This is a genomic window from Paenibacillus sp. GM1FR, from assembly GCF_002803315.1.
Classification (GTDB): Bacteria; Bacillota; Bacilli; order Paenibacillales; family Paenibacillaceae; genus Paenibacillus; species Paenibacillus amylolyticus.
In genome coordinates this window covers 1-57,671 of sequence record NZ_MKZL01000017.1, presented here as the reverse complement: position 1 = coordinate 57,671, position 57,671 = coordinate 1, and the positions used below count along the sequence as shown (strand labels likewise).

General features: G+C 35.9%; 37 protein-coding genes, 2 pseudogenes and 1 CRISPR repeat array (1 of these 40 running past the window's edge). Of the genes and pseudogenes, 25 read left to right on the top strand and 14 right to left on the bottom strand.

The features are described 5' to 3' along the window. The 5 genes and pseudogenes from PAEAM_RS14260 to PAEAM_RS14250 form a co-directional block, all read left to right on the top strand. Positions 1–3,114, top strand: the 3' portion of a protein-coding gene (locus PAEAM_RS14260) for an NACHT domain-containing protein (protein WP_100528011.1). 891 nt of this gene lie to the left of the window's left edge; 3,114 of the gene's 4,005 nt are visible here — the last part of the coding sequence; the start codon falls outside the window, past its left edge; the stop codon is at positions 3,112–3,114. Between the two features lie 161 nt (positions 3,115–3,275). Continuing rightward, positions 3,276–3,467, top strand: a complete 192-nt coding sequence (locus PAEAM_RS31805) for a hypothetical protein (RefSeq protein ID WP_165789922.1) — start codon at positions 3,276–3,278, stop codon at positions 3,465–3,467. A 268-nt stretch (positions 3,468–3,735) separates the two neighbouring features. Beyond that, a pseudogene (locus tag PAEAM_RS32715) lies at positions 3,736–3,848 on the top strand (IS3 family transposase); the annotation flags it as partial. Positions 3,849–4,649: 801 nt separating this feature from the next. Continuing rightward, the gene (locus PAEAM_RS14255; RefSeq protein WP_243391362.1) at positions 4,650–7,268 is read left to right on the top strand and encodes a TrlF family AAA-like ATPase; all 2,619 of its coding nucleotides are present in this window, start codon (positions 4,650–4,652) and stop codon (positions 7,266–7,268) included. A 78-nt stretch (positions 7,269–7,346) separates the two neighbouring features. Then, positions 7,347–8,657 (top strand): MBL fold metallo-hydrolase, encoded by a 1,311-nt coding sequence (locus PAEAM_RS14250; RefSeq protein ID WP_100528009.1) that lies wholly within the window; start codon positions 7,347–7,349, stop codon positions 8,655–8,657. A gap of 1,239 nt (positions 8,658–9,896) precedes the next feature. Here PAEAM_RS14250 and PAEAM_RS14245 read toward each other — a convergent pair. Both PAEAM_RS14245 and PAEAM_RS14240 read right to left on the bottom strand, forming a co-directional pair. Further along, positions 9,897–10,949, bottom strand: coding sequence for a hypothetical protein (locus PAEAM_RS14245; RefSeq protein WP_100528008.1), 1,053 nt, complete (start codon positions 10,947–10,949; stop codon positions 9,897–9,899). Further along, the gene (locus tag PAEAM_RS14240) at positions 10,939–11,883 is read right to left on the bottom strand and encodes a hypothetical protein (protein ID WP_100528007.1); all 945 of its coding nucleotides are present in this window, start codon (positions 11,881–11,883) and stop codon (positions 10,939–10,941) included. The genes PAEAM_RS14245 and PAEAM_RS14240 overlap by 11 nt, the downstream gene beginning before the upstream one ends. A gap of 499 nt (positions 11,884–12,382) precedes the next feature. Here PAEAM_RS14240 and PAEAM_RS31800 point away from each other — a divergent pair, with 499 nt between their 5' ends. From PAEAM_RS31800 to PAEAM_RS14125, 20 genes are all read left to right on the top strand, one after another. Continuing rightward, entirely contained in the window at positions 12,383–12,673 is a 291-nt protein-coding gene (locus PAEAM_RS31800; RefSeq protein WP_100528006.1) for a hypothetical protein, read from the top strand. Between the two features lie 333 nt (positions 12,674–13,006). After that, entirely contained in the window at positions 13,007–13,825 is an 819-nt protein-coding gene (locus tag PAEAM_RS14225; RefSeq protein ID WP_133120442.1) for a hypothetical protein, read from the top strand. A gap of 1,120 nt (positions 13,826–14,945) precedes the next feature. Next, positions 14,946–15,782, top strand: coding sequence for a hypothetical protein (locus tag PAEAM_RS14215; protein WP_165789927.1), 837 nt, complete (start codon positions 14,946–14,948; stop codon positions 15,780–15,782). Continuing rightward, positions 15,751–16,038 carry a hypothetical protein gene (locus PAEAM_RS14210; protein ID WP_100528001.1) on the top strand — a complete coding sequence of 96 codons (288 nt, stop codon included), beginning with the start codon at positions 15,751–15,753 and terminating at the stop codon, positions 16,036–16,038. The genes PAEAM_RS14215 and PAEAM_RS14210 overlap by 32 nt, the downstream gene beginning before the upstream one ends. A gap of 675 nt (positions 16,039–16,713) precedes the next feature. After that, on the top strand, positions 16,714–17,880 hold the full coding sequence (locus tag PAEAM_RS14205) for a hypothetical protein (protein WP_100528000.1): 1,167 nt from the start codon (positions 16,714–16,716) through the stop codon (positions 17,878–17,880). A gap of 471 nt (positions 17,881–18,351) precedes the next feature. After that, positions 18,352–18,660 carry a hypothetical protein gene (locus PAEAM_RS14200; protein WP_100527999.1) on the top strand — a complete coding sequence of 103 codons (309 nt, stop codon included), beginning with the start codon at positions 18,352–18,354 and terminating at the stop codon, positions 18,658–18,660. Between the two features lie 405 nt (positions 18,661–19,065). Further along, positions 19,066–19,644, top strand: coding sequence for a hypothetical protein (locus PAEAM_RS14190; protein ID WP_133120439.1), 579 nt, complete (start codon positions 19,066–19,068; stop codon positions 19,642–19,644). Between the two features lie 306 nt (positions 19,645–19,950). Continuing rightward, entirely contained in the window at positions 19,951–24,510 is a 4,560-nt protein-coding gene (locus PAEAM_RS14185) for an NACHT domain-containing protein (RefSeq protein ID WP_100527996.1), read from the top strand. 586 nt (positions 24,511–25,096) lie between these two features. Then, positions 25,097–25,375 (top strand): hypothetical protein, encoded by a 279-nt coding sequence (locus PAEAM_RS14180; RefSeq protein WP_100527995.1) that lies wholly within the window; start codon positions 25,097–25,099, stop codon positions 25,373–25,375. 169 nt (positions 25,376–25,544) lie between these two features. After that, positions 25,545–25,937: a hypothetical protein gene (locus tag PAEAM_RS14175; RefSeq protein WP_100527994.1), complete on the top strand. Its 393-nt coding sequence runs from the start codon at positions 25,545–25,547 to the stop codon at positions 25,935–25,937. Between the two features lie 927 nt (positions 25,938–26,864). Then, a complete protein-coding gene (locus PAEAM_RS14165) occupies positions 26,865–27,113 on the top strand; it encodes a hypothetical protein (protein WP_100527993.1) in 249 nt (82 codons plus the stop codon). A gap of 329 nt (positions 27,114–27,442) precedes the next feature. Further along, positions 27,443–28,162 (top strand): hypothetical protein, encoded by a 720-nt coding sequence (locus PAEAM_RS14160; protein ID WP_100527992.1) that lies wholly within the window; start codon positions 27,443–27,445, stop codon positions 28,160–28,162. A 450-nt stretch (positions 28,163–28,612) separates the two neighbouring features. Then, positions 28,613–29,740, top strand: a complete 1,128-nt coding sequence (locus PAEAM_RS14155; protein ID WP_100527991.1) for a restriction endonuclease — start codon at positions 28,613–28,615, stop codon at positions 29,738–29,740. An 88-nt stretch (positions 29,741–29,828) separates the two neighbouring features. Next, positions 29,829–29,966 carry a hypothetical protein gene (locus PAEAM_RS31795; RefSeq protein WP_165789926.1) on the top strand — a complete coding sequence of 46 codons (138 nt, stop codon included), beginning with the start codon at positions 29,829–29,831 and terminating at the stop codon, positions 29,964–29,966. Between the two features lie 260 nt (positions 29,967–30,226). After that, on the top strand, positions 30,227–31,486 hold the full coding sequence (locus PAEAM_RS14150; RefSeq protein WP_243391361.1) for a hypothetical protein: 1,260 nt from the start codon (positions 30,227–30,229) through the stop codon (positions 31,484–31,486). 639 nt (positions 31,487–32,125) lie between these two features. Continuing rightward, the gene (locus PAEAM_RS14145; protein WP_100527990.1) at positions 32,126–34,138 is read left to right on the top strand and encodes an ATP-dependent nuclease; all 2,013 of its coding nucleotides are present in this window, start codon (positions 32,126–32,128) and stop codon (positions 34,136–34,138) included. A 2-nt stretch (positions 34,139–34,140) separates the two neighbouring features. Then, the gene (locus tag PAEAM_RS14140; RefSeq protein ID WP_100527989.1) at positions 34,141–35,943 is read left to right on the top strand and encodes an ATP-dependent helicase; all 1,803 of its coding nucleotides are present in this window, start codon (positions 34,141–34,143) and stop codon (positions 35,941–35,943) included. A gap of 1,893 nt (positions 35,944–37,836) precedes the next feature. After that, the gene (locus PAEAM_RS14135; RefSeq protein ID WP_100527988.1) at positions 37,837–38,838 is read left to right on the top strand and encodes a restriction endonuclease; all 1,002 of its coding nucleotides are present in this window, start codon (positions 37,837–37,839) and stop codon (positions 38,836–38,838) included. 177 nt (positions 38,839–39,015) lie between these two features. Next, on the top strand, positions 39,016–39,951 hold the full coding sequence (locus tag PAEAM_RS14130; protein ID WP_100527987.1) for a hypothetical protein: 936 nt from the start codon (positions 39,016–39,018) through the stop codon (positions 39,949–39,951). 1,591 nt (positions 39,952–41,542) lie between these two features. Then, a complete protein-coding gene (locus PAEAM_RS14125; RefSeq protein ID WP_100527986.1) occupies positions 41,543–44,569 on the top strand; it encodes a DEAD/DEAH box helicase in 3,027 nt (1,008 codons plus the stop codon). A gap of 328 nt (positions 44,570–44,897) precedes the next feature. Here PAEAM_RS14125 and PAEAM_RS14120 read toward each other — a convergent pair whose 3' ends face one another. From PAEAM_RS14120 to PAEAM_RS14065, 12 genes and pseudogenes are all read right to left on the bottom strand, one after another. After that, positions 44,898–45,743 carry an Rpn family recombination-promoting nuclease/putative transposase gene (locus tag PAEAM_RS14120; protein WP_100527985.1) on the bottom strand — a complete coding sequence of 282 codons (846 nt, stop codon included), beginning with the start codon at positions 45,741–45,743 and terminating at the stop codon, positions 44,898–44,900. 36 nt (positions 45,744–45,779) lie between these two features. Then, positions 45,780–46,106, bottom strand: coding sequence for a SpvB/TcaC N-terminal domain-containing protein (locus PAEAM_RS32710; RefSeq protein ID WP_133120438.1), 327 nt, complete (start codon positions 46,104–46,106; stop codon positions 45,780–45,782). A 310-nt stretch (positions 46,107–46,416) separates the two neighbouring features. Further along, positions 46,417–46,761: a DUF3221 domain-containing protein gene (locus PAEAM_RS14115; protein WP_165789924.1), complete on the bottom strand. Its 345-nt coding sequence runs from the start codon at positions 46,759–46,761 to the stop codon at positions 46,417–46,419. 32 nt (positions 46,762–46,793) lie between these two features. Next, on the bottom strand, positions 46,794–48,065 hold the full coding sequence (locus tag PAEAM_RS14110; RefSeq protein WP_100527983.1) for a chymotrypsin family serine protease: 1,272 nt from the start codon (positions 48,063–48,065) through the stop codon (positions 46,794–46,796). Between the two features lie 971 nt (positions 48,066–49,036). Further along, positions 49,037–49,207, bottom strand: coding sequence for a hypothetical protein (locus PAEAM_RS32295; RefSeq protein ID WP_243391360.1), 171 nt, complete (start codon positions 49,205–49,207; stop codon positions 49,037–49,039). Between the two features lie 446 nt (positions 49,208–49,653). Further along, positions 49,654–49,851, bottom strand: a complete 198-nt coding sequence (locus PAEAM_RS14100) for a hypothetical protein (RefSeq protein ID WP_100527982.1) — start codon at positions 49,849–49,851, stop codon at positions 49,654–49,656. Between the two features lie 280 nt (positions 49,852–50,131). Further along, the gene (locus tag PAEAM_RS14095) at positions 50,132–50,278 is read right to left on the bottom strand and encodes a zinc ribbon domain-containing protein (protein ID WP_373888074.1); all 147 of its coding nucleotides are present in this window, start codon (positions 50,276–50,278) and stop codon (positions 50,132–50,134) included. Continuing rightward, positions 50,275–51,213: a hypothetical protein gene (locus PAEAM_RS14090; protein ID WP_165789923.1), complete on the bottom strand. Its 939-nt coding sequence runs from the start codon at positions 51,211–51,213 to the stop codon at positions 50,275–50,277. Before PAEAM_RS14090 ends, PAEAM_RS14095 begins: the two co-directional genes overlap by 4 nt. 947 nt (positions 51,214–52,160) lie before the next feature. Next, the gene (locus PAEAM_RS14085; RefSeq protein WP_100527980.1) at positions 52,161–52,481 is read right to left on the bottom strand and encodes a hypothetical protein; all 321 of its coding nucleotides are present in this window, start codon (positions 52,479–52,481) and stop codon (positions 52,161–52,163) included. A 1,172-nt stretch (positions 52,482–53,653) separates the two neighbouring features. Then, positions 53,654–54,916 carry an S-layer homology domain-containing protein gene (locus PAEAM_RS14075; RefSeq protein WP_243391359.1) on the bottom strand — a complete coding sequence of 421 codons (1,263 nt, stop codon included), beginning with the start codon at positions 54,914–54,916 and terminating at the stop codon, positions 53,654–53,656. A gap of 65 nt (positions 54,917–54,981) precedes the next feature. Next, positions 54,982–55,236, bottom strand: a complete 255-nt coding sequence (locus PAEAM_RS14070; protein WP_100527977.1) for a hypothetical protein — start codon at positions 55,234–55,236, stop codon at positions 54,982–54,984. 363 nt (positions 55,237–55,599) lie between these two features. Further along, positions 55,600–56,397 (bottom strand): annotated as a pseudogene (locus PAEAM_RS14065) (Rpn family recombination-promoting nuclease/putative transposase). A 675-nt stretch (positions 56,398–57,072) separates the two neighbouring features. Beyond that, positions 57,073–57,646: a CRISPR direct-repeat array (repeat unit 33 nt; unit sequence ATTTCAATCCACGCACTCCATACAGAGTGCGAC). Positions 57,647–57,671 lie beyond the last annotated feature (25 nt).

Genomic DNA, 57,671 nt, shown 5'->3' with positions numbered 1-57,671 from the left:
CAAACGTTCTCCAGAAATCAAACTAATGAGCTGGGCTTACATGAAATTAGATCCGCCTTTCCATCGATAGAAAAAGAGAAATTGATAGAAACATTACGAACAGGTTTGTTTACAACTTTGGCTGGCGATCGTTTTCGTTGGTCTCATTTGACCTTTGCTGAATATCTAACATCAGCTTACCTAAGTAAAAATGTAAATGTACAACAGATGTCCAATATGTTGTTTCACCCTGAGGTGAGGGAAAAAGTGATCCCTCAACTTCATGCAATCGCTGGTTGGCTAGCAGGGATGAACGAAAAAATATTTGACCTCATTTTAACCCATGATTATCAGGTGCTACTTCTATGTGATTTTAGTCAACTATCCTTTGACCAAAGATTTCGATTTGTAAATGTTTTTCTTATGAAGGAGAATTCACGTACTACTTTCCTAAAATATAATAATTTTAATAAGTATTCTGACTTTAATCATCCTGCAATTGAGGACCAAATCCGAAGATTCTTAATCGAGAAATTGAACCAGGAAAAAGCGATGCAAACTGCTATATCAATTGCAGTTAAATGTGATTTGAAAGGGTTACAAGATGATTACTTGAAGATTATTGAGGAAAATTGGAACGATACTCAGTCCTACGCACTAATTGCCTTTTTGAAAAATGCGAGTTCGACAGAGTTAAGTGAATTGAAACAGATATTAAAAAAGGGTTCTTTATATAACGAAAACTTATATCTTGATGTTTTAAATGATTTGAATAAACATAAAATAGTTAATGTAAGTGAATGGCTTAGTGTTGTATTTCGTTTGAATTTTGTGGACGGAATAGAAATTGAAAATCTTAATAATATGCTGAACGACTGGGCTAACCACTTAAATTCCACTCAACTTGCGGAAGCATTTCAATGGATTGAGAAACAGTATATGAAATCGAATGTAAGAACGAGAAATAACGGCCTCAATTTAATATCAGACTTATTTCTTATTCATATTTCCGCCAGGCTTAAAGATTCGAATAAGCTGAAAATATTCTGGCTTCAACTACTCAATACACGTACTCTGTACACTGGCAAGTGTATAACATTCAAAGAATTTAAATTGCCCTTAAAAGATCAACTTGATAATTCTAATCGTAGGTTCATAATGGAACAGATAATAAAAGATAAGTTTATCTTAAATGTCCACGAGCTTGAGGAGTTAGCTTTTTTAATTAAATCATGTGATGCCTCATGGCTTCACGAATGTACAACAAGCAGCCAAAAAGCTAAGGAGACTACTCGTTTAAGATGGCTAATAGGTACAATTGGAAAGAAGCATAAAGTAAAAGCAAGAAATTTACCTCGATATTCGTACGACAGTGTAGAGAGACTCAAACCATTTATTGTTGCTATGAATACGGAGGACAAATCATTTGTAGACAGCTGGATTCGCTTTACAAATCTTAAAGTAGTCAAATCAATAGATAACATGATTGTTCCTAGAAAGATACATCAAATTTATGCATCCTTATGCAAAGATTTAGAAATTAAAAACACCTTGCTTAATGCTGCGTTTAGTTACTTAAAACTTTTTCTACCATCCTTGGATCAATGGATTGACTTTTCAGAGTCCAACAAAATCTCAGCAGGGCGAGTAGCTATGCTCCTATTATTTGAGCATCTTCCGGATAAGTTAAAAGAGTTACCTTACAAGGTTTGGGAAGCTTGGTTGCCGGGGATCATAGAACCTAAGAAACTGCATATTAGTGATAATGGCCAAATGAGTATTGAAAGAAATTTTCAACAGTTTGCTTTAAAACTCTATCCAATCTTAATTGTTAATGTATTTTTAAAGATGGTGGACAGAATGAAATCTATACAAAACGTTGTCACTAATTTTTGTTACGTTATATGGAATGATCAGATAGGCGAAGGGATGTTGTCTCGCATCCGTTTAGAATCTTTTGAACTTAATAAAATGGAGTCATTATTATGCATTTTACTCGAAAAAGATTATAAAGAGGCAATTTTTTATGCCCATTCACTTTTAAAGTTACCCTTGCCAGCTGAAGGAAAGAAAAGAGAAAGATGTATTGTTGTAGCAAGACGCTTAATGACACATGCATCTGATGGAGGCTGGAACACAGTATGGGATTGTATAAAGAATAATATCGAGTTTGGAAATGAAGTGTTACAATCATTTGCTTCGACTAGCCGAGAAAACTTATATCTTGGAGCTTTTCTTCGTAAAAAGTGCTTAACTCCAGAACATTTGGGTGAATTCTATATTTGGATTGAGCTCAATCTTCGAATTCCTGAGGGATGGAACTATAATGCATACGAGACACAGGAATGGAAGCAATTTATTTTAGACTTATTAAGAGACATGAAAACTGAAGGGGCTTATGCCATAATAAAAAAGCTAGCTGATTTGCGACCTGAATGTGAAGATGCTATCCAAATGTGGAGTTATGTTCAAAATGATTATCTTCTCATGACTTGGAACCCCCCTCAAGCAGATGCGGTCAGTACATTGCTTCGAAACAACAATGCAAAATTAGTTTCTAGTGTACAAATGTTAATGGATGCTGTAATAGATTCTCTAAACAATTTGGATATTAAACTTCAGGGGGTAACTCCAACTGCTCGATTCCTATGGGACAAATATAAAGATGGAACTTTTCATCCAAAAGATGAAAATGATCTTTCAAACTATGTTAAGAGCCACTTGGAAGATGACTTAAAAAACAGAGGAGTCATTTCTAACCGTGAAGTCGAGATTCGTCGTATTTATGGAGGTAGAAAGGGTGAGCGCCCAGATATTCTCGTACAAGCGATATCTAGAGAGCAGGATTCCGTAATTAACAATACGATTACTATCATAATAGAAGTTAAGGGATGTTGGCACAAAGAAATTGATTCAGCTATGGAAAATCAGCTTTTGGATCGGTACTTGAAAGATAATGAAGTAAAAGGGGGGTTGTATTTAGTCGGATGGTTCTTTTGTTCTCAATGGGAAATCTCTAAAGAAAGTTTACAAGAGGCGAAAAAGAAATTTCATGAACAAGCTGAGCAGTTAACTACATCCTTGAATGGAGAGAAATTGATTCGATCTTACGTCTTAAATGCAGCACTACGTTGACAGAACACCCAGGTTTTCTGTACACATAGATAATAATTGTTGAGGGACAAGAAAATAGTCCCATTGAAGTCGCTATGTTGGTGCTATCCCCTTTTAGTAGACATGAGAAAAAAGACATCTGTTAAGATGAACTTAATCATGCAAACGAAGGGGATTTTTTCATGGCTAAAAAAGGACAAACATCCAGGTGGTACACCTTGGAATTGAAAGTGGAGGCAGCGCGGCTGGTCAACGAAGAACATATGAGTATACGTGAAGTAGCAACTCGTTTAGATATTCAAAATAAATCTCAGGTGCAAGTATGGGCAGCAAAAGGGGAGGCTCTAGAACCAAATTTTCCAGTGTGGAAGTAGTAGTGGCATAATTGCGAGCAGAAATTGAATACTTAAAAAAGCAGTATCCAAATCTACACAAGGAATGACGTGTAAAGCTATTCGATTTCAAATCATAGAGGAATTACGAGCGCGTCATAGCTTGGTTTGGATCTTAAAGCTAGCTGCGGTTTCACAATCGGGATACTACAAGAGGAAAAAAAGTAGATCAGCAACACAAGAACATCGAAACAAGGAACATGAATTAAAATCACATCTACTTGACATTCAACGCGTACATCCCTACTTTGGTTATCTTCGAATGACGGTCGCTTTGCGGAAAGAGGGACTTAGAGTTAACACCACAAGGTGTACCGATTAATGAAACAACTCGGGGTCTGTTCTGTGATCCGAAAGAAACGTCGGTTCTTTGGGAAGCAAGCTTCTGTGGTGAATTCCAATTGGTTTGAGTGCAAGTTTCAGGTAGATCGCCACGAACCAAGATTGTTTTTGGAGTAAATCAACGTAATCGTGGTTATTGAAATGCGATGCTGCTCCCTGTCTTAAGAAAACGTAATGAGGCGATTACCATGGGCTAATCCAATTCCAGGAAAATTTGAGTCAGCGACGATGCTTATCATTAGTTTAATTTTTTCGTTTCTACTCATCGTGTTGATCGAGGGCTACAGTGGGCCGAAACAAAAGAACGCCCCTTCCCCCAAATCCTAGCAAAGGTAGAGGTAGAATCACAATTTATGCTCTTTGAACTGATATGTTTGTAATGAACGTAGGTAGCTTGTTTACAATCATTTGCTTATCGATTTCTAGTCTAAACGGTGGAACCGATTTGTACATTCCTGGGGCATATTTAAAATTGATCTTCCAATCTGACTCATAGTGAAAAATGTTCAATCTGCCTATGGTGAATCCTTGAACATAAAAAAAGTACGAAGAATAGATGGATTCAGTTCGTAATATTATGTTTTCAGTGTCTGCACTACATTCACAGATGATAATTAAACAATCGCATGCATATCTTGAGTTAATTAATAGTGAAGGGCAGTCTGATAAAGCCTTTCACCAAAGTATTTTCTGTATTTTAAAGAAAAGCTTTAATAGATTCTAAGGAAATGATTATTTTAAGCAGGGCAGGTAATTAAACTATCCCCTTTTGTTATATAATGGAATCATAGAATGTAGAAAATTAAAGAAAGGGGTTTAATATTGAAGAAGTTTGCTGAATTTTATAAATGTGCATTGCAAGTTAATCCATATAGTTATGTAACATACAGGGGTGGAGAACATGCGATGAGTGAGGATGAATATAATTCTTTGATACTAAATAACTGTTTATCTGAAGGGATCAAAGTTGTAGGTCTTGCTGACCACGGAAACAGTGATAAATCAGAAAGGCTAAGAAAGTTATTAAGACAAAACGATATCATAGTTTTTCCTGGCTTTGAAATTGCAACGGCTGAAAAAATTCATATAGTTTGTCTTTTTTCAGAAGAAACCACCCCTGAACAATTAAATAGGTATTTAGGTAGATTAGGCTTAACTGATGTAAACAATGGGGTTATGCCAAGCCATATTTCATGCTTGGAAATTGCAAAAGTTGTTGAGGAAGAGTTAAATGGTTTTTGGTATGCGGCCCATATTACAAGTGATAACGGAATAATTAAAATTGGTCAAATGAATCACATTTGGAAGGATGTTAGACTTAAAGCGGCACAAATTCCTTATGGTCTGGAAGATATAGACCCTAAATACCTTAATATTATTAAGAATAAAGAACCGATGTACAAAAAGACCACTCCTTATGCATTCATTAATGCAAAGGATATTTGTAAGCCTGAAGATTTATTAGAAAAGAACGCTTATTGTTTAGTTAAAATGTCAGATTTAACTTTTTCCTGCTTTATTGAAGCTTTTCAAGACCCTAACGGAAGAGTAAAACTTTCATATGAACAAAATGAACGCTTTCACAGTAGCATAGATAAATTAGAAGTTTATGGGGGTTACCTCGATGGACTTTCAATAGAACTTTCTAGAAACCTAAACACTACTATTGGCGGAAGAGGAACAGGCAAATCTACATTATTAGAATTAATAAGGTACACTCTTGATTGTGAACCAAAAAGCTCTGAGTCAAAAAAATACTTCAGGGAATTAATAAAAGCAAATTTAGGCTTAGATAACGGGAGAGTGGAACTACATATAACCTCCAACCAACGATATGGTCAAAGATATAAAATTATAAAAAGGTATGAAAATCCAATAGTGATAGAAAATGCTGACGGTTCTATTTCAAACTTAACTGTTTCAGATATTTTGCCAAATGTTGAAATATACGGACAAAATGAAATCATTGAATTAGTCTCGAATGATGAAGCAAAATTAAATATTTTAAGTAGATTTCTTCCAAATCAAACAGAAAATTTTTCTGAAAGAGAAGGAATTCTAAAAGAATTGAAACAAAATGCAAATTTGTTAATAGATAGAACGAAAAAAAAGAATGAAATTTCTGAAAGGGTAGCTTTATTGCCAAAACTCGAGGAAAAGGCAAATTTCTTCAAAGAAAATGGAATTGCAGATAAACTTAGCACCATAGAGCATTTATCTGCAGAGGAAGAATATATAAAACAGACTCTTGAAACAATTACGAAACACTCTATACAATTTTTTGAGGTTGATACCCCATTCACTAACCAGTTCACTCAAGAAACTCCAAATTCAAATAAGTTCAAAAAAATAACAGAAATAGTACAACACTTTAATTTGGAACTAATAAAACTAAAAGATATGTATGAAAAACTTGTTAAAGATACTGCTAGAAGTGTAGAAGAAATTCACAAAGAATGGCAGGGAATAAAAAGAGACTCTGAAAGTGCAATAAGAGAATCTATTAGGTCCATAGATGGACTTAACGGAAAAACGGGACCAGAAATAGCAACAGAATATAGAGAAACAGTATCACAAATTGCTCGAATAAACCCAAGCAAAAATGAATCTACAAGAATTTTAGGAGATTTACAAGATATAACTCAAGAAAGAAAAAATTTGTTGGAAAAATTAAATAAAAATCAAGATGAATCTTATGATGCATTGAGAAAAGCAATTAAAAAGATAAATAGAGGCAAGTTAAAAGGGAAAGTACAGGTTGAGGCCTATGCAGGGAAAAATCGAGAAGCATTAATTGAACATTTGTCTAAAATTGAGGGTTTAGGTCCAAAAAGTTTGAGTTGGTTAAGAGAAAAAGATGAATTCTTGCTTCCGTCATTCATTAGACATATAAATGAAGGAAGCACTACGCTTATGGAGGAATACGGTTTAACAAAAGCTAAGGCAGATATACTAACTCAATTACCACTGGAAAAGAAATTAGAACTGGAATTAATACCATTGTTGGATATGATTGAAGTTAAATTAAATACTGCAGCGGAAGGTGATGAAGTAGAAAACTTTAAATCTCTTAATAAACTATCAAAAGGACAACAGTGTACTGCAATTTTAAATATACTTATGTTAGATAATAGTGATCCTTTGATTATAGACCAGCCAGAGGATAATCTAGATAACGCTTATATTGCGAATAATTTTGTAGATGGATTAAGAGATTATAAGCTAAATAGGCAATTTATCTTTGCTACACATAATGCAAACATTCCAGTATTCGGAGACTCTGAGTTGATAGTAGTAATGCAAGAAATCGACGGTCAAGGTTTAATTGCAGAAAATTGTATTGGCTCTGTAGATAACCATAATGTTAAAGCGGCAGTTATTAATACGTTAGAAGGCGGAAATATTGCATTTCAGATGAGAAAAGCCAAATACAATTTATAAACAATAGTAACTACAATCTCATTGGATTCAATTTGCTCTCCTAAGTAAATAAACTATTCAGAAAAAATGGAGGATTAAATGGAATCAATAGAAATTATACCCCATAAAAAAAATAGGATAAAGAAAAAATATAAAAAAAAGAAGTTATATTTTATTCATGATATAACACGTATCCATGATGAAGATGGAACACCGCTACAAAAAGTAGTAGTGGTTCTCTTTAGAGTGTTTGATCAAAAAGAATATTCAGTAGAGGAACCTCCACCCGAGATTCTAGATTTGACTATTGATGATACGGAAATAACCGATAATTACGAGGGTCAATTTGTATACGTTGTTCAGAAAGAAAATAGTATTTTTCAATTCACTGCAGCAGGGAATGATTATAGGGCACGTCAACAAACTATTACTAATAATCGATTAAGATCGAGACTATATAGTAGGAATAGTGAAAGTGAGCAAACAAATTATACCTTGAAAGAGTCTCAGAAAATATATTCTTATCATGTAAATGTGGGTCATGGTAACTGTAGTTTAATCGCTTTCAATCAGAAACAAGTTGTTAATATTTGGTGTATTGATTGCTCAGATTGGGATTACAGGAGTAAAGTGAATTATTTTAACAATATAAAATCATGCTTAGAGCAAATAAAGTTAGATTTCAATATATCAGAGATTAATATCAATAAATTTTTCTTAACACATTCTCACTTTGATCATTTTAGTGGACTTGAAAGACTAATAAAGTTATATGCAGCAACAAATGCAGAAATTTGGTTCAATCCTTATTATTCTTTCAGTTCGCCTAAATATAATCAGTTATTAAATACAGTTTATGATAGGGTTAAAAATAATACTTTAAAAGTTGTTATTTCCCATCCTTCAAACACAACTAATAATATAGGTATTTTAAATAATAATCTTTATATTGTGAGAACAAAAACAACTTCATTAGGTAGTGGTACATTTACAATACAAGGAAATGTTAATGATTCTTCAATAGTTTATAAATTTAGTTTTGGGAAAAAGTCTATTATATTTCCAGGGGATATAGAAGAGAAGGGATGGAATCAAATAAATAGTTGTGTGCCTTACTTATCAAATACAACATATTACTGTATCTCTCATCATGGGAGTATGAATGGGCACGTTCGATCTAATTGCCCCGCTTCTAATCTTATAAACGATGTGACTTTGTGTAATTTTAGAACGAGGATATTGATATTATTAGGAAGAGACGGAGCATACCCCGGTATTATCAACACGAAAGTGATTAATGATTTAGGCTCTTCTCGGATCTATAGAACAGATCAAGATCAAACTAAGACGAAAAATCCAATCTTTTTCCGCATAAATTGGTTTAATGACTCAGTGCAATATTTTTGGTGATATAAATAGAAATTACACTGACGGTAGTTTGTTAAAGAATTAACTGATCTATCAGTTCTTTACTACCTCCTAAAGAGTTCACTCATGCTCATCTGCTTCATAGAATAATAATGACCATATAGGTAAATTTACAGTAAACCGTATCAAAAACTAAAAACGAAATGTACTCAATAATCTAGGTAGCCCGTAACGAAGATGTTCGTGGGGCTACCTTTTTTTCGTGGTTTCAAGGTTAATAGATGCCTTCGTCAGGGACTATAAAAGCGTTTACCTAAACGTGAAGTAAAGCATTCGTTTCCAGTAACGGAAATGCACATGCAAACCCTCAGTTGTGGATCTTAAGCATAGGCTTCCCGAGGCGTTTACTTTCGGGCCGAGCTTGTCAGAAAACTGCTCCGTTATCGGCTTCGGGTTAAATGGAAAGATTTTATTATAATTGTAATAATAATTTTAAGCTCCAAAGTTCTTCAATGAATCGGTACGAAGATTAAATTGCCATACGACTTGTATCTGTGGGATGGAAATTTGCTTCCCAATCGGAATATAAGTGGTATGAATTGAGGTGTTTTTTATCTCTTTCGCTACTTATGTCAGGCGATCGTCAAGCCAGGCGCAATTCAGGCGTACTCAACTGCGACAGTCTGCCTTAATTCCATAGATTGAAGCTCAGCTGTTCTTCTATCAAGCCGTAGCGTGTCCCCGTATTACGTGCCTGCTTTTACTCAATGATGCAATAAGGAACTGGTTTCTTGTCCATTGATGTCCAATAACTTGAAATCCATGACCTCTCTGAGTTGGGGGGCTTCCGCTGTAGACCAAGTTGAGGATTTGCTTACCTACCCCATCTCAATGATTTTGACTTTCGGAGCAAGCTCCTAAGCCGTATGTATAAGTGGTTATGCTGACCCACAGGGTTTCTTGGCTTCGTAAGGCTTTATACTGCCATAGAGGAGACTGAGTCGAGTTCTGACAAGGCCTCACCTAACTCGGTCGAGATCCGTCGTATATCCGAAAAAGAGGTATCATAACCTTTCGTTCTGTCTAATTGAGATAGGGCAGGGAGGGAGGTTCTCCCGAACTCTCTCAAGCGCTGAAGCTGCTCTAATTTATCCGGCTTGAGCGAAATTCCTTATCACTCTTTTAATATTGCAAAAAAATTAGTGTTTTCCGTAGTGGCTTGGAGCCCCTTGCCGATTGGGAAGGGTTGGTTTTTTATATTTGAAAATATTATATTCTGCTTTAATAAGCTAATTGAGCTATTGCATAGGGAAAAAGAGAATTTCTCAAAGTTTTCCAATTATTTCTTAAAGATTGCATATGATGCTCATCGTAATTTTCCAAAGAAGTAAAATCAATTTTCCCATAAACAGAATTGTACAGTGAGTTTGCTTTAAGGACTGAGTTTTTAATAAGATTTGAAATCTCTGTCTCATCAATAATATCAGTAGCTTTGTAGGTGAGATTAACTTTTGCACAATCTAATCCAATGAAACTTCTGATTAGCTCAGGTAAGTATGTGGAGTCTGTATTTTTGTGCTCATTATGTAATACTAAAAATAATATATGGATTGAAATCATGAAAATATAGTATAAATTTGCAGGATTCTTTATGTGTTTTGTATAAAGTTTATCATTTTGAATAAATTCAATTGTTTCATTTATTAATTGAGAAATTGCAAAAGCATCAGCATCCATCTCTAAGGTTTGAATGTCTAGAATCCTTTCCTCTCGAGCTCTTCTAATTATGCTAAGCGTTTCATTATTATAATAATTTTTCATATATAAAACATGACCGTCAAGATGGTGTGCTAATTCATGAAGAATAACAAATTTTATAGCAAACATCGCCATTACTTCAGCAATGATCTTTCTTTCTTTGTTGATAGGTAAAAGAAAGGTATACTCATAATCAGGGGAAGCATCATTAAATGTATATATATTATTGATTTGAAGACTACCGTCAGGAGTCCCACTCAATGTATCAATAATATGGTCAATTGAAAGTATACTGTAAAATGATTTATAGAGTCTCAAGAGCACCCCTTCATTTATTCTAATTTTTGCTTTCTCATCATATAACTCGACATTACCATTTATTGAAAAATTTTGTTCGTATTTAAACTCTAGAGGAAAACAATGTTTCACATCCTGAGTATGAGTATTCCAGAAACTTTCTGCATATTTCTTATAGTAATTAAATGCTATAAAATGGTTTCCTGAATTTTCAGCAAGATTGAACAGAGCAAAATCAGTAGAACCACTCAAAGTTTCAAAGAAAATATTATCCTTCATCTGTGAAACTCCCTATAGTCTTATCGAAATCTTGAAATATTCCCTTTATTATTGATTTTCCCCTTTGATTTTCGTACTTGTTTTTATCGTTAAACATTAGTTTATCAGACTCAAGATCTAAATCTGGAATGAGGATTTTTAACTTATATAACATTACAGAATTGTCTGTAACACCCAGTAGGTCTAAAGTCGTGTTTTCATTTTCAGAATTTATCGTGTACTCCACATCGTCAAATATAATTGATTGAACTATATTAAAATTACCATGATTTTCAGAATAAACTTTCTTGAGATTAAAAAGGTCCATCAAAAATCTGTTAAGTTCCTTTAATTTGAAATTTTCAGGCACATTAATTTCATAAACTTTGTCATGTTCGTAACTATATAAGAGGATTTTCACAAGCTTAGATTCAAATTTGTCTTTCAAAGAAGAATATGAGTTGCTAAATAAAAAATTAGAATGACTAACTATTTGTCTTTTTGACAAGGGTAACAGAGTTCTAAAATTTCTCTCTACCTGTTTAGAAAACTGTTCGCATAAATGGATCCAATAGTCTTTACCTCGCATTTTTATATCGATATCGGGGTAATTTTCTTTCAGTTTTGTAGTAAAATCACCTGTCATATTTTCATTACAACAGACAATATATTGATCCCAAGGTAAGAACTGCTTAATTGTTAGCGCAGAATCTATAGAATCTTTAATTTTCTTTTTATTGAATCTGTGGCTTCTATCATAAATACTTTTGCATTGAAATGCTAACTTCTTATTAGGGAAATACAAGTCAACCCCACTTTCTGGTGGATTGCGCTTCTCTATATCGTTGGTTTTCAATTCAAGTTTAAGCAACTTTAAACAGAAAGATTCCCATGTAGCTGAGAAATCAGTTTCTTCCGGAACCACTAAAAAAGGCGGATAAAGTATGTATCTCATCAAACAAACACCTCAAATTTCTTAGTTATATGACCTTTGTTATTTATTATAACTTTATTATTGTTATTTGAAAAATGAGAGTAGCTTGTATTAACTAGTCTTGAGTATTTTATATTCCGAACAGAAATAATTTATTAGGGATATGAATGATTTATAAAATTCAAATAGAAAATTAATAATGTATTGATCTGTTTATTATTAAAGAATTTATTTTTATGAAATTCCGAATGAAAATGTATCTCTTAAGCTGTGGTGAAAATTGAAAGTCGCTCACCTTATGTAGAATTCAGTCGAAATGAGGAAGGAGTTCGAATGGAAGTGTGGAATATTCACTATTATAGAATCAATGAATAGCTACGGAGAAAAGAGTGATTAGGTGGCAAAGAAAAATAATCCGCTTTATGAGAAAAGCTCAAAGCAGCTTACCGATGTACTAAAGGATTTATTTGGGGACAGTGATCCGCTTCTTATGATGAATAGATAATACAGACCGCTCCCGTTGAAGAAAAAGGACGATATTGAGTATGAAGTCAGGTACCACACGACTGATCTCGAAAAGGATGGACATAAGATCATTCATGTAGCCCAGAACCGATTTGGGGAAAGTGTCATGATTTACCGCTTAATGTATGGTGACGGGATGGATGATATAAACATTCATCTTAGGGTGAAGGTCATTTCCAAAGATGGGGTAAAAGTGCCTGATTCGAATGTCCACGTACATGTTGAAAACAAACATATGAATATTGCAGATATAAAGATTGAAGGAGAGCGGGTCAATCGTGATTGAAGGGCTCATGAAAATAGTCCATGAGATGCAAATCAAAGTTATTACCGGGTGGATTTCCTCAGTAGACTGGGATCATATTGACAGGTCGGAACATTTCCACAGAAAATATGGTTTTGACTGTCAACTTGATCATGAGAATAAGCGAGGTACCATTGTTTGGGTTAGCCGAGAACTCGGATCTACTCAATATTAATAATGATGTTTTATCAGCCTGGTGACACACTCTACGAATTAAGGAGTTGAGAAGAACTGCTAGTAATTGAAGTTTTGCTCTATAATCTGTTGTTGATAGTTCTCCTGATAGTTCTCATTCTAGCTTTGATTTTATTCTTCATGATTAAACATGAAGGTAACATCGAAGATACACGTAATTTTATTAAAGAGTTGTATGATAGAATATTGACTTGGGATGAACGTTGGATTTCAGAAGGACTGGAGAAATGGGAAGAAGGAATACGACGAGACGAAGGAAATCAAAAATTATTGTTCAGAGACTTTTTTAAGAGTTGTGGTATTAGCTTTATCTTATCTAATAAATTTTCCGCTTATTGGGGAGATCTGCAAAGTGTTAATCTTGAAGGTGTTAAAGTAGAAACGGATAACTATTCTTTTTGTGTACATAAGTTAATTCACAAAGATGGGATACTAACATTAATGTGTAAAATAGAGGGCGGCCTTAATCAAAAAACTCCAAGAATTAATAAAACAGGTGGATTCATCAATATTTACGACCGCAAACTAAACGTTAAAATATCACCTGTTGAAGATGGAGTTAACACACATATTATTTCTGTAAATCAACCACTAGGAAATAACGAGATTTCCTATGGAACTGAGATATCAATAGTATGCGTACTGAATAAAAACGATATAAAAGATAATATAATTGAGATACCGCCCTTTAAGATTCCTGAAGTAACTGTTCCGACACAGGTGAGCGATGTTTTTGCAAAAAGTAACTATTTATTGTTCTGTGCCTTTGGTGGATTTAATTTTATAGCACTTATAGCTGTCTTTATGTTATCCCTTCTGCTAATTATATCATGGAAGGTGATACCTTTTGTGATAATAATAAGCGTTATGGTTATATTGCTTTCTGTAAAGTTAAACTTGAAGTTATTTGGAATTATCTACAATTCACTTAGATCATAATGGAAACGGATATTCATTGAGCAATAACGTGGAAGAAGCCGTGTTTTAGCCAATATATACAATGAATTTTGGTTGAATCATCGATGCAGAGTGCTCATCTTAACCAACTCTCGGATTAAGCTAAAATTTGACTAGCGCACTGTTGTAGACATTATTAGATTTCGTTAACTGATCAGCATAGTCACTTTCAGAATGTATTAGATATTCAGGTAAGGTGCAAAGTCGAGCTATAGTATTATCAAGAAGACTGTCGGACAATTCCAATCATTACTTAGGATTTTTAATCAAAACTCTGGTTACAACAGGTGGGATTGAATCTTTGACTCCAACGACATATGAATCCCAGAAGTGGTAAGGAATGATGATCTTGAATTTGACATCGTATCGAGTAAAAGCCATTGTCGAGGTATGGGAAAAGGGTGGTAAGATAATTCCGCTCTTAGGAAGGGAAATTTGTCACTTCCTTGAAACGAACTGCATGTCTTTCATAATTCTCTTTGGGTTTTCAACTAAATATGGCTTGTCGTTACCGCCAACGTTATTAAACGATAAGAGTCGGCTGCAAGCTTTTGAATTTCTTAATGATGCCATGGGAATTATGCAAAGAGATAAGACTTAAGATGCTTTACGTCAATGTCTTTCAACCATTGAATCCTAAATAGATTTTGGTAAAGAGCGTGGCAGACCATATAGTGATAAAGTATGGGAAGAACTACTTCAAGATATAACACTTCGGAAGAAAGCTGGTATTGTAGGATTAATGGCAGGTGAAACGCCATATCCAATAAGGTTGGACATCATAGAAATTCAAAACAGAAAGAAAACGGAAATCTCGCAACCATGTTTCTGAAATGGGTGGAACTTTATTTTAAAATTTGATTTCGAAAAAAGTTGAAGCTAATTTCAAGCTGCTGTGGAAACGGCAGCTTTTTTATTTATAGCGGGCGTATATTGAGACTCGATCCTTAATGGGATAAGATAAGAGAGATGTAGGTTCCTTACTGAAAGAGATGTACGGCAGAAATGGATGATTTAGAATTCTACGAGCAGTGTATTCAGCGATATGCAGAGAGCCAAAGATTGGATCTAGCCGGAACGGCAGCTTTTTTTACAAGACAAGTTGCAAAACGAACCGGATGTTTTAAACAAGTTGATTTCGGTAAGAAAGCAGATGCTAACCCCGGAAGACCATAATTTGGTTCATATAGTTGGTAATAATTTTCCTACTCTAATTGGTGATGAGCATTCCGCAGTCACAAGTATATTAGTAGAGATCTTTAAGGCTAGTCGGATTTATCATCAAGTTAAATCTTTTGAGGGGTATAATCCCTCACAGCCAATTTTTCAGGCGCATCCAGAGCTTTATGATAAGCTCAGAAAAAAGTCAAACGGAAATCCTGTTCTTGAGTTAATTCGATTAGATGCAGTTGGTTATAAACCGATTCCCAATTTACCTAGACACAAAACTTGTAAGTACAAAGACTCATTTCTTCAGATTGACAGATACCTCAATTCAATGATTCCTTCTTATTTTATCCAAAAGTATGGCACCGAAAAATTATACATTCGAGTCGATCCATACACTGTCTCTAAAAAGGCACCGCCACTATCTTTAGAAGAAGAGTTTATTCAACGCCCTAATCCGTATTGGATAGAAAGATTAATAATTCATCCTGATCAGCATGAAGGTAGTGAGTTGTTTTTGCCTCAATATACTGTTGATGATATACAAGGAAATGAATGGAAACGAAAGCAGTGTTGGGAATATCAAATTAGTGGCATTCGTAAATTACAAATTGTAGCCACTATGAAGAATGAAGGTAACAGGAAACATTTTAGTATATCACTAGAGGAGCTTTCCGAGGAATCAATTGATGACGGGATGCTAATCGGAAGAATGATTCACTTGGATGCAATGGATTCTTATGACACAGAAATTCGATCAGGTGAGACTTAATCATTTGGATCTTGCGATTAACATTTATACAGAGGACAGTATCAAAGAGCGAATGAATTCTACCTTGACCAAAGGTAAGCGTATTACGGACGCGATTTATCGCACTCATCTAATTCGTGCTGATGATATTATGTTCTCCGACCTGCTCGTGATAGCTCAAATCTTTTTCCAATCAAAGACAATGATTAAAGAATGGATTGATAGTCAGTTTCAGTTCCGCTCTGTCGGAGCTGAAACCGATAACAAAGAAGCTTAGAAAAGGATTAATAGCTTAAAGAATCTGTTACCCGAGATTAAGGAATATGTCGCTGAGAGGCTCTTGTTGAGTAAGAAATGAAGTTTTAGATTTAACAGAAGCGGCTCTCCTTATGGGCAGCCGATCGTTTAGCAATTTTACTCGCTTAACAATTGAAGGTGGCTTACATCCTAAACATGCTTTATATAATAAAAGTAGATGAAGCACAAGGCCCACCAAGGCTATTTCGTCGAGCAAGAAACATTATGCATTACAAATCACCAACATAGGAACAAGCCCACTAGAAGAATAAAAACGTTTATGCTCGTTAGAATTATCACTTAAGTTTTGCTCTCAGGATACTATACAGCTTAGTTTGAGAAAGTTCTCCGATATGGAACCAAGGATTGTATGATCCGGGTTGGAAAATCGGCCGCTTATTCCTTAACGATTCTGGTCTTATCGATCATTGCCCAAGGCTTATGGTGCGGATGGGTAGGAACTGTAGTATCCGTGGGAATCGGCTTTACTGTGATAGTCTTCAAATTTGGACAATCGCGTTATAATCAGGGTCTAGTAGAACGGCTACGGCTATATACCATTCAGAAGTACGAGCCACTTCTGTAGAGCAATTGTATCTATTTAGTCATGCACCCTTTCAAAGGTGAGTAGGCCAACCAATTATTGGAGGTAATTATGGAAAAATCGCCGCCGGAGGTCGACTTAGACATTTGTAACACGGAGAAATTGATTTCTAAAATCAAAGGATTTCTATGGAATATTCGTAATTGGGAGTTAGGGCAAATAGATTCATTAGTTAAAACAGATCGAAGCTCATCCATAAAAAACATTTCTAAATACAGAGTAGTTCAAAGATTATTTCCGTGTCCAGTTGTTCTTATCGAATTACAGAATGATATTTGTGCATTGGGTTTCAGAATTGGTCAAGGGAGCTATAGCTTTGAGAAACAGCTTCCTAACGAATTTATTCTTGACCAGCTTCATGGTGCAGGTGAGACATGGGATGAGATGTTTGATAAAGGTAATTCAATTGTATGGATAACTGTAAGTAAGACAGAGATTTTCAACTTAAGATATGCCTATTCGAAGTTAGAACAAGCAGTCAAATCCTATGTTATTGATGAGGTTAAGATGCTTCATCAAATTCGTGATGAGGCCTTAAATGACATTGGATTCCACTCTATCCAGTTAACTAGGGCAACTGGAGAACCCGATATACGAATACAAGCTACCGCTCGATTTTTTAACGGTGTGTCAAAGACGCTAACTTCTGAAGATTTGGTTCTGGACATGATGAACTATTCAAAGTTGTCGAATGTAATTCCTTCTAATATTGATGATGTGATGCAGAGAGCAAGACTCTTATACGTTCATGGTTATAGCGAATGGGAGTTTCTTACTATGGCAGTACATTATGCGGTATTGTCGCTTGAAGCTTCATTGAGGTTACTATATGATACGTGGCTCGGCTCAAAACTTGTAATAATAGAAGCCAAAATCAACGGAGCTCCTGTTAGTGCTAAATTGGAACCATCAAGAGATACTATATTGAAATGGTCAAATCAGCAAAAGGCTCTTAATGTTACGGTTAAAGGAATGATACTTCCTCGCTCTAAGTCTAATCTAACTAATCATGCTGTTCATATTGGAGCTTTGACACAGTGGGAGAGGGAGAGAATAGATTATTTTTTGCAATTGCGTGATGCCCTATCTCATCCGACAGAAACCTTTATTGAATGGATTAATTGGAGTAGAAATCACATTAATGAGATCTGTCTTCTTATAAATTTTATGTGGAGTCGATTTCTTGTTGGGATGCCGAATAACTTTTCAATTGTGTAAAAAAGTTATCTACATGGTAAAAAAGGTTTTTGTAATGGAATTTATTTAATCGAGGAGAAACAATGAACATAGACTTTGATATACTAAAAATGCTCTATCCAGTGGGAATTCTGTAACGGCAGCGGAGATAATCAATGAAATATAACTTCAACATAGTAGTAATGTAATGAAACCAATACTTCTAGCTGATTGTCTACCCAAGCCACTCCAAAGAGATTTTGCTAATGTTGATACAGGAAATGGAAAAACCTCAATTGAGTCCACTCTTGAGGCAGGAATCGAAATGGTTAACACACTCATTACCTATTTATTCTATAAAGGAAAAAGATCCTGGAATGAGATTTAGAACTTGTTATTGATGTATCTCCATACGATATCCCACAAATAGAAAAAATGAGTCTACTCGCGTTACATCGAGGAATGATGAACTACTTGTGGGAGTTAGTGAAATACAGAGATTGGAGATGCTCTATGAAGCATAGCATTGAAGATGAAGAGTATATGTATTACGAGCCAATGGACGATGAATATTTGAAACTTGAATTAACTGCGATGCTTCGATACAGCTATAAGGATCAACTGGATTTTTTTAAGAGCGACAGTCGCAATAAGAGTTTGATACATAAACTTATCCCTTTGGAAAGTGATCTTGCGAAATCCATTGATCTCAGTAATCCCCGGTCCTTATTTTGCTTGGACATTAAAAAGGTAATGGATTTGGTTGAAGTTTATCAGAATATAAACAGTAGCGCTGTTAAATCCTTTGAATTTATAGATTAAGACTTTTGGGTTAAAAAACTATTGGCATTAATAAGAATATAAGTTTTGATAATTATTTTTTGCTTTTTTCCTATCTTCAAGCACTCGGGTCCGTATATAGCGAAAAAACTCACGAGAAATTTTATGATTTTAATCGGGAGAGTTACAGATATCTTGTCCCTAGAATAGAAAAAGAATTATTTGTTTCAAATTTCACTTAAATGTATGGGATAAAGCTTGCAATCGTAAGTGAGCTAATCAATATGCTGATATTTCAGCCTAAGGAGAATAAAGATAATTATTCGGATTTATTTTCACAACCGTTAGTTTACATGGGGAAAAAGGAAATTATCTTTGTACCGGCTTTAGTTAAACAGTTGAACTTACCTCGAATGATTAAACAGCAATTCGGTATTTGGAAAATAGATGATGCTTATAAAGGGAAAGCATATTAATAGAGCACTCTCAATTAATTCAAGCCTTCACGTAAACGTTGGAGGGTTAAAGCTAGAGGATGCTTTTGATGGAAAGTCTGCTGAATTTGATTTCATTGCGACTTTTGGAGACCATATCCTACTGATTGAGATGAAATGTCTTCGCAGGACTTATTCTCCTGAAGAAATTTTTCAAACTGAGCAAGAAGTTAATTATGGTGTGGAGCAAGTAAAAAGACGAGCATTAGTTTTGCAAGAGAATTGGAATAAAATTAGACAAGTAGCTACGATTGATTTACCAATTTATCCACCTGAGCCAATGAAAATGATTAAGGTAGTATGTTTGAATATCTTCAATTTTACAGCTAAAGAGAGGGAAGATGTTATTATTACAGATGTCTCCTCACTTACTAAATATTTTGTGAACCCTACTGTGGAACAATTTGAGATTGGTGATACAAGAAAAAAACAGGTGAGTATTCCCTTTGGAAAAAGGAATACCCTACTCCTTCAGAATTCAAAGAATTCCTTCAAAAACCCCATACAATTGCAGATATATACGATAGTTTAGAACCCGATGTGAGATCATTATTGTTAATCGATAATACTAATCATCCAATAGGTTTCTTAGATTTTTCTCTCACCAGTAACCAATTGATCTTTCAAACAAAAAAGCAAAGCCTATACGAGAAAGCTCAATTAGTGGAGAGAATGATAATCCTTTAAGAATACAGCCAAATAGAGGCAGGGGTAAATAGACGCTTTCTTGAATAATTGTTGTTAGTGAAGACATTCTTCAAATGTCAACACCAACTAATGAATTTATTGAAAATATAAGGTCTGAATTTTTTAAAAGGAAGTGGAAGGGGGGAGAGATGTGGCAATTGCTGAATCCGGAGGACCAACAACTCAGGCAGGAATTTCATATCAAAACGCCATCGCAGCGTTATACTTAGGTAGAATGCTTGATTCAAGATCTTTTTCTGAATCTGAGAAAGTGGCTAAAGTTAGAGTAGAGGCTCCTGAGAGTGTTGATGATATCGTAATTACATTTTCAAATGAAGTAAAGTGGTACATCCAAGCCAAAGAATCTATCTCTAAAGGTAATGGTGCAGAAAGTACATGGGGGAAATTGTGGAAGGATTTTGAGATACAGTTTACCCATCCTTCATTCAAAAAGGGGAAAGACAGATTACAATTAATCTGTGGCACATACAAGGATGAAATATATGATGCTCAGGACTTAGTAGAACGAGCTTCAAGTTGCGAAAGTTACGAGGAATGGCAAGGAAGGCTTACGACAAATCAGCTCGTATTCTTTGAACATCTCAGCAAATTCTTATCTTTAGAATTAAAAGAGAATAATGATTTAATATTACAATTTTTTATGAGCATAGATGTAAAAATAGAGCCTAGGCAGACAGTTGAGAAAGATAAGATGAGATACTGGATACCAGAATCTAATTTGTCACCTACTGTTTTGTTTTCAATCCTTCGGGATAAAGTAGGGGGTGATGCTCGGATTAGAGGATCACATACGCTTAAAAGTCTCCAGGAGTGGCTGCAAGACAATCAGATTGTAATATCTGAATCAGTATCACTCTCAGAATTGCGTTCTGCTGTCTATTCCTGTAGTTCTATTATAAGGCATCAGAAGAACACAATAGGGAATACGGGGAAAAAGCTTTTGCGTGATAACTACAAAGATATCTCTAAGTGGCTTTTGGAAACTTCAGACAAGGAGCCTGTAGGAATACTTTTGGATCAAGCAGGTACAGGAAAAACGATTGTTATTCAAGAGGTTCTCGAGGAATTAGAGAGCCGGCAAGTCGATGTTCTGGCGATCAAAGCAGATCAGCAACTATTAGATGCCCAGAGCCTGAAGGATGTACAAAGCAAATTGGATCTTCCTGTGCGAGTGGAAAGACTCGCAGATACGTTAGCTAAACAGGGGCGATTTGTTGTATTAATTGATCAAATTGACGCTCTTTCCCTATCAATGGCCCACGATCAAGGTTCATTAAAATTGGCATTAGATTTGATTTCTAGACTGCGTTCCATCCCAGGCGTGCGTATCATTATCAGTTGTCGTAAATTTGATTTTGATAGTGATCCTCGTCTTAAAAATCTTGAGAATTGTAAAGTTTTTTCTCTTGAAGAGTTTTCTAATGAAGAAGTCGGGAATTTTCTATGCGATGTAGGTGTGGATTACAAACAGTTATTACCCACAACAAAGAATTTGTTGAGAATCCCATTACATCTAAACCTCTTCCTAATGGCTTATGAATCAGATGGAAGTAAAGAATTATTGCAAGAATGTAGTCTTTCAAGTCTCCAAGAACTTTACCAGCTTGTATGGGACTGGGTGATTATGAAGCATCACACCGATGCGCCAGCCGCTTGGGAACGCGAACATGCTCTTTTCCTAATTGCAGAGTACATGGACAATACGCAAAGAATTACGGTACCAAAGTTTCTTTTTAGTAAGAAGGAAGCAAGCGCTTTAGAACGTGCCTTCCACTGGTTATTGAGTGAGGGCATTATATTAGCTGAAGGCAAAGAATTGAGTTTTTTTCATCAAACTTTTTTTGATTATTGCTATGCTAGAAAATTTGTACAACAGGGAAATTCTCTTGTTGAGATCATAGTTGCTTCCCCGCAAGGTTTATTTCAGCGACCACAATTGGTGCAAGTTATGTCATATCTACGAGGTCAGAATGATAAACGTTCCTATTTTAAGCAGCTTAATGCTCTCTTAGAATCTAACGATTTGCGATACCATCTAAAAAATCATCTTTATCGTTGGTTTACTGCTCTCGCTTCCCCTACAGAACAAGAATGGAGACTAATGAAGCGGCTGTCGGCAGACTTAAATGTGCGCTCTCAACTCTTACGATTCTCATATTTTAATCCTGGATGGTTTGAATATTGGAAAACTCAAGTAATCCCTGAAATACTGGATGTGCAAGATGAGGGGTTTTTAGATGAAATCTTTGGCTATTTAACTTCAATGATTGATTTGCGACAGGGTGAAATTATTGAGTTAGTTCGCCCTTATTATAAAAAAAGTCAACGTTTAGAACAGCTTGTTGGAAGCCTAGTTTTGCAGATTCGCTCGTGGAAATGCGAGGAAGCTGTAAAGTTGTTTGAAGTTTTAATGAGTAAAAGTGAACTCGATAGTGTTTCATACTTTGGTTGGGAAGAACTTGCGCAGTACGATTCGGAGGCTGTTTGCCGTATTTTAAGGAATTTTATGGAACAAGCTATAAATAACTACAGAAGAAAAAAAGAAGAGCAAATTAAAAACGAAACAAAATCCGATTCATTTAGTTTTATATCTTTTAGTGAAGAGATAAACAAATTGGATTCAACATTAATGGATGAAGCTCTTCAAATTATTGTGAACAAATCAGCGTCGTACTTCTTGGAATTGTTTATTCCTTTGTTGATAGAAGCGGTGAAGATTGAAAGCTACGAGATTCTAGAAACTGAAGAGAGTTTTATTCCCGATTCACTATTTCGTAATTGGTACGACACAAACTTTGTTAAGTTTGATGTTGTGCTGAATAGAGCGTTGGTAAAAGCTTTTATTCTCTTATCGCAAGAACACCCGCGAATATTTGTGGAGAAGATTAACTATTTGTCTAGTAATCATTATGATTCTATACAGTTTTTGATAGCACATATACTACGGCAAGTACCAGAACAACACTCCATAACAGCTCTTAATTTCGTCTTAGCTGATCCACGTAGATTAACACTTGGTAATGAAGATTTTGAAAGCAGATATCTGATTCAATCAATAATACCTTATCTTAAGGAATCAGAACATCGAGAATTGGAAAATTTGATAATATCCCGTTTACCCTTAAATAAAATGTGGAAACTAGATAGATATATGTATTATGACCTTAGTCAGTATAGAATTCTAAGTTCGATATCTAGTGAAAACCTCAGTTCGCATGGAAAACAACGATTAATGGAGTTAGAGAGGAAATTTCCAGAGTACCAAGCATCTGATAACCCCCGCCGGATTAGAGGCAGAGCAGTAGGTGCACCAATTGATGCTGAGTCAGTGAGAAAAATGACAAATCAGCAATGGAAAAAGGCGATGACTAAATACCAAAGAGGAGTCAGACATTCTGATTGGTCAAAGGGAGGGGCTGAATCTCTGGCTCGACTGCTGCAGGAGCAAGTGAGGAAAGAACCTGAACGATTTATAAACTTTTTCTCAGTAAATAAAGATGACTTTGACCACAACTATGTGCAGGCAGTGTTAAATGGACTATCTGAATCTACCATTTCAGGAAGTGAATTCTTTGCTGCTATCAGTCTTTTTGTAGGGTATGATGATCGAAATATACGGAGAACTATAGCATGGTCTGTTGAAAAACGAGCAGATGAAGAAGTACCGGAGCGGATTATAGGCCTCTTAATTAGTTATTTTTACGATATATCCTTAATAGAAGCATCTTATACTGAAGACCCGGTATCAGGTTATCATGACTCAGTTCGTGGAGCTGCCATGAATGCGTTGATGAAGATATATCGTATGAAGGAAAAGGATAAGTGGAAAATCCTTGATTATGCTGTCGGTTGCGAGGATATTTCTTTAAGGGCTGGTGCAATTTATGAATTGATATATATGATTCAAATAGATCGTGAACGTTCATTAGATTTATTTGAGAAAGCAATTGAAGGGAATCCTCAGTTATACCGTATAACTTATACAAATGATTTTTGTTATTGTGCAATGGGTCAGCCATTTGAACGTCTCATTTCTAAGTTAGACGCATTTATCACTGATGAGAAGGATGAGATTCAACAAAGCGGTGCTGAACTTGTTACTTTATCTTTAATTTCTGAGAATCTCTTTGAGAGTCAATATGTTAAAGAGCAAGTTATGACCTTACTAACAAAAACGATAAATGGTAATCCTTATCATCGTCGAGGTGTTGCGCGAATACTTTCATATAATTTTCCGGATAATGTCTCCACTATTCTTGTAGATGGATTACTCCAGCTAATGAACGATGAGGACGAAGAAGTTCAGCGTCAGATTAGTTTTTTATTGCTCGATATTAAGAAAAACTGCAAAGAACTAAGACAAGAAATTCGGACGATACTTATGGCATTTGCAGGCTCAAGATCAATGACATACGGAGGGAAATTAGGTGCAATCTTATGGCAACATGCTACCGATTATCCAGAGTGGACCCTTATTGCTATCAGTGAGATTATGGGTAATGAGCATCTTCGTAATAGAGATAATTGGTACCTTGATTCAAGAAAATTAATACTTGCCGTAATAAACATCTACACAGATCCCTTATCAGATGAGGTCCTACAGAACCGAGCAATGGATATATTCGATATCTTAATGAATTCTTTTTCCATGCATGCCCAGGGTATCCTTGCAGAGTGGGATCGTCGTTAGGGAGGATAATGTGAATAACCTGACAAATGATTGAAACTACGTTTTCTCACCACTTCAAGGTGTACAGAGTATAGCGGAACGATACAAGCTGGGAAAAGTTCCGGATGGAGCGAGACAACATCATTCCACTTTTTGACTAAGCCGGTACGACCAGCATCATTAGAGGTGAAGTTGGTCGGTGAAACAGATATGACGCTGGGCTAGGAAGAAAATAAAAAGCAGTGCGGTACTGGATCCGGATGAACAGGACAATAGAGCGGATGTATCAGGATCTGAATTTGGCATTCCGGACGTACAATCTGGAACAGAATACCAATTTAAAGTGGCTAACGAAAATTTCTGAATCGGAGATCTTTCATCAAACTACTCGAATGAACCAAAACGCCAGTAGGTTGCTGTCACGGGACAAGAATATTGTGTCATTTATTATTTAAATATTACCAGTAGTAGCGTGCCTGGAGCAAATAGAAGTGGCAACTTAAGGCGGCCTGGTATGGGCGAGATCTTCAGATCGCCGATACCTTAGAGCCGATCATTCAGCGATGCCAAGTGTGCGAGACGCTCCATCCCGAGGTAGAAATTCGTTATGCTGTTAGTACTGGATAAGGTTGTTTCATTATTTAGTAATCCAAACCATAGTACCGGATGGAATAATGGGGAAAGTAATTTACACGAAGAGAAAGAAGGATTAAAAAGAGAGGCTTATGATACCGCTGAGGAAAAACGGAAACAGGCTAATCATTCAAAAGGAATGTTTGTAAAACAAGCTAATTATAATGCTAGGTACTCGCAATCAGAATGGAATCGAGCAGTTCGAGATGAAAGGGAATATCAGAGGGCCAAACGTAATGCAGATTCGTTATAGTTTGAATTGAACAAGTTGATAGACACTTATCACTATAAACTCATTATAAATTCTCAAAGCAGTGGCTTACTTTACAAAAGCGGAAAGATACCAAATGTAAATAATACAATTCCTACTTATTTTAATACATTCTACAATCGAAATTACAATTCAGAGGATGGTGTTGGTAATGGCCAAAAATACGATGTTAGTGTTAAATAGAACCGCTCGTAATATACCTAATTATGCAAATCAGATTGTATCAGATTATGAAAAGGCAAGCGAGGAATGGACTAGAATTTTATCCGATCCAAAAAGTAAAACAGTAGATGGCTTAGCTCAATTGATCAATAAACACACTGACACTTTCCTAGAACTAAACACAACCGGTACTTGGGAAGATGCCATGGTATGGAGTGCATTTATGTATTATAATGATGCACAAACAGGCTTGCAATTCGAAAGTGGAATGCATGCACAATTAATAATTGATGCATTTCATAAAAGTGACTGTTCTTCATATATTAAACGAACAGTCGATTATGCGTATTTTGTCCTTCGCGACAAGAAAATTGAGAAGTAATTGGAAATTTTACATCCACGTGGGTAGAGCAAAAGGGGTATTGAAGATAATCCCCGAATCCATCAACAAAGAGGAATAGCTTTAGTTGGGAAAGACAACACAAATATCCGTAAGACGTATTTCAAACCTATATAGGGTCAAACACGTACATCCTGCCAGAACAGCACTTATTAAGCTATGAGGTAATATATAATTTTGCGAGGTACAATATGAAAAAAACAACATTTTGCAATATTTTCAAATACGTTTGAGGAATATGAGGCATTTATTAATGCAGGTGTATTTTATTGGCCAAATGAACTTTCTAAATTAACACCTTACCAAAAAAAGCTTAAATCATATTGAACTTAAAGAAAAGGTAGGAGATAGAATAGCCATTGTAGTAGGGGCTAACATGAAGAATATCAAAGATGAATACTTAAAAGAAAAATTAACAATACTCCAATGATCACACATATTGCTGAAGTAGCTGAAGTGTACGAGAGACCTGTATTAGGTTTTTGATATACTCACGGGAGAAATCCGAGTCCTTCGTTTATGCTTCCATTTGAATTTTTACTTGAATAAAAAGCTTACAAAGGTATTTAGGCAAGAGTTTTAATACAAATGAGTTAAGGGAAATCGATACTGCAATTGAATTTGGTGAATGTATTTCTGAGTTGTTAAATAATAATGAGATTAGATTTACCCGATGTTATTTCAAAGATAAAGGCATTTATATTCAAGCAGAAAATGAAAATGATATTTTTGATTGGCTCCAGGGTGTCCTGTATAAAAAAAGCAGATAAAAGCATTAGTGATACATTAACATATAGGGAGCTGCCTGATAGAGATTCATTGGAGAAAAATTATTGATGCATGTAAAACTAAAGGGTTAGATGGGAAAACATATTTTTAAGTCTTCGGACGTGGCGTAGTAGCAGGTTTATGAAATTAAATATTCTGGAAGAAAAGTTTCAAGACATCGAAGGCAAGTTGCAAGAAGGCATCTCAACTAGATTAGTATCCAGTCATGAAGATTCTGACGAACTACCAATTAAAATTAAAAAGCATTTAGAAACACAAGCAACTGAATTTTCATATGAAGATGAGGTGGAACTTATGGGATTTTCACAGAATACAATTTCATGGCCCTCCTGGCACAGGCAAGACTTAGTGATATTAGTTATCCAATGAATACATACAGATATTCAAGTGGATCCCGTAATTTACACTCTCTCGCTGGTTGCAACTGTTGTGAGTGATCCTACGCTGGAATTTGCTCTTGGTTATGTACTCTAGCAAATGATCTTTTATAAATGAATAGTTGTTTGCAAAAACTCAATTCATTTCATGTTGTACATACTCCGTGATTATCTAATTTATCGATTTGTTTTTCCGATATATTAAGTAAGAAAGGGGGGTAGTCATCCATGTTATAGTCCAAGGAGGGAGGAGGATTATGAAAATCTAAGAGGTTAGTGATTACATAGATTTAATATGCAAATAGAAAAAGGAGTTCAAAGATGAAAAAGTCAGTAACCATTCTACACTTAGTGATGTTTGTATTATTAGTAGGTTGCAACTCTCAGAAAGTAGCCCCTAATGAAGTGAGTTCAACTAATAAAGTGGAAGAAGAAATAAAGGAAAAGATTCAGGTGGATTTAGCTATCGTTGAAGAGTACGACCAGATGAAGGAACTTAAGTTTTATGGTTCTACTAATTTACCTTCAGATATGAAGTTGGTATTAGATATTTCAAACAAAAAAGGATTTACGTCTCAAAGTACGGTTATCGTTCAAAATGGAATGTTTAGCAGTGAATGGTTTGAAGAAAAACCTGGAGATTATGAAATATTAGTCACATCACCTACACCAAAAGAGCAATCTCAGGTAGTTAAAGAAACTATTGGTGAAGAAGGTGAGCTTCTATTCGGTGAACATGTTTCATCTTATTCCAATGAAAACAATATAAAAGCGTTAATACCTGTATCATATCATGAAAAAGAGGAACAGCCTTTCAAGTATGATCCAAGTACTGCTGAAAACACACAAGATAGTACAGCTAGATCAGTAGATGAGGATGCAGTTTACCAGTATATCATGCAAGAATTTGATGTTATAACTAATTATGGTGAAAATTACTTCCCTGAAGTCCATGATCCGATCGTAATCGAAAAAGCAAGTAAGCATTTTGAGATGACTGTAAGTGAAGTTGATAAAATATTTATGGATAAAGCAATGTAATTACCCTAATGGGTTGTAATCTTCATACAGGCACTGGTTCCATTAGAAGCAGCTAATAGCTGTTTTTATTAAGTTTTGAGACAAAAACTTTGCCTTCGATTGCTAAATTGTGGTCTAAGGGGAGTAGAATTTATCCCCAAAATACGTCTCATTTACTTTACTATCACACTTTACTATCACTATTCAATTAACTTAACTACTATAAGGACGTAAACACAATGGGGATTTGTGTAAAATGACGTGTTATAATTATTCTGGTGTGTTGGAGCTTATTACTCAGTTGTCTAGTCATATGATTGCTGGCGTTGTTGATTAGTCTTGTGTCAAATTCACAGAATTGGATCGGTTATTTGTTTGGGGATGCTACTCTTGTTACTATTTTATGCTAATTAATGAAATGAATAAAGGCAGAGACAACATAAGTTAGATTCATAAATTTCGGGAGGCAACATGGACTGGAGAATGTATGAAACAGAAATTTATAAAAAGTTAAAGTCGGATTTTCCAAAGGTGCATATTGAATTTGATGTAAAAATATTAGGTCATCAAAGTAAAGTGGAAAGACAAGTTGATGTATTGGCATTGGGAAAATTTCTTGGTCAAGAGATAACTGTAGCAGTGGAATGCAAATATTATGCTAAAAATATTGATGTCAAGATTGTAGATGGTTTTATCGGATTTCTAGAAGACATCAAGGCTGATTTGGGTATAATTATAACGAACAAAGGGTTTTCCTCCGCTGCAAAAAACAGAGCTGAGGCCAAAAAAATTCGTTTGGAGATCCTTACTTTTAAAGAGTTCGAAGAATATAATTTGGCTTCTGCTATGTATGAAGAAATTTATGAAGAAGAAGCTGGGCTGGAGCCACTGCCTGATGATCAAGAAATTTTAGAACGGATAAATGAAAATGAAGATATTTTAGAAATGTTCGAACTGGCTAGAGATTATAAAGGTTCAATTACGGCATATGCGGATGAAATTCAAGAGCTTTATGATAGTATAAAAGTTGAGATTAAAGCTTCACAAGATATTGAGTATGTGAGAACGACACTGTATGACGTGTTATATGAATTTAATAAGTATGAGGTTATAAGCAGCAATAGATACCACTATTATCAAGCGATACTCGAGTACTTAAATTCTAATCAATTATTAGGATTCTTAAATGATATTGATATGGAGCTCGAAAGCTTCAGATCTAATGTTTATTCGATAGAGAATAAATGTTCAATATCCGACGAATTCTTTTTTGATTGCAGCCCTATAATATTAGAAAATTTTGATGGTGACCAAGCCATTATACAAACCAATGGAAACGTTTTCCCGGATAGAGGCGGTGCTGATAGTATTTTATTAAAGTTAATCACTAACGGGTGTGTAGATGCATCTGGAATTATTGAAGTAAGTTATGGTGATTATGAAATATCCGATGGAGGTTATGCTATGCCTACTTTTTCTGATGGTTTTTATTTGAATATAGAAGAAATAAAGTGTGAGTTAGAGATTTATATTAATAATTCACTTAATTCTTACGTTGAGCTAAGAAATGAGTTATATAGGCTATCACCAACACGGTAAAAATTTCGCATTAACCGCTTGCTAGGTGTTGAGAAGTATTTACCAGGGGGATGGGAACAAGAAGCTAGTGGTATAGGGGTGAATAATAATGACTGTTGCAGAACTGATAGAAATCCATAAGGCAATAGAGAATCCGGAGAAAGCAACAATTTTAATAAAGGATACCGCTGCTGGATTAAGGGAGAGTGAATATATTGATGACATGTTTGAGAATGTCAATATGTGATAAAAACAAAAAAACTAAACCGTTTAAAAAATCTGATAAGTATAACTTAGTTGCTCTAGAACGATTGATGAAGTGAGGTATGGCCTCGGTGAGTATTACATTGCTCCTAATCAACTACATAAATATGATATTTCTTCCAATGAAGGAGCTGATATGGACAGCTCCTTTAGTGTTTTTTCGCCGACAAGCTCGCAATATATGAACTGCCATCAGATTTATAATTGTACCCTTCATATACTAATATTCAAAGGAATGATACCTTGAAGAATAGAAAGTACCAAAAACAGAGAAAAAAATATGTAAACCAACTTATAGATATTATCGAAAATAGTACAGAGTATCAAGATTACATTGATTTGGATGAACGTTACAGGAGATTTGTTGAGGCAAAGGCTTTATTAAAAGTATGGGGTTTTTCTATCTTGGATACCTATGATAACAAAGCAATGAATCGACTCATTAAAAGAGTTTCTAAACTAAACATGGAAAAGTATCAAGTTACATTAAACTACAGACCAAAAAAGATTAGAGATCTAAATTATTTTACTCTGCAATATGTAGGCTCGAGTCAAACTTCACTAGCAAAAATAGAGTTTTTAGATGACAGATTTATAAGAGAGATAACCGTATCATTTTCACAAGTAAACAATAATCAAGCAGTGGTTGAGTTTAAAATTTCCTTCAATAAGATTATGGATGATAAAATGTTCTTTGATTTTATAAAGGATAATAAAGAGCTTGTTTATAACAAAAAATTCATGGAATACTACAATCTTGAAAATTTGATAAAAACAAGGGGTTACAGTGAAATTTATAGGATGTTTAATGAATTAGTTGGCTCAATGGTACAATCTAAATTAATGGAGATAGCAGAACTTAGTTATGGTTTATTATACAAATTACCATCACTAAAAGTGATAAATTATCCTAAAAACGTTTTTGATCAAGAAGCATTTAAGGATATCTTTTTGAGTACAACATATGAGATACGCAATGGTGAGCAATACCTGATTACTGATATGACAAGATCTGAGGGGTTAGAAATGGAGCTTTATTTTAGTGGGAGAACTTACTCTCCTCTAACCTTTACAAATATTTTGAGTATTTACAGAATGGATTTTTATTATTTTCTATTTGATAGGATAGAAGAATCCGAATTAAATCAAAAAATGAATAAGTACTTTAATCAAGCCAAAGACAATATCACTTCAAAAGATTATAAATGGCTTGTAAATAAAATTCGTGCGATTAACGACAACAAATTGCATATCAGCTCTCGGAAAAATGACAGAAGTGAGATTAGAGAGTGGAAAGCATTTTATGGGGGGGAAGAGATTGAACTTTATTTTGCAAACAATAAATATATTGAGAAATATAAAACAATTTATAGTGAATGTTTAGAACATATAAAAGTACTTTACTCAGTAGGTAAAGAGAGCCTAATAATCAATATTGCAATATTGACTTTAGTTGCTACACTTTTAGGTATAGGTGTAACAGTTCTGATGGCATTTCTTTGAATGGGGACGGGATAAGTTTTAATCTTGTCCTTTTTTTCTGCCCAGAGGAACTCATTATCTAGTTGGTGAAAGTCCAGACAAAGGAGTCGCCACGCCACCTTTGTAGCTAGGATGCCTGCTCATGACGGAATCTGTGTGATTCGGATTCGGTAAATATAATCTCCTATCGTTTCACCGGTAACAGTCTTATACACTTTTGATAAATAGACAGGGAAACACCTTTAGACAATTATACATGGGACTTTCGAAGCAATTAATTGATGGGAGTATCAAGTTGAAAATTTTAATGCCTATAACTCAAGTTAGACGCAGTAATTCAGTTATGCAAGCTTTTTTATCAGCGAGTGTATCCCAAACATAAGTGTTTCTAAATGGCAGGAATATAATTCATTATTGTATATTGTTTCTCAGGAAAAAAGAACCAATTGGGGAGTGGTGTCGCATGACAAAAACATTGTGTCGTCTCCGATTAAGGTGTACTATTCCTTATTCCTCGAAGAAGATAGAATCCCTATGTTATACTATAGATTTTAATCCTAGCAAGAATATATGCTAAAAATCCCTTTATATAACGTGACAAATGACCTATACTTTTTTTAGGAATAGTTCTCAATACACACAGGAGGGTAAGTGCTAGCTATGAAATCACCTTTTATATCGCGTATAATAATTAAAAATTTTAGGAATTTTAAGGAACTTGATATTTCATTGAGTCATAAACAAGTTCTCATTGGTGAAAACAATGTTGGGAAGACAAATCTCATTCGTGCAATACAGCTTATTTTAGACCCCAGATTAAATGATGAAGATCGGCAACTGGAAGAATCTGATTTCTACAATGGACTAGAGGATCCAATTGGAAATAACTCGGAAATTGAAATAATTATTGAAGTCCAAGGCTATGAACATAATAAAACTCTCCTTGCAGTTTTGTCAGATGCAACTATCTCAAAAGTACCTCCAACCTTGAGATTTACATATCGTTATTACCCAGTAGAAAGACAGGATGGTTCGAAGGATTATACTTATGTTATTTATCAAGGTAAAGATGAGACATGTCACTTTACTCATCGCCAACGGAAGTATTTTAATATTAGAGTTATTAATGCCCTACGAGACGTTGAAAGCGAAATTAAAAACTCGAAAAAATCTCCACTTGTAGAATTACTTAAAGAATATGAATTCAATAAAAATGAATTAGACACGATTGCTGATGATTTAAAAGTACAAAGTAATAAGCTACTTGACATGGATGAAATTCAAGACTTAATTGTTAAGATGAACTCACGATTCAGTAAAGTAATCGGGGTTCAGCCCGATTCCGAACTTCACCTTGAAACAATGGATTTCAATTCCAATCGTCTTCTTACAGCTCTTAAATTGATGATGGGGAAGAATAAAAGACCTACGAGTGAGACTAGTATGGGATTAACAAACATCCTTTATATCTCACTGATTCTCCTTTTACTTGAAGATAAAACAGTTCCAAGTTTCCTGAGCTTCAGTCAGTATCATTCATTAAAAGATCTCGACGATTCGTTAATTCTTGAAGAGTGCTACGAACAAACGGACAATGGAAACTTTAAATTGAAGGATGGAATTCCAGAGGAAGATTTAATTGTACTGTATAAATTTATGGATAGTCCAAATCGAGAATCGAAAGGCTTCACTCTACTTGCGTTGGAGGAGCCCGAAGCCCATCTACATCCAACACTTCAACGTGTTATTTATAAAGATGTCATGTATGGTGATGCATCTATACTCATGACAACACATTCGCCACATATTACATCAGTAGCCCCCCTTGATTCTATTGTACATTTGCGATGGTCATCAGACGGAACAAATGTAAATACAGCTTCAGAAATTGGACTGACACCTAGAGAACAGCAAGATCTTGAACGGTATTTAGATGTAAAAAGAGGAGAACTATATTTTGGAAAAGGTGTTATTTTAGTAGAAGGGATTGCTGAAGAATATTTAGTGCCAAAATTTGCAGAATTACTAGGTAAACCATTGGATTTAAAAGGAATTTTGGTTTGTAATATTAACTCTACAAACTTCAGTCCATTTATAAAATACTTAGATAAGCTTGGAATTCCGTATGTATGTATAACAGATGGCGACTATTATATTGAGGTTCCTGATCCAAAGAAATCTGATGGATCTAGAATTAGGAAGTACGGTACGATTAGAAATGATGATGATGACGATCATAAAATTTTCGGATATCTAGGTAATGAAATTGTAGGGAAAATGCTACTGGGTTTAGAAAAAATCTCTCCTGACGATATTGTGGAAGGTGATTGGGGAGAACAGGATACTTTATTTTCTAAACATGGGTTTTTTATAAGTTCTTATACGTTAGAAACTGAAATTATGCAAAGAAGTGCTTCTAATCCAATTTCTAAAAAAAGAATATGTTCTACATTTGATGAATTAACTAGTGGTGGGGATACGCAAAAGAAAAACTTTAAAAATGAATTGGAAACAGGGAAATATGATGCTTGCTTGCGAAAAATTGAAAATAGCGATAATGGAATCGGCAAGGGACGTTTCGCACAACGTTTTTCAACTAGATGCTTAAAGCAGCACATTCCTCAATATATAGAATCCGCTATTAATAAAATCTTCGAAAAAGTGGATGAGTGAATATGAAAAACTATCATCGAAAACTAGCTGAAATTAAGAAAGATCCTTATCAATATAGTGCTTTTCAATCCCAAAACAGTACAGTTGTTATTGCAGGACCAGGGAGTGGGAAAACCACTGTACTAACTTTAAAGATTATAAATCTACTACAAGAATCAATTTTTGAACCTAGGGGACTTGCTTGCGTAACATATAGTAAGGCTGCTGCGAAAGAGTTTAAGGATCGTCTTCTTTCCTATGGATATAAGTCTCGAAGTAATGTATTTCTGGGTACTGTTCATTCCTTTTGTATTTCAGAGGTTATCCAACCGTTTGCCCATCTTTGTAATTATCCTATTCCTGTACCACTTAAAATAATATCCCAAAGAGATAAAACTAGATTATTTCGTGAGGTCTGTAATTTTTTGACCATTTCTTCTGATGAATTATCAATTGAAGAGATGGATAGGGAGAGAAGTTTGGATATTACAGGAATAAGTAGGGTTCATATCCCTAGCTATGATCTAGCTCTTAAAGCTGCCGTAGAATACGAAGCGCAGCTACACGCTCAAGGTAAGACTGATTATCATGATATTGTTAAATATGCTACGCTAATAATTCAGAATGAAAAATATGTTAGAGATTGTTTAGAATCTAAGTTCCCATGGATTCTAATTGATGAGTATCAAGACATGGGAAAAGCATTACATGAAACTATTCTCTCTATCCTCAATACGACGAAAATCAAAATTTTTGCTGTAGGTGACCCAAATCAATCAATTTATGGTTTTAACGGAGCCATACCGCATTACCTTTTAGAACTTTATGATTTACCAGAAATGAAATCAGTTAAGTTATTAACCAATTTTCGGAGCAATCAAGGGATAATTGATGCGTATCAACTGGCTTTACCACGCACTAGCATTGAAAATTATAGGGCCGGCAGTAGATTCGATGAAGAAGCAGAATTCAATTTTGTTGTTTGTTCAGAAGGTATTAAGGATCAGTTTGAAAAAGTCATCAATTCTATTATTCCGCATTGTATTCAAAAGGATATTCCATTAAGTGAAGTTTGTGTCCTGGTTGGAAGTAATGATCACGCCCGACGATTGGGCAATTTATTTCAAAATTCTAACATTCCTTATTACATTAATAAACGTAAGGATTTTGAAATTACTGATATTATAAAATGGTTAATTGAATGCGCATCTTGGAGCATTGAATTCGGGAATGAATCATTTTCTAAATTGTACGAGTTTTGGTCGTATATATACATGCAACACAAAGGATATTCTATTATTGACAGTTTAGCTGACAAAAAAAAATTCTATGATACCCTTGTTCAAAGTGCGAAGCTTTCAACCAGACTCTCAAATTGGCTACGCTGGATTGATGAACAGTTATCACTTACTGTACTGCTTTCAGGTTCAGATGTATACCCCGATGAGGTAGATAACCTTGATGTGTTAATAGACTTAGCTACCAACGGAGAATTTAAAGATTTTTCTGTGGCTGGGTTTGTACAAATTTTGAAACCTCAAAACCAGGTAACCATTTCAACTAGACATAGTTCAAAGGGACTCGAGTTTGAAGTTGTTATACTTTTAGGACTTGAAGAGGAGAGTTTTCCTTCCTATAGAAGTATTCAAAGTTCTGACCCTAACAAGATGGAAGAAGAGTTCAGAGTTTTCTTTGTATGTATTAGTAGAGCCAAAAGGGCATGCTTCCTAGTTCGTTCGTTAACCCAGCGCAATCAATGGGGAAGAGTTTTTCCTAAGGAACCCTCAAGATTTTGGACAATGCTTCATGATGTATATGGCACTTGACCTAAATGGTGTACAGAATCTTCAGCATACAAAATGTACTAAGTTCAACATTTATCAGATTGTAGTTGCTAGAATGTAAAAGCAGTGATCTGACAGTTCCTTTTGAAATCCAGCTACTTTCTGCTGTTCTGATAAACTGATAACGAAAGTGAGGCTTTCTAAATTGAACCTCACTTTCGTTATTAACGTTATTTGACTGCGTTCAAAAATATATAAATAGAATCTGCGCTCATTTATGTGGGGTTATCATTGAAAATATTGATCTGAGATGTAATAATTTGTTCGGGCTTTGTTGCACCTGGAGGCTGAAATAGCGTTTCTGAAAATGTACTAAATGAGCTTGGATTATAATTCAAATAATTGAAAGTCTTTAAAATAAATTGGTGTTCGATCTTGTAGGTACTGGTTATAGTAAGAAACGGACAGCCTGTCGTACGAGTTTTAATAGAGTTTTGATTACTACAAAGATCATGCGTCAAATCATGCCTTAATTTATTCCAAAATGGCTAAATTTTATCGGATTTATAGACTCTCTATCTGCATTGTAATCTGTATGGTATTGTTGAGTCTTCTGATGAGTCTAATTATTTTGAATACACTATTCTTTGTGTTTTTTATTATGTTTACGATGAGCTTAATGTTCGGTTTATATAAACTAACCAAGATTTTTGATGTCAAGGCTATGGGAGTACTAAAACATCATTATTCTATTACTTCTAGTCCCAATACCTGAAGACATCATGCTTCTGATGTAAGGATTCACTTTGTAATTGAATACTTAATAGAAAATGACCTATACTCACGTTGGAAAATTGAGAGATTAATATCGGACTTTGAGAAAGAGAACGAAAGAAATAAGATATCTCCATTAGTGGCACCTAGCATAGTGCTTGCTATCTCAGTTCCAAATCTCACTCAATTCCTTTTACATGTGTACACATTCTTCAATAAAAATCAAAAATCCCTCAGTACATACAAAATCAAAGTAATACAGAGATCATTGTAAATGGTGTTGTTTTTTCAGTGGTGTTTATTATATCTTTGTTGGTAGTGTAGGGAATGTCGATGTTCAACAGAATCAAAGAAGAAATTCAAGAAGCTTTTCTAGATAAAGAAGGACCTAAAAGAAGTGGATTGATATCCACATTAGAAATGTGTATTATATCAAATCCATGAAGGATGATGTCTAATTACATTCTAAATACATAAACAGAAGTAAGATAGTCTTATGAGAAGGTAGCCAAAAAAAATTCCATAAGTGTCGGGTGACAAGAACATGTTTCCATAGAAAGTCGTTATTTTAGAGGCTTTTTTTATTTTTCGGTTATTACAATTCAGAAGTTAACTTTATCTGGATTGATAATTAAGCTTTATTTAGGATGTTCCTTGAGTTGATGCTGTTAGACAAAGCAAAAGTAATTGGCCAAAGGGCGTTTCTCTAATCATAATCATTTACCTCTAAAACCTCTAAAAATAGAGATAAGCACTTTATTTATTCTGCTCAAACGAAAATCTGCTGTCTTTGATACGCTGAGAATAGTGCAGATTGTAAACATTATAAAGCGGAATACCGATATATACATGTAACTGATTACCGAATTTGTCATGAAGTCTAAATGAACACATTAACCTTAGTAACATTAACTTATCCGTTGATAGAGAAGCGACATTTTCTCAAAACTTCAAAGCTGAAGATGTACCTTCTGGAACTAAGTACTATATTGTAAATTAAAGTTAATATTTTTATAGCAATGAATCTACCATGCGTGTCTAAGGATGCTGATGGATTTAGTCAATAGAATAACAATCAGATTCGATACCGACTATCGCAAATGAGAATATACGTGACAAGTTAGTCAATAGGATTTACCTTTGAAAGGAGCAGATGTAAAGATGGGGGCGGCTTGGATACACCGTGGGGTAATTGTTAGACAAACTTCTGAAGTGATTGGTTATAAAGCGGGCCTTGCGCTGACGAAGAAGGAATTCGATAGCATTATCTCAAAACAGTATTATGAAATATGGCAAGGACCAGATGAAGAGCTTCTACGAATTCGTTCCGAGGAATATGATGATCTGATTGCTCATTTGCTATACGAAGTGGGAAATATAGCAAGTCCAGACCCACTACCACATGTCACTCTTACGAAAAAGTACATGAATACACCGCTCTTTTCACTCTATTATGAAGTTGCAAACAGCTGGAACTTGTTCCTAATGACTTGGATGGAGCAAAATAGTAATAACAAAGATATTGACCCGTCGTCTTTTGTGGAGAGCATAATTGCAAATCATGGGAAACCAGGTTTTGAAATGGCAATGGAAGTTATGAGAACTACTGTTGCACAACAACATATTAGCCCGTTTTCAAGCGTTCGAAGATTAAATTGGAAGGATACTGCCGAGCTAACTAGTTTATTCAAAAGTAGTTCATTAGAGACGCAGTACGGCACATTCTTTGATCAGCGATATATTGACTTCCTTGGTCAACACTTCGAGCAGATCAGCGACATTCATTGGCGAAAATTCGAAGCCCTGACTTGCGAGTTTTTTGAACGTCACGGATATTATGTTGAGATTGGTCCAGGATCAAATGATGGTGGTATCGATGCCCGTGCATGGCAGATAGATCCTATTACTGACGGTCCACCAGCAATCCTGATTCAATGTAAGCGGCGTAAAGATAAGGTTGAATCGGGGGTCATCAAAGCATTGTACGCTGACGTTCTACATGAAAATGCAGGGCGGGGCTTGATTGTTACCACTAGCGGCCTTTCTCCGAGTGCTGATGAAGTAAGACTTGCAAGAGGATATCCGATTGATCAAGCGGATAGATCAACGCTTAAAAAGTGGATTGAAGTTATGCGTACACCAGGGACCGGCATCTTTATGTGATTTGAAGTTGAAACCTTTCAATACTTTATTACCAAGGCGGCCAACTTTGGAAAACAAATTTAGCTTACCAAAATAGCGCCTATAGGTTAAAAAAGTATCCAATAGATGATGTCATACACATCCGATCATAAGGCGAGATGGACCTAAGAAAATAAAAAAATAAAGGAGGGAAATGGTTTGAGTACATTTGGAGCTAGCGATAGAGTAACTTTCATGAGATGCTTTGCGCTTACGGACTGGTATGAAGAGGATTCAAACAAACCTAAACAGAAAGACATTGAAGAAGCAGAAGAGGCTATGAATTTTATCGGTCATATACTTGGAAAAAGTTATCAGCTTCATGAGGAATTAGACATAGCAAGACATGGAGGAGATACACCTAAGAAACCTGAAGCAAGATTCAAGTTCGATAACAGTAAGAAGAAAAAGAAAGCTGTCATGGAAATTAAACAATTCCCTTTCGAATCAAATAAGGATGAAGCTTCCTTATTATTTACACGTCCTAAGCTGTTTAAGTGGTTTCTAGATTTCCATCACACACATGCTGATGAAGATCATCGTATCATCTTCCATCTAAAGTTAAAACAAATCTCCTTCGATCCAACCAAAGCACTTCGCGATCTAGAGTTGGCTAATCCATTCGAGGGTATCTTTACTGAATACCTAGAACTTAAGGCTGTTAAATGGCATCGTTCTGAAGAGTATCACTTAACTGCAGACAGGGTGTTATATTTCGATGATCTAAAAGACCAATTTATTATTTTAGAGGAATCGAATAAGCCTGTTGATATTAATGCAGCAATCAAAGATAGCTTTGATTATGAGAAGTATGCCGACCTGCTCTACGATACGTGGATCGAAAAAAAATGGGACAAGAAATTTAATCAATATAAAAAGGATTCGAAATTCCTTTATTTAAAGATTATGATGAGCCCAATGAGCGAAGTGTCCTTCTATCATGAAGCGTTTTTGCTCAAGAAGTTTATTAAAGTACTTTTGAGCAAATACGGAAATTCCATAAGTATAAGCCAACTAGAGGGAATTTTGTTCTACGCTGCAGGGACTTACCAGTTCCTCGAATTTACAAAGAAAGGACCAATTTTGCACACTTAAGTTGGTCGTTCCATCCTAAATTCTATGAAGACCACTTGTCTATCAAGAGGTCTTTTTCATCCGCTCCCCTTTATAACTCCCTCGTTTAAAATTTAAATTATTTAAAAAGTCAACAAACATCGACTTATCTCTTGAACCTTCCAAGTGAGGTACCCTATCTAGGTTTTTCACTTATATTAAAAAGGCTCCAAGAAGTGTAACAATGAATTGGATATATCTAGAACCTGTCATACGTTGCAAAATACGTTTTCAGTGTTTAGTAAGGATGTTAAACTGAGATCATCGGTAGTAAAGGAATTTTTTTCGCCTACACAACTAGATATCAACCAATTATGCTACAAAGGGGATTAAAGGCTTGGAATTCTGTCCTCACGAATGTTCGACTAAAAGAAGACAACTCTCTAGTTGGAATGATCAACAACGAAATCGTTACTTCAAATATATAGGTTTGGATGTTATTGGGTTCGTGGAGGACCGTGAATTAAGTATTATATGAAAGGGGTAATGGCCCTATCTAGCGTATCCACTTTGGGGCTCGCTTATATTTATTTCTAGAAGAGCGGTTTTGATGATAGGTTACGTTATTAGGTTTTAGGTTACGATTGAAGGAGCATAATGGTAATCTTGTCGATTCAATTCTTGTCGATTCAATTGGTTCAAAAGTGAACTGGTGATACCATTCCATTCAAAAGAATTTTAATGAAAATCGTATTTTGTTTATAATGACATTAAAAGAACTCGGACCTAGAGGGCGGACTAGGAAATACTATCTTACTGAAATGAGAAGATTTCTTTATTTCAATAACAATAATATAAAGGCGGATATGATGACATTAATTTCTTAATTAGAAGCTTTGAGCAATTAACAGATTTAAGCAATGGTGTGTTAGCCATTCCTCCAAAAAAATAAGGAAGAGTTAGAAGTACAAAAAGAGGCTATGAAAGAGTATCTAAAGAAACGTAAAGGTTAAATCCCTAGAAAGCTGCCGTATTGTCGGTAGACAAGAACATTGTTCCATTCAAAGTCGCTATTATAGCGGCTTTTTTGTTTTAAGGAACCAAGTTCTTGTCCCAAGCTGAGGACAAGAACATTGTTTCATTGCAGATTAGATTGTTATCTAAATATTATCATGACATAAATAATGTGGTGGGATAAGGCTCAAATCGTTCTCTGAAGGCAAAATCTCCGTTCCACTGCTGAATAAGAATGGGAACTCCAAACTGTCGAGTGGGATACTGTAATCTGTTTCGTTAGCTAACAGGCAGGGTAGCTTACCTAAATGTAAGTGAAGAGGGAACAGACTTGTTCTCTTTAATGATTAAATAAATGTCAAAACAAAAAGCTCATTTACTTAAAACTTGAATATGCAGCATATGAAGTATGATTTTCACATTTTATTACATTTAAACAAGAGATATAATCAGGCTGACAACCCAACTCACAGTATTGAGCCGAATCTGCTAAAAAAAACTATTCAGATTACCTGTTCTACAAATACTAGAAGTATTTTGTTAACCGTATTCTGAATTAATTATTGTATAATTACTTCAAGAGATCTGAAAAATTTCAACACAGAAAGAAGGTTTTTTGATGAAGTATAAAACAGTAGTGTCAACCATAGGACGTGGTAATAAGTTGAGTCGTTGTACGGACAGCAAAGGTAATAAATTAAGCCAAGCAAAGATTATTGATAGTTGGAGATTGTCTTATCAGGAGAGAGTTTCGCGAAGCGAGGGTGAGATTGGCTTACGTTCACCCCAATTTGGGGCTCTATCGGCAATTCGTGCACATTGGGTAACATCAAATTCTCCAGCTACAATAGTGTTGCCTACGGGTACAGGAAAGTCCGAAACAATGTATGCAACTATTATTTCTGAAAGAATTGCTTCAACATTAATCATAGTGCCTTCTAATCTCTTAAGAGAACAAATTTATGAAGGAGCACGTCATTTTGGAATACTTCCCAAATTAGATATGATCTCTCATGAGTCTATTTATCCAACTACTTTCCTTTATAAATCGAAAGTTGAAGCTACAGATGAAAAAGCTCTGATTGCTGCACTTCAGGAATCGAACATAGTTATTTCTACACCAGGTATGATAAAAAAAATGCCTTCATCTGTTTGGGAGAAATTTATTCAAAAACTAGAAGTGGTAATCTTTGATGAAGCACACCATCTTGCATCACCGGATTGGGGAGCGGTGAAAGAAAAGGTTTTAGGAAAGAAAATCCTACAATTTACTGCAACCCCTTTTAGGAATGATGGAAAAAAAGTGGATGGTAAGATAATATTCAATTACGGTCTGGCAATGGCGCAAAAAGCTGGATATTTCAAGCCAATCGAGTTTTATCCAGTTCAAGAATTTGACGAACAAAAGTCTGATGAAGAGATCGCGAAAATCGCAATCCAACAATTAAAAGAAGATTTGGACAAAGGATTGGAGCATGTTCTTCTAGCACGAGCGAAGAGTCGTAAACGTGCCGATGAGTTATATGAAAAAGTATACTCTCAGTATACAGATTACAAGCCAGTTATAATTCACACTGGTATTGCTTCTACCCAGAGAAATAAATATTTACAAGAAGTTAAAGATGGTAATGCAAAGATTGTCGTATGTGTAGACATGTTTGGTGAAGGTATCGATATTCCAACATTAAAAATTGCAGCAATCCATGATAAATATAAGTCCCTTCCAATTACCCTTCAATTTATTGGACGATTTGCTCGAACAAGTGGGAATAATTTAGGAAATGCAAAGCTCATAACAAATGTGGCAATGGATGATTTAAAGGACTCGATAGAAGAGTTATATCGTCAAGATTCTGATTGGAATTCGCTCCTCAATATACATTCACATCAAGCTATTGATAAAGAAATTGAACTTAGTGAGTTTATTGGAAAGTTTGAAAAAGGGCATGTTACGAATATAGATATTTCACAACTCAAGATGAAAATAAGTACCCGAATGTTTCGGTGTCCTACGGAAAGTACTTTTGTAGACGCTTGGAAACTGGTCTTGGATCCAGATAGAACTACATCAATGATAAATGAAGAGGATTCTGTTTACATTTTGATTGAGGAAATTGAAACAAAAGTAGTTTGGTCTGATCAAAAGGATATAATGCAATATGATTATGATTTTTTTGTTTTGTTTTTGGACAAAGAGAATGGAATAATACATATAAACGAAACTGATACAGGAAAGGGGAATCGACTCATTGAAAGTATGTTTCCACAAGCCACAGCAATTAAGGGGGATTCAGTATATCGGAGCTTGAATGAGATAAATAGGTTAATGATTGGCACTTTAGGATTGAAACAACAACCAAGTGGAAGGATTAGTTTTAGAATGTTTGCGGGAACCGATATTAAGTCTGGGATTAGTGAAGCAATCGTGTCAAATTCCACTAAATCTAATTTATTCGGTTATGGTTATCAAGGTGGGGAACGTATAAGTATCGGTTGTTCGTATAGAGGGAAGGTTTGGATGCGCTGGGTGGAACGTATAAACTTTTGGACAGAGTGGTGTCAGGATATAGGAAAAAAAGTGTTGGATGATACCATTGATACAAATAGCATTCTAGATAATTCACTCACTTTAGAAGTCATAAAGGAATTCCCAGAAGGTGTTCCTTATAAAATACTACTACCGGAAACGATTGAAACGTCTAATAGTTACACGAAACAGTTGTATATTACTAAAGAAGAAAAGGCATACCCTTTCTATCAATCGGAATTAAGCAACCCCAGTTTGGTTGATGGAAATCTTCGATTTGAATTCTTGATAAATGAAAGAAAATTTATATTTGAACAAATTATTAATGACTCCTCTTATAGTTTTAAGCAAATTGAAGGTGAAAAGCTTATAGTAAAATTAGGTAAGAAATCAGTTCAAATGATCGATTTCTTATATGAGTATTCCCCAGAAATATCTTTTATTCAGCATGATGGAACTGTAGTTGTAGTTCAGGAGAATCTAAAAACAGTGATCAAACCCAAAAGTGGTATTAAGTTATCTTCAGATGTTCTTATTGCTGTTGACTGGCCTGCTCTTGGAGTCAATATTAAATCGGAATCACAAGGGAGAGGAAGAAAGATTGATTCCATACAATACGCTACGATACATAATATTGTCGATCAAAGTTCAGACATAATTTTTGACGATGATGGATCAGGGGAAATTGCTGATATTGTTTCTGTTAAAATTGATATGCAGCATAAGAAAATTAGATTTCATCTTTATCATTGTAAGTATTCACACGGAGAGCATCCCGGTTCTCGTGTTTCAGATCTATATGAAGTTTGCGGCCAAGCTGAAAAATCAATTATGTGGACTGATAATGTATTAGAAATAATACATAGAATGATTGAAAGGGAAAATTCGAGACAGAAAAGCTATGGTGAAACACGGTTCGAAAAAGGGAACTTACCAACTTTAAATATGTTGAAAAAGATGGTGAGAGTTGGTTATGAAACAGAATTTGAAATTTCTATTGTCCAACCAGGGGTATCAATATTAGATATCACAAACTCTATGAAACAAATTATTTTAGCAACAGATACTTATTTAAAAGATACGTTTGGTTTACGTTTGACATGCTTTTTTAGTAATTAGTTGGATATTTTGGGTTTACAACGACATAAAAAAGAGCGTGCAACTGTAAAGAGTTGTACGCTTAGTTTATATTTTATGGGATTAGAACCGTGATGGCTGGGCGGCAATAAAACATTTACACAAAATCAGGATTTTGTACATATGTCTAAACTTTGTAGTTACCGTTTTTCTCTTTATGATATCACTTTTCATTACTAACGTGGAACAATCTACGTGACAGAGCCTCGAACTTTTTCGAGGCTTTTTACTACTGGAGGAACTATCTCCATTTTATTACTTATCTGTTGCTCAGATGTCCTTACTAAGATGTCATCGGCAACATTTATGATCAAACTTTATGGTGTTTTATGAGTCGTTCCACTTCTGCTTTTGTCAGACCGGTAGAAGAAGCAATGATATCAACATCTACTCCTGATTTAATCAATTTCTTGGCAACATCAGTAGCTTTGTTACGCTCTCCTTCTTCCTTTGCCCCTTCAATCATAGAAGCTTCATCATGCAAATACTTTTGTCTGTCCTCGTATAATCGGCGGGATTCGGCATCCTGACTAAGAAATTCCAACGTATCCATTGCTTTTTTTAATACAGGTTCGTTCATCGTCAGCACCTCCCAATTGGATTTATCGACACCTTTTAAGAATAATAGCCAGTTAACCAAACCACCATTTTCTACTGGAGTCGCATGATCGCCAAGCTTGGGCAATTCCAGAAAATGCAGTTCTATGTCATCTATGAGCGAGATCCCACTCCGGTCTTCACGCAGATGGAATACGTTATGATATTGATCATTGGGCAAAAAAGAATAGTTCAGGATGTTAATCGTCACGCATTTTTTCAGCATCTTATAAGAATGCCCCTCTTGAAGCTGTCCGCTGTATAGCTTGCTCCAGTAAAACATCGTTCGTTTCTCAGTATCATATTTATTGAATAACTGCATTTCAACGTTGATGAGCTCGCCCTCCGCTGTTCTTCCGTGTATATCAAGGATGGATTGCTTGTCACGAGGAGTGTCCTTCTCGGTATATGGATTCAACAAGATGATTTCTGTCAAAGGCGGCCTACCTGCCTCTACAAAAGTCTTGTTCAAGAAGGCAAGCAGAACATCCCGATTTTCTTCACTGCCAAATATACGTTTGAATAAAAAATCATTTCGGGGGTCAAGCAGTTCATTCATCTGCAATCATCTCCATTCATTCATAGTATATCACGCTTAAAGGTTCTTAGACACACACCAGACAGACCACCCTTTACGTCTTTTTCTCCATTCTTTCTCCTCTTTGGGTGTTGCCTCTCCGCCATGAGCAGAATTAACAATTATTCTGACCCGGGGGAGTCTTTTTATCGAACAAACGCTAATATTGACATTATCGAACGTATTTTCCGGAAGCCATTCATATATCTTTGCAGCGCCCGCAGGATCGGAACTTCTGGAGGATGCACTCCAGCCGAACACCGTGGAATTGTCTCGTGTCACAGCCCGCCATTCTTTTCCTTCTCGCAAGTTCTGTGCACTTTCAATCTGGGCGTTTGCCCTCAATACTGGGGCGGTAGTATCGGATCATAAAGGAGCCATCGGGAGAAAGTTCTCTTTGTATATGACGATGAGTGGCTTCAGCTCACGGTGCTTCAGGTATTGATGAGAAAAGTTTATTCAAGCTCTGTTCTTGGCGATAGTATTCCATTGGGCATTAGTTTTGGGATTCTCTATCTCTTTGGAATTGTCTTTTAAGAAAACCCCTGATCAATTACTTGTTCTTGGCTCGGAACTCAGCTTGGAACAAAAATTTGGTTCTTAAAACAAAAAAGCCGCTAAGTAGCGACTTTGATATTAATTACCTTAACCTTTATTATTCAATAATGACTTTTTCAGCTATAGCTTGTGGAGGTGATGACTGGGCTATAAGATTTTTTATCCATACTTCAGCTTTTTTATTTTTTATTGAACTAGCAAATTTAGACTCGGCTGCCCCACCGATAACTATTTCACTATCCTCATCTTTACTTATCCAAATTTGTTTCGTTGCAGGATCATCTGGGTTATCTTGTTCAATCAATATTTGATTATCTTGTTCATTAACTTCTATAATTGTACCGCTGATGTCCGCATCTGATTGAGTTAGTTCATTTTGAGAACTACAGCCGACGGCTAGTAGCAACAAAACGAGTGTGAGTCCACTCACTAGTTTAGCCATGATCATCACCTTCCACTTGCAATATAAAAACATCAATAGGAGGAATCGGTGTAAACTCCCGAGAGACCTAGCGAACTAATTGTATAACTATATTTTGAAAAAGCTTGCCATGTATCTACTCCACCTTGTCTAACTATACCAGTGTGGGTACCTTCAATTCTTGCATAGTTTCGTACACCATTATTGACGACATTGTATACTAATCCTCCACTATCTCCTAGCTGTGTACCACTAAGTCCAGTAATGATCATATCAGTCGGTCCACCATTAATATCATAACTAGTGTCAACAATCTCAGCTAGAGGATAACTACTTCCATTCAAATTGTACCCGTGTACTCTTACCTTATCTCCAACCTGACGATATAGGCCAGAGTAATCCGTTGTCCCTATCGTTAAAGAATTACCATTTAAATTATGGCTCGGATTTACAGATGAGTTGTATACTATATAACCTGCATCGAACTTAGACGTATCCGAAAATACAGCATTGTTCATTGTACCAATCGGGCTAGAACCGTCAGATAAGTCATACCAAGTTCCATTCTCACAATGCCCCGCAGTAACACCGACGTTGTTACCATTGGCACGACCGTTGAAACCTAAACTACATGCCGGGGAAGTAATAGCAGTTCCTCGTTCAATTTTTTCTCCGGGAAACAAGTTATACGCTTGTGTTTGAAGGCTCAACTCGCCTATTACCCATCTCACCATATCTTCATCGATATAGTTTAGTATCTCTTCCTTAGCATTATCGTACTGCTCTTGTGAGATGTACACATTAACTTTGTTCAACTTAGGATTTATACCAACCGCTTCTAACCCTAACTCTTTCATTTTTCCAGATAATGATTCTTTTGCTTTAGTCAGTTCTTCTAAAGAATATTTTACAATTAAATATTCAATATTTTGAGGAAAAACACTCGTGCTCATTACTGAACTTTTTAATTCGTTTGGTAACTCAGTAACAAGAATGACATTCTTACCGTTTTCATCGGTGTATGCACCAGTATAAATATCGCTATAGTTGCTCATTAACTCTAGCTGTACGTTACCTCGATCAATCAATATATTTGTGTTAAGTAGACTGGCTTCAGGATATTGTTCCGTGACTGCCTCTGCCTCAGTTTCTAATGACTTCGTGAAACTAGTAGCGGTAGGTATCTCCCATTTATGACCTGGATCATTGCTTTGCACTCTAATGTTATCGTTTGATATGGACTCCGCCGCTTGACCTGTACTAATAAAAATACTTAACGAAATCATTAGCAAGGTTACTATCAGTGATAAAATGCGCTTGTTCATAAACTATCTCCTCTCATAAGGTATATAAAATAAAACGCAATTTTCAGTAAAATGTTGCATTTATTTTTATATTTTTACTCAAATTGGTTCATCTAATCGAGAATGGGAACATGTTCTTGTTCATTTCGGCAATCGGTACAAGTTCTTGTCCTTGGCTCGGGACAAGAACTTGTACCGATAAAATAAAAAAGCCGCTAAAATAGCGACTTTAATGGGAATATGTTCTTGTCCCTCGACACTTTAGTAGTGAGTCTAGGCATTGGCTGATAATTCATATAAATTCATCCGTTTTATTCCAGATTCAATCACCCTGTTTTCTATGTATGTGCAAAGTAGCTAGATTGTATGCCGCGACCACCAATTTATTTTTATGATTCAAAATACGCTTCCTATATGCTATAATCAAATGGCATGATTTGCCTTGAGTGCGGTTAGCTTATCTCCGAAAGGAGGTGAGCGCTATGAACTTCTCCTTCTCAGACGTGATAATGTTCGCAACATTTCTAATTGCGGTACTAACGTATGTAGATAAGAAGAAGAAATAACCCACTCTGAGGTTCGCGCCAAAAGTGTGGGTTATTTCCGTCTTTGTCATCATTAATGGAGATGGGATTCCCTACTCAACAATAATTGTGCAGGGAGACGGTATAGCGCACCGTCTTCTTTATGTAGTATATAATACCACAGTTGTTTTTATACATCAATAATGATCTTGTTGACTATAGTCGATTCTAATCTCTTGGTTCGACTGTTTTTAATGTATTACCCAGTTCAATCAATCTGTCCACAACAGTTCTTCTTATCTTGGGTAAGTCACTAATATGTCTCCAATAAAAACTCTTGCCGTTTGCAGTTGTATATGAAATATACATCCTTTGAGAATCAGTTAAGATAGACCCTTTTCATGCTATTGTACCACTCCAATCGTATGGAGTTAAAGTAGCTTATTTGCTAACTTTTTCCGTTTCTAATCATCGTTCGAAATCTTGCCCTTTCGTTTTCTGTTTTTGTATATCTTCGCGAGTAATCTCGTCCGCACGAGTGTGATCTTGTTCTTTCTCCGATCCTTTTAAAAAGGCACCTTTAACCCACTGGGGAATATCTTGAGATAAAGTTTGAACCTTTTCTCTTTCAACCTCCATTACTAATCTAAATTTTGAGGTATTATCAAAAATAAAAGAGCGATCGATCGGTCATATCGTCTTCGGATATCATCTTCTGGATTATGATGTCCACCATTCCTTACTCGCATTTCTACTCGCTCGATGTGATACTCCACGTTTTTAAGACCTAAGTAATACAGGTTTATTTCAAACCCTGCCTTTTTGGCTTGTTCTATTTTCCGCATTGCATTTTTACCGACAAGCGTTGTTTCAAGGGAAAAGCTTTTTCCGTTCTGTATACATTCACTGAATGTTTGATAGCTTCTCTTCCAGCTGATGGAGAAACCGATTCCGGAAGACAAGGATTGATAGTTTTTGCAATGGCATCCGGATCAATAACCTCTCCTAACTGATCGTTAAAGTTCTAGTTAGTGTGCCTTTCCCTGCTCCATTCGTTCCAGCAAAAACAGTCATGACGGGTTTGCTCACGGGTATTCAATTTCCTTTTTGTTACCATTTTCTTCATATATGATCACTGTTTTTCTGCCATCCGGATATTCCTTGATCATTTTTTCATTTTCTTCATATACAATGGGCACACCATTGCTTTTGGCCTCTTGTCTGGCCGAGAATGTTGCTTTTACTAAAATTTCATTCAATTCAGAAATTGACATACGTTTCATGTGAAGATATCCTCCTTAAACAATTGTACGTATGTACGTAAAAGTTTCACACTATATGGACGGATCATTTTTCAAGTTTAGCTAAGCCTTTTTCCATTCTCAAGAAATCTTTCTCACTAATTTGTCCAGACAGTTTTTGTTCATTCAGCTTATTGGCTCTGACTTGGAGCTCCTATCCCTCGATATGTGAACTACACTCTACCTAAGAGGTGGGGTGCTTCTTGGTCAATAGTGCAACTGCCTCAGCTTACAGGGGAGTTCCTCCCCCAATGTATGCCATTTAGTTGGCGAGTTGCAGTAGATTGAGGGCCGCATTTCGATCACGATCATGTACGGTCTGGAGGGATGGGCACATCCATTCGCACAAAGCCAGATTTTTTACCTCCACATTTTTGTAACCACAACATGAACATAGCTGACAAACTATAACGAATCTGCATCACGTTTTGCCCTTTGATATTCTCTTTCATCTCGAACTGCTCGATTCCATTCTGATTGCGAATACCTAACGTTATAATTAGCTTGTTTTACAAACATTTTTTTTGAAAAATCGGCCTGTTCCCGTTTTTCCTCAGCGTTATCATATGCCTTACTTTTTAATCGTTCTCTCTCTTCGTGTAAATTACTTTCCCCATTACTCCATCCGGTACCATGGTTTGGATTACTAAATAATGAGACAACCTTATCCAGTACTAACAGCAGAACGAATACAATAGTACCACCGACCAAAAGTAAAAAATCAATGACTTTGAGCCGCATCATTCCTCCCTTCAAGGAAGATACGCTTCCTTTTTTTAATAACTTCAACATTCTAGCTTTATCTCTCTGGCTTAGAATCTCTCTATCGTATTTTCCTGCCTCTATCTCTTCAATCAATCTTCCGTTTGTATTTGTTATACGAACCATAACTTTGTTGATCAACTTTGCAGATATCACAGTAAAGACAATTGGAATAATGAATGAAATAGCTAGATGTATGAAGCCATCCCATACATCAGATACTAGCATTTGAGATGCATACGTATTGGTTAAATTAAGTAGAAGAAACAGAATAATAAATCCGCAAACAGTTCCATACATACTATGCCATTTGAATTTTTTTTCATCATCAAAGGGATTGGACTGCCTTTTAATCTTATTCGTAAAGAGCTTTACAACTAAAATACTTATAAATCCAGCGGGGATTGCAAATATCACACCATAGATACCAAGTGAGAAATGGTTTGTATAAGAAGAGTATAACCCCCCCTCAAAAATCACCTCTTGAGTCATTATTCGATTGACCAATTTATTGATTGCAATGGTCAAAATAATCGTTAGGATAATTATGGAAAATGTCTTTCCTTTCAATGTTTCTTTCATCGTCCATTTGTTCATCTCTTTCATTCCTTTACTCATCATTTAGGTTTCTACTCAGCAACCAAGTTAAATATAGATTCTACAAACGATTTCTTTGTTAAAGAGACCTCCTATTCAAATGCTCTAGTACGTACGTTTCTGTTCCTGAAACCATCAGCCTTACATCCTATCTAACTAATACGGTTAAAACTAGTTTCTTAACTACCTCAAGTTCGTATGTACTTATTTTCGGTGTTTTACTATGTATAGGTATTTTAGGACCTAAATACTAACAAAACAGATTATAATAAGAATATTACCGCTATATACTCATTTAATATAGGTATATCCTCTCGGTTCACCATGGGAATCCCCTTTAATGATTACTACTGCAGGAAAACCGCCTTCTAAACAAACATGTTCCCGCTCAATTAGATGACAGAGAATTGTTAGGTATATATCTAATCGGAAATAGGAACATGTTCTTGTCCTCAGCAGTTATTTTCAGTCCGATGTTTCGCCTTTTTAATACCTAGCAACCGTGTTTTACCTCTCATCTTGTCAGTTGTCACATAATATTGTGAACATTTTCATGTATTATGGTACTTAATAAAGCTTTAAGTGCATGTGATCAATGTTTAGATGTACATCTAATCGGTAATCGGACTATGTTCTTGTCCATTCCGGCAATCGGTACAAGTTCTTGTACTTGGCTCGGGACAAGAACTTGTACCGACAAAATAACAAAGCCGCTAATTTACCGACTTCAAAGAAACTATGTTCTAGTCCTCCGACATACACTTTGAAAGCTACTTCACAATCTGAAGTTCTCTCCACTCTTCGGAAGCTAGTTTGTTAGATTTAGTAAAAAGTTTTAATCCCACGCCAGTTAGAACATATCTAATTGGATAATAGGTGCGGTTCTTCCAAAAGATTTATTTTTTGGGATTCAGATTAAACGACTTCTCTTGTTAAGTAAGGGTAATCTTACCGTTTTTATTGCTAATGGTTCCACCTAAGAGAGCCATTAATTCCGAAACAGGTGTGTACATAGTTAGATCAGTTTGACTGAACGTTCCCTGACCACTATACTTCAGGTATTTCCCCTCGAAACTCACCGGAATAGGATCATTTATACTCAAGTAATCATTTAGTGAAAAGCTATAATAAGGTTCAGTAAAATCGTCAACAACATTACCATATCTTCGAGGTGTCATTAGATCGCTCCCGATGACACGGTAGGCACCTTGGTTTAAAAGACCAGATTGAAAGATATGATCCGTGCCCCCCATCCAACTGACTCCGTAATCAATGGCAGAAGATGATCCAGTCGTATTAATCGTTATGGTTCGTACCCGTTTCCCTGTCTGAGTTTCAAAAACCCGGTATTCTGCTGTTCCTTGACCGATCGATTGTTTTCAATGAAGTTCACCTGGAGTACGACATACTTACCATTTGGACTTGATTGAGCGAACTTTCTCTTGTCAACATAATCATCTGCGGCGTTTTCTCTAGTTGTATGGAGTTTTATTATTTTTCAATTAACCTTGATCTCGTAAGGATATTCTCCCGGGTAAGAAACATATTCATTTTTTGAATCATATTACGTACCTGCTTCCACATATAATGCTCCAATAGACAACTCTGGATCAAAGTAATTGTGGTACAAGTAGTTAGTTACAAAAATATTTGAGTGTTCCATGGGTCTTTCTTTTGCTTTGTGTATCAGTTTATTGGTAGCTAAAGAATAAACTAGGTATTCTCTTCTTCCCTTCTCTACGACGTACATCCCTGTATCTGGGTAAACTTCGTCAATCGCTCCATCGTTGATATTTCGATCTGCGAGGGTAGTAACAACTTTCTTACAGCTATCATACTTTAGAAGTTTTTCTGTAGCTCCGCCCTTTTATATCGCATAAGTGATTAAAGGGTTTTTCGTGTTCATCCCGCTAATGGACTTGAAATAGTACTCAGAAGAGGTGTCTATGAAGTCCAGTACAGTATCCTCATTCTTAAATAAACCTGTAGTGTAATCGACTGTCGTTTTCCTCACTATAGGTTTTCCTGTTCCATTTATCCTATAATTGTGAGGTATCCACTGTAGGTTAGTTTTATCTTTTGTCTCAGCATTCGAATCAACGGCACTACCGTAAACAACACTGTCCCAAGGGGTCATTACTCCTGTGAGAAAAGTAACAATAATACCATTAATAAAGTTAGATAAGCTTAGTGTTCATAGGACCTCCAAAGTTAAAAATAGTAATTTGCTATATACCTATAGATTAAGATTGATTTGAAATACTCTATTCCAAACCTATAATAATTTGTATACCTTCCATTTCCCGTACTAAATTAAATTGGCTGATGAACGAAGCAACATCTTCACCACTTACTATGGATTTACCATTACTTCCCCCCGGTCCGCCCTGCTTTTGTTTAAGTCTGTAGCAGTTCTTCATTCGACTTATCTTAGTGGGAGACTAAAAGAAGAACTCGTATTTTGGTCTATGGTGAAGGTTTTCCAGGTTCCTGTGGAAGATCCATCTGAAGTTTTAGCTAACGCAAACCGCATCCAGAACTTTCGTGGCACTTCCTTTTTGAAAAAACCAGAATCCACGTACTCTTCAACCGGCAGATTATTGATGCCATAAGCTTCTACTGTTCCACTATCAAAGTTGTTTACCGTTGTAAAAACGTCGGCTATAGCTTGGTAGAAAGCTAGATTTCTTAAATTATCACCCTTCGGAGTTACCGTTACTTCGATAAAAACCTCATATAATTCCTGTTTAATAGGATATCTGTAATTCTTGTCAATGAACATCTTCCCATAAAGATTTAGAACGCTTTTCTTAGAATTTGCATGGGTAACAATCATCCTATGCGGCATAATGGTACCCAAATTATTGCGTAATTTGGCCGATTTACCAACGATGCGATCAAAGCTTGCAATTGTACCGTCTTCTGATTTCAGATAAACATACGGCGTAGCAGAAGTTAGGTTTGTACCAGTCAATCCCACTTCGCGCATCTCATTCAGATCTCTATACGAAGTTGCCTCATTCTCCTGTATCTGCTCGTAACGTGATAAAATAACCGCTGCCTCTGCACGTGTGGTCGTTTTGCCTGGACCAAAGGTGCCATCTGGATAGCCACTCATTAATCCGGTTCCCAGAACTACTGATACGAAGGGATATGCTGATTTCTTCAATCCGCCCTTGTAGTATTCTGCTACAGGAACCAGCGTGTTTTCTGTATCTTTCAGCGCTTGCTTGTACTCTTCATCTTTAGCAGCGAGGCCTGAACTGAGCCACTTCGCCATCTCTTCCCGTGTTAATGCGGTGCTAGGTTTAAACCCATTCGGGTAATCTGAAGAGTTCAAGAACCCCAGGGATACTGCACGATTCACTTCTTCCTCACTCCAGTGGCCGGTCAAATCCTTAAACACATTTGCCTGATCCGTTTTCGCCGTTCTTTTGGCCACTCGGGACAGCAATGTTGCAAATTCTGCGCGCGTAACCGTCGCACCCGGTTTAAATGTCCCATTGCTATATCCTTTGAAATAACCTTTATCTACTGCGGCATCAATGGATGCTTTCGCCCAATGATTCGCAGGTACATCTTTAAATGAGGTAACTGCAGCCTGACTTGTGCTTTCGGTGAATGGGTATATACCTATTATCAATACAGCACTTAATAAGAGTTGAGTTACTTTTTTCAATGTTTCCACGCTCCATAGATAAAAATTAGACTGGTTTTTCCTGAGATAAGCTATGTATTCTTTCGGGTTAACCTTTAATTGAATCCAACCATTTGTACTTTAGATCCCGTTCCATACTTGTGAAGGATCTTTACTGGCTTTATTAAAGCCTTCATTCTGTAGGACATTTTTGCTCCTAAGGTTTCCGAAACGAAGCGAATTGCAACTATCACAATACCTTGACGATCCTGGAACGGCTTTGCATCCGGGAAATTCATCATCTTCGTATTCAGTAAAACTTCTACAGTTGCTTTTCCTCTTGTTTCTACGGCTGATTCTGTACCCACCATGCTAGTAGTCACTATTCCTGCTAATGCTATAAAAGAAAATTTCTACTTTTCTTTTTAAAACTCTACTTTAGTATGTACTTGCTTCTCACATGGATTTTACCTTGTTCTTATGTTTTCTACTGTTTAAAGGACTTACAGATCCTAAACACCTATCAAACTTCCCAGTTATGAGAAAATATTGCCACTATGCGTTTATTTTATATAGGTATATTATCCCATACGCCCCAAAAAGAAAAGCTTGTTCCGAATATTAATTTGAACTTATTAATATACTTCATAATAATGTTCACTATAAAAACTCAGTAAAGAACGAATTCTTGAAATAAAAAAGAGCCGCTATTTTAGCGACTTAAAAAAAAGGGCTTATCTTTTCAATTGAATGATCTCCTGTTCAGTGAGCCCAGTTGCCTTAGCGATCGTTGATATATCCAAATTCAAATCCAACATATTTTTGGCCACTTCTGTGATACCCGATTTGATACCCGCTTTTCGAGCTCCTTCTAGCATCGACGCTTCATCATGCAAATATTTCTGACGCGCTTCGGAATCCTGGCTCAAAAATTGCAAGGTATCCATAGCCTTCTCTAATCCTGGTTCATTCATCTTCAGCACCTCCCAATGTGTAGCATCCACACCCTTCAGAAACAACAACCAGTTCTCAAGACCACCTTGTGATAGAATAACGTTAGGTAATTCCAGAAAATGAATCTCGATATCATCAATTAGGGTTAAAGCTGTCCGGTCTTCTCGAAGATGAAAAGTACTATGGTAATTATCATTGGCTAAAAAAGCATAGTTCAGGATATTAATTGTGACGCATTTTTCAATTCCTGATACTTCTCTCCCTCATGAAATTGACTGGAATATCGTTTACTCCAGTAAAACAACGTTCTTTTCTCAATGTCGTACTTATTAAATAGCTGCATTTCAATATCAATCAGTTTTTTACTCTGAGGTTTTAGCATAAACATCAAAGATCGATTACTTATCGAGCGGATCATCTTTGTCCGTGTATGGATTCATGAGGATGATCTCTGTAAGTGGTGGATCTCACGCTTCAGTAAGGACTCGATTAAGAAATGCCAGTAATACATCTTTATTATTCTCACTGCCAAAGATAAGTTCGAAGACAAAATCTACTCTGGGATCAAGCAATTCCATAACAGCAACTCCGTTCTATATCCACTTCCATTATACCAAAAATCTGAGCGTTCAAAACAAGTTTCATACAGGCATCAACCTATTTAAGCCTGTCCAGCATAAGGGTTCTATTCGCCAATGGCGTTCAAGGGAACAATAGAATCCTTGGCTTATCTGTTGTGGCTTTGCTTTAATTCAGTGCACTGATTACTGCCCGACTTTCTTCCCCGCTTGTTTATTCCAGACGACAGGTTCCACATACCCAATCTGTTCAATACCAGGCGAAGCTTCTCATACTCAAGATCGCCTGGCTGAAGGTCTACCCGGGATAGGCTGTTACATTAATCTGCGCATTGGCACGATTCTGATGTTCATCCTCGTTTCCTTTTTTTTGTGAGTAAAAGAAAAAGCTACTCTTTGTGCGACTCATTTTAAACCTTGCTGTAATGAAGCAAATAATTGGGCTGCTTGTTGGGTCGAATGTGCATCTTCTTCCATCTTCTACTCGCTAAATTGCTCCAATAAAATAAAGCCGATCCATTGAAGGATCGACTTTGGCTGTAGCATAAGGGCTATCTCTTAATGGTACAACAGCAACAATAAAAGTTTGGATACTCTCTAAACATAAAGCAACTGATGGTTGACTCCAAACGGAGTGCGACGGTGATGTCAAAAGATCAGCCAGGGCATTTCGGTATTTCAATCCACGCACTCCATACGGAGTGCGACTCAAAAGTTGATAGGGGGATAAACGAATGTCGCGTATTTCAATCCACGCACTCCGTACGGAGTGCGACGGTATAAATTAAGGGGGCAGCCTTCATGCAACAGCATTTCAATCCACGCACTCCATACAGAGTGCGACATGCTGAACTCGATGACATGAGCGTAGCGTACTTATTTCAATCCACGCACTCCATACAGAGTGCGACCCAGGGAATCCACGATCTGATCAACAAAGGCCAGTATTTCAATCCACGCACTCCATACAGAGTGCGACGGAATCACGCCCTCGATGTTGTACTTGTCCATGCTATTTCAATCCACGCACTCCATACAGAGTGCGACGAAACCCAAGAAGAGAAAACGTTGGACCAGACCTTATTTCAATCCACGCACTCCATACAGAGTGCGACTTTTTCTGGGGATCTGTCTAGGTTATCTCGGCGTATTTCAATCCACGCACTCCATACAGAGTGCGACTACATAAAATGTCACATATCATAATGAGCAATAGATTTCAATCCACGCACTCCATACAGAGTGCGACCAAAAACTGATCCATAGAAAGGGGG

Excerpts from the sequence above, each read along its gene's own strand:
- PAEAM_RS31805 (WP_165789922.1), top strand. The coding sequence starts at position 3,276 with ATGGCTAAAAAAGGACAAACATCCAGGTGGTACACCTTGGAATTGAAA.
- PAEAM_RS14250 (WP_100528009.1), top strand. The coding sequence starts at position 7,347 with ATGGAATCAATAGAAATTATACCCCATAAAAAAAATAGGATAAAGAAA.
- PAEAM_RS14245 (WP_100528008.1), bottom strand. The coding sequence starts at position 10,949 with ATGAAGGATAATATTTTCTTTGAAACTTTGAGTGGTTCTACTGATTTT.
- PAEAM_RS14240 (WP_100528007.1), bottom strand. The coding sequence starts at position 11,883 with ATGAGATACATACTTTATCCGCCTTTTTTAGTGGTTCCGGAAGAAACT.
- PAEAM_RS14225 (WP_133120442.1), top strand. The coding sequence starts at position 13,007 with ATGATTAAACATGAAGGTAACATCGAAGATACACGTAATTTTATTAAA.
- PAEAM_RS14210 (WP_100528001.1), top strand. The coding sequence starts at position 15,751 with ATGACACAGAAATTCGATCAGGTGAGACTTAATCATTTGGATCTTGCG.
- PAEAM_RS14205 (WP_100528000.1), top strand. The coding sequence starts at position 16,714 with ATGGAAAAATCGCCGCCGGAGGTCGACTTAGACATTTGTAACACGGAG.
- PAEAM_RS14200 (WP_100527999.1), top strand. The coding sequence starts at position 18,352 with ATGAAGCATAGCATTGAAGATGAAGAGTATATGTATTACGAGCCAATG.
- PAEAM_RS14190 (WP_133120439.1), top strand. The coding sequence starts at position 19,066 with ATGATGCTTATAAAGGGAAAGCATATTAATAGAGCACTCTCAATTAAT.
- PAEAM_RS14180 (WP_100527995.1), top strand. The coding sequence starts at position 25,097 with ATGCTGTTAGTACTGGATAAGGTTGTTTCATTATTTAGTAATCCAAAC.
- PAEAM_RS14175 (WP_100527994.1), top strand. The coding sequence starts at position 25,545 with ATGGCCAAAAATACGATGTTAGTGTTAAATAGAACCGCTCGTAATATA.
- PAEAM_RS14165 (WP_100527993.1), top strand. The coding sequence starts at position 26,865 with ATGAAATTAAATATTCTGGAAGAAAAGTTTCAAGACATCGAAGGCAAG.
- PAEAM_RS14160 (WP_100527992.1), top strand. The coding sequence starts at position 27,443 with ATGAAAAAGTCAGTAACCATTCTACACTTAGTGATGTTTGTATTATTA.
- PAEAM_RS14155 (WP_100527991.1), top strand. The coding sequence starts at position 28,613 with ATGGACTGGAGAATGTATGAAACAGAAATTTATAAAAAGTTAAAGTCG.
- PAEAM_RS31795 (WP_165789926.1), top strand. The coding sequence starts at position 29,829 with ATGACTGTTGCAGAACTGATAGAAATCCATAAGGCAATAGAGAATCCG.
- PAEAM_RS14145 (WP_100527990.1), top strand. The coding sequence starts at position 32,126 with ATGAAATCACCTTTTATATCGCGTATAATAATTAAAAATTTTAGGAAT.
- PAEAM_RS14140 (WP_100527989.1), top strand. The coding sequence starts at position 34,141 with ATGAAAAACTATCATCGAAAACTAGCTGAAATTAAGAAAGATCCTTAT.
- PAEAM_RS14135 (WP_100527988.1), top strand. The coding sequence starts at position 37,837 with ATGGGGGCGGCTTGGATACACCGTGGGGTAATTGTTAGACAAACTTCT.
- PAEAM_RS14125 (WP_100527986.1), top strand. The coding sequence starts at position 41,543 with ATGAAGTATAAAACAGTAGTGTCAACCATAGGACGTGGTAATAAGTTG.
- PAEAM_RS14120 (WP_100527985.1), bottom strand. The coding sequence starts at position 45,743 with ATGAATGAACTGCTTGACCCCCGAAATGATTTTTTATTCAAACGTATA.
- PAEAM_RS14115 (WP_165789924.1), bottom strand. The coding sequence starts at position 46,761 with ATGGCTAAACTAGTGAGTGGACTCACACTCGTTTTGTTGCTACTAGCC.
- PAEAM_RS14110 (WP_100527983.1), bottom strand. The coding sequence starts at position 48,065 with ATGAACAAGCGCATTTTATCACTGATAGTAACCTTGCTAATGATTTCG.
- PAEAM_RS32295 (WP_243391360.1), bottom strand. The coding sequence starts at position 49,207 with ATGGAGGTTGAAAGAGAAAAGGTTCAAACTTTATCTCAAGATATTCCC.
- PAEAM_RS14100 (WP_100527982.1), bottom strand. The coding sequence starts at position 49,851 with ATGAAACGTATGTCAATTTCTGAATTGAATGAAATTTTAGTAAAAGCA.
- PAEAM_RS14090 (WP_165789923.1), bottom strand. The coding sequence starts at position 51,213 with ATGAAAGAAACATTGAAAGGAAAGACATTTTCCATAATTATCCTAACG.
- PAEAM_RS14085 (WP_100527980.1), bottom strand. The coding sequence starts at position 52,481 with ATGGGGGGCACGGATCATATCTTTCAATCTGGTCTTTTAAACCAAGGT.
- PAEAM_RS14070 (WP_100527977.1), bottom strand. The coding sequence starts at position 55,236 with ATGGTGGGTACAGAATCAGCCGTAGAAACAAGAGGAAAAGCAACTGTA.